Source organism: Streptomyces sp. NPDC059816, from assembly GCF_042732055.1.
Taxonomy (GTDB): Bacteria; Actinomycetota; Actinomycetes; order Streptomycetales; family Streptomycetaceae; genus Streptomyces.
In genome coordinates this window covers 179665-237335 of the sequence record NZ_JBHWIQ010000005.1, presented here as the reverse complement: position 1 = coordinate 237335, position 57671 = coordinate 179665, and the positions used below count along the sequence as shown (strand labels likewise).

The following is a 57671-nucleotide window of genomic DNA, read 5'->3' as shown; positions in this document are numbered from 1 at the left end:
ACGCCCGGGCGATGGTGATGAGCTGCTTCTCCCCCGCGCTGACCCCGGCGCCCTCGTCGTCGAGCACCGTGTCGTACCCGTCGGGCAGGGTGCGGATGAACCGGTCCGCGTGCGCGGCCTTGGCTGCTTCCTCGATCTCCTCCCGGGACACCTTGCGGGAGGACCCGTAGGCGATGTTGTCGGCGATCGTGCCGCCGAACAGCCAGGTGTCCTGGAGGACCATCCCGATCCCGGAACGCAGTTCGTCGCGGGACATGCCGGCGATGTCGACCCCGTCGACGGTGATCCGTCCGCCGGTGACCTCGTAGAACCGCATCAGCAGGTTGACGAGGGTGGTCTTGCCGGCGCCGGTGGGGCCGACGATGGCGACCGTGTGACCGGGCTCGACGGCCAGCGACAGGTCCTCGATCAGCGGCTTGTCGTCCTGGTAGCGGAAGGAGACGTGCTCCAGGGCGACCCGGCCGGTGCGCTCCACGGGCCGCGCCGGCCGCTCGGGGTCGGGGTCCTGTTCGGGGGCGTCGAGCAGTTCGAAGACCCGCTCGGCGGAGGCGACCCCGGACTGCACCAGGTTCGCCATGGAGGCGACCTGGGTGAGCGGCATGGAGAACTGCCGCGAGTACTGGACGAACGCCTGGACGTCACCGATGGACAGCGAGCCGGAGGCGACCCGCAGTCCGCCGACGACGGCGACGAGCACGTAGTTCAGGTTCGACACGAAGAACAGCAGGGGCTGCATCAGGCCGCTGGTGAACTGGGCCCGGAACCCGGCCTCGTACAGCGCGTCGTTCTCCTCGGCGAACCGGCGCGCGGACTCCTCCTGCCGGCCGAAGACCTTCACCAGCGCGTGCCCGGTGTACATCTCCTCGACATGGGCGCTGAGTGCGCCGGTGGAGCGCCACTGGCGGACGAACTGCGGCTGGGACCGCTTGCCGACCCGGGTGGCGATCACGAACGACAGCGGCACGGTGACCAGGGCGACCAGGGCGAGCAGCGGCGAGATCAGGAACATCATGATCAGCACGCCGATGATCGTCAGCAGTGAGTTGACGAGCTGTCCGAGGCTCTGTTGCAGGGTCTGGCCGATGTTGTCGAGGTCGTTGGTGGCCCGGCTCAGCACCTCGCCGCGCTGCCGCTTGTCGAAGTACGACAGGGGCAGTCGGGACAGCTTCGCCTGGACGTCCCGGCGCATCCGGCCCACCGTGCGGTTGACGGCCCGGTTGCCGAGCCGGGTGGCGACCAGCATCAGCAGGCCGCCGATGACGAAGGTGCCCAGCGCGAAGCCGAGGACCGCGCCGACGGCCCCGAAGTCGATGCCCTGGCCGGGGGTGAAGTCCACCCCGGTCAGCATGTCGGCGACACCGCCCTCACCGCGGTCCCGCAGTCCTGCGATCGCCTCCTCCTTGCTCTGTCCGGCGGGCATCTGCTGGCCGACGACCCCGGCGAAGACCAGGTCGGTCGCGATGCCGAGGATCTTGGGGCCGAGCACCGACACGCCGACGCTGAGCAGGGCGCAGCCGATCATCACGTACATCGTGATGCGGTCGGGCCGGAACTGGCTCAGCAGGCGTGTGCCCGAGCCCTTGAAGTCCATGGAGCGATGGTCGGGTCCGGCCCCGGCCATCATCCGTCCCGCGGGCCCCGCCATCAGGCCGCCTCCGCTTCCGTGAGCTGGGAGAGCACGATCTCCCGATAGGTCTCGTTGTCCCGCATGAGGTCCGCGTGCCGACCGGCACCGACCACGTGGCCCTCGTCGAGGACGAGGATGCGGTCGGCGTCGCGGATGGTGGCCACCCGCTGGGCGACGATGACGACGGTGGCGTCCGCGGTCTCCTCGGCCAGGGCGGCCCGCAGCGCGGCGTCGGTGGCGTAGTCGAGGGCGGAGAACGAGTCGTCGAAGAGGTAGATCTCCGGCCGTTGGACGAGGGTGCGGGCGATCGCGAGGCGCTGGCGTTGGCCGCCGGAGACGTTGGTGCCGCCCTGGGAGATCGGCGCGTTCAGCCCGCCCTCCAGGTGGGTCTCCACGAAGTCGCGGGCCTGGGCGACCTCCAGCGCGTGCCACAGCTCCTCGTCGGTGGCGTCGGGGTTGCCGTAGCGCAGGTTGGTGGCGACGGTGCCGGCGAACAGGTACGGCTTCTGCGGCACCAGCCCGACGGTGCGGGCGAGCAGCTTCGGGTCGATGTCGCGGACGTCGACCCCGTCGACCAGTACGGCACCCTCGGTGACGTCGAAGAGGCGGGGGACGAGCCCCAGGAGGGTGGTCTTGCCGCTGCCCGTGGACCCGATGACGGCGGTGGTCTCGCCGGGGCGGGCCACCAGGTCGACGGCCTTGAGCACGGGTTCCTCGGCGCCCGGGTAGCGGAACCCGGCGCCGTGCAGCTCCAGATGGCCGTGGGAGCGCAGTTCCCGCACGGCGGCGGCCGGCGGCACCACGCTGGACTCGGTGCCGAGGACCTCCTGGATGCGCTCGGCGCACACCTCGGCGCGCGGCACCATCATGAACATGAAGGTGGCCATCATCACCGACATCACTATCTGCATCAGATAGGCGAGGAACGCGGTCAGCGAGCCGATCTCCATGGCACCGCTCTCGATGCGGTGCGCCCCGAACCAGACGACGGCGACCGAGGAGACGTTCACGACGGTCATCACGATGGGGAACATCAGCGCGAGGAGCCGCCCGGTGCCGAGCGACATCTCGGTCAGTTCGTCGTTGGCGCCGCGGAAGCGCTCCTGTTCGTACGCGTCGCGGACGAACGCGCGGATCACCCGGTTGCCGGTGATCTGCTCGCGCAGCAGCCGGTTCACGGTGTCCAGGCGCACCTGCATGGACCGGAACAGGGGCCGCAGCCTGCGGACGATCACGGTGACGCTGATGCCGAGCACGGGCACCACGGCGATCAGCACCGTCGACAGCGGGACGTCCTGGCCGAGGGCCATCACGATCCCGCCGACGCACATGATGGGCGCGGAGACCATCAGCGTGAACGCCATCAGCACGAGCATCTGGACCTGCTGGACGTCGTTCGTGGTGCGGGTGATCAGCGAGGGCGCACCGAAGTGGCTGACCTCGCGGGTGGAGAACGACTGGACCCGGTCGAACACGGCGCCCCGCACGTCCCGACCGAGCGCGGCGGCAGTGCGCGCCCCGAGGTAGACGGCCCCGATGTTGCAGACCACCTGCACCAGCGTGACGGCGATCATCAGTCCGCCGAAGCCCATGATGAAGCCGGTGTCGCCCCGGACCACTCCCCGGTCGATGATGTCGGCGTTCATCGTGGGCAGGTACAGGGTCGCGCAGGTCTGGAGGAACTGGAGCGCCACCAGGATGGCGACGGGTTTTCGATACGGACCCAGATGGGTCCTCAGCAGTCGTATGAGCACGTGCGGGTCTCGCTCACTGGGGTTCTAGGGGCGGATCGATCGGCCGGCCGGCCGATCGGGGGCACCTTCGGCACACCACCCCCCATCGTCTACCGTGCCCCGCCCGTTACCCCAGTGAATTGAGCCAACAGCGGGCCAAGAACCCCCGGGTGCCCGGCCGGCACCCCCAGACCCACCGGCACCCGCCGCTGCCCGCGGGTGTCAGCCGGCGAACGCTCCCGGGTGGGTCTGCTCCCGCACGACCGCGTACTGCTGCCGCACGGCCTGCCCCACGGCCAGTTCCTCGCCCGGGTCGTGGACCTGTCCGGTCGCGCCGGGCCAGCTGGGCGGCGCGTGGGGGTCGAGCGTGCCGCGGGAGACGCCCAGCGCCCACGCGGCCTGCCGCGCCGCACCGAGCGCCGCGTACTCGGCGGGCTGCGGGACGACGATCTGCGCGCCGAGGAGCGCGGGCGCGGCGGCCTGGACGGCGGGGAGGTCGGCGGCGGCGCCCAGCAGGAACACCCGGCGCACCTCCACTCCGCGTCCGCGCAGCACGTCGAGGGCGTCGGCGAGTCCGCAGAGCATCCCCTCGACGGCGGCCCGCGCCAGGTGCTCGGGCTTCATCGCCTCGCGCCGCAGCCCGGCGAGGGTTCCGGCGGTGTGCGGCAGGTGCGGGGTGCGCTCACCCTCCAGATAGGGCAGGAGGACCAGGCCGTGGGCGCCGGGCGTGGACTTCAGGGCGAGCGCGGACAGGGCGTCGAGGTCGGGCAGGCCGAGCATCTCGGCGGTGCCGCGCAGGGTGCGCACGGCGTTGAGGGTGTGCACGACCGGCAGGTGCATGCCCGTCGCGTCGGCGAGGGAGGTGATCATTCCGCTGGGGTCGGCGAGGGCCTCGCGGTGGACCGCCATCACGGAGCCGGAGGCGCCCAGCGAGACGACGGCGTCCCCCAGGCCGATGCCGAGGCCGAACGCGGCGGCCATGGTGCCGCCGGTGCCGGCGGAGATCAGCAGCCCCTCCGGAGTGGTTCCGGCGGCCTCGGCGGGCCCCAGTACGTCGGGCAGCGCCGCCTGCCGGCCGAGCGCCATTTCCATCAGGTCGGGCCGGTACCCGCCGGTCGCCGCCGACCAGTAGCCGGTGCCGGAGGCGCCGCCCCGGTCGGTGGTGCGGCGCAGCGGGCGGCCGAGGAGCTGCCACACCAGCCAGTCGTGGGCCTGGAGGACCAGGGCGACGCGGTGCGCGGCTTCGGGTTCGTTCGCGGCGAGCCAGCGGAGCTTGGCGACGGGGTTCGCCGCCTGCGGCACGCAGCCCACGGCCTGGGCCCACGCCTCACGCCCGCCGAGCGCCTCGACCAGGTCGGCGGCGGCGATCTGGGCCCGGCGGTCGCCGCCCACCAGGGCGGGACGGATCGTCGCGCCCTGCTGGTCGAGCGGGACGAGGGCGTTCTGCTGGGCGGACACGCCGATCGCCTCGACGCCTTCGAGGACCCCGCCGGCCGCGGCCTCCCCGAGGGAGAGCAGCCAGACCTGTGGGTCGACGTCACTGGGCCGCCCGCCCTCCCCGCTCCCCCCGGGCGCCCCCGCCCCCGCCCCCTCCATGGGATGCGGGGCGTACCCCTGCCTGATCACGGCACCCGTGTCCGTGTCACAGACCACGATGCGCGTGGAGTCGGGCGTGCTGTCCAGACCGGCGACTATCCCCATGCGGGAATTCTGCACCACGTTCGGGTGTGTGCCGTACCACAGCCCGGTACGAGCCGGGGACCCTCAGGTGTTGCTGGTGCCCCAGTCGTCGTTCTGAGCACCCTTGCCGCGCTCGCGCAGCGTCCGGACGCGTTCGGTGACGGAGTCCGGCACCCGGTCCCCGACCCGCTCGGTCACCGAGTGCAGGGCCTTGCCCGCGACCTCGCGACCCTGCTGCGCGGCGGTCTCCGCGGCGTTGCGGACCGCGGGGTTCTCCGCGAACTGTCGGACCGACTTCTTCAGCTGCTCGTACCGCTCCCGTCCAGCCCTGGTTCCCAGGACGTAGCCGAGGGCCAGCCCGGCGACGAATGTGAGCCGGTAGCGCATGGAGCCACCCTTCCCTTGCATCTCGGTGTGGAGCGCGGGAGTACCGATTGGCGGAGCACCCCCCTGCTTGCGCTAATGTATGTGTCGCAGCGAACGAGCGCTTCCTGGCGAATACCCGGACAGGCGCGTTCGATGCGAACGAGGCAATCCCCTGTAGCTCAATTGGCAGAGCAGCCGGCTGTTAACCGGCAGGTTACTGGTTCGAGTCCAGTCGGGGGAGCTCGATCCTCCGTAGCTCAATTGGCAGAGCAGCCGGCTGTTAACCGGCAGGTTACTGGTTCGAGTCCAGTCGGGGGAGCAGCCGAGAAGGACCCCCATAGGGGTCCTTTTTCATGTCCGGTGGAACCGTACGGGGACGCCGGAGGTCTCCATGGTCAGCGGAGCCGACCGTGCGGAGCAGGAGATCGTATGAGCGGCTATGCTGCGGCAGACGGCGCGTACACCTGTGCGCGACGCGCCGTAAGGGGGCGGTAGCTCAGCCGGTTAGAGCAGCGGACTCATAATCCGTCGGCCGTGGGTTCGAGTCCCACCCGCCCCACCGCAGAGTTCCTGTGCAGGAACGATTCGACGTGGGGTGCGGCGGCGGAGAGGGTCCGGTCGCCCGGACCTCCGCGAAGCACCTGCTGGGCCGTCGTTGGCCCGCGACACTAGCGATCACGCGGGAGAGCCCCGCCCGGACCGACCCGGGCGGGGCTCTTCCGTCCGCCGGCGACGGGCGGACGGGGCTGATGGGGCTCAACGTGCGTCGGACGCGTCCTTCAACTGGTGAACGAACACGAGCTGTTCGAGACGGTCGAGGCAGGGTTCGCAGGCGTGCACCCTCACGTGCGGGTCCGCGTCCGGCAGTCGCACGGGCAGGGCACCGGCCGGCTCGGCACGCTCAGGTAGAGCGCCACCTGCCCGCCGCGCGGTCGGTGTGTGGCGGACGCCCACACCCGGCACTCGTGTACCTCCGAGCCGAAGATGCGGGCCCTGAAGCACGGTGCACAGGGCACCGCCGCCGGGATGCAGCGCCGGTGGAGGTGCACGGACGAACCGGGCCCCGACGGGGAGAAGCGGAGTCTCGTGACATGGCGTTGCCACCACCGGATCGGCTCGGTGCAACGTGCACAGTACGACGGGGTCGTGCCAGTCACGGTGTCCTCGCAGAGGCGACAGCAGCTGGTCGGTCCGGGTGCTCCCGGGCGGCCCGTCGGGCCTCGTGGTAGGCACGGTCCGCGGTCTTCCACGCCGTCCGGAAATCCTGACCGCGCGGGCAGCCGATCGGCTCGGGGGCACAGTCGGCGCAGTGGGTGACGTGGCTGAGGTAGTCGCTCGTCGCCGCGTCACGCGCCAACGCCGCGGCGACCAGGGCGGGCGTCCGGACGGGGCACCTCAGGTGGAGGTACGCGGTGCGGTCCGGCCCGACCACGGCGGGCCGGAAGTGTGACTCGTGCGGCTGCTCCTCGCGGACGGGCTGGTCGCAGCAGCCGCAGAAGATCATCACGTGCGCGTCCCCACGGCGATCCGCTCGGCGCCGGCCAGGGCGGCGAGCGCCCGCAGGACGACTGCGAGCCGCCGTTCGTCCAGGTTCTCCACCTGCCACAGCGGTACCAGTCGCGGGAACCCGATCGCCAGCACCAGTTCCAGGAACGCGCGCTCGCCGGTGTCGAGGACGAGGGCCGTCTTGTACTGGGCCTCGAACCGCGGCCAGTCGCAGTGGGCGCGTTGCCCGGTATCGACGACGAGGAGTTCCCGCACGTCGCCCCGGGCGAGGACGTCGCCCTCGTGGATGAGCGCGGCGACCGCGGCCCGCTCACCGGTGTCGCGGTTGCGGGCCCACGCGGTGAGGCGGTCGGTGAGGAGGGGGGCGGTTTCCAGATCCGTTGCGGTGTCGTTCCATGTACGTGCTGTAGTCACAGCTGGATGATGGATCTGCACACCAGACGGGAACCAGGCCGCCGTAGGGCCACATCTGGCCATGTGGCGGCCACGGCGGGGAGCGCGGACGATGACACCTCAGACTGGACGAATGAGCCGTAACGACGCACTGAGGGCAGCGCGACTACGCGTCGGCTGGCGGACCGTGGAACAGGCAGCAGCACAACTCACGCTGCTCGGTCAACAGCTTCTAGACGACCGGCAGTTCACCGTGTCGCCGCGCACCTGGCGCCGGTGGGAGGGCAAACGACCGGGCTGGCCGTCCGAAGAGACCGCGATGGTCATCCACGACGCCTTCGGCCGATGGCCGGAACATCTGGGCTTCACCACGCCACCGGGCTGGATCAGCCCCGAGCACCACCTGGAGGCAGACGTGCGACCAACCCACGCCTTCGTTACCGTCACCGCTGCCGCACTCGCCACAGGGCCGTGGACTCCACAGCACGTCGACCCGACCCTCATCGACTACTTCCAGGAGCAGTTGGAGGGCCACTACCGGGCCGACATGTTCCTCGGGCCGCACGATCTGATCGGCACCGTGTCCGCGCAGTACCAGCTCATCGACAAACTGGTCCGCTCAGCCCAGGGGGACACCAGGCGCGGTCTACTGCGTGTCGGCGCCGCCTACGCCGCGCTCGTCGGCTGGCTCTACCAGGATGCCGGGGACATGGACGGCGCATCCTTCTGGAGGGGCATCACGCAGGAGATGGCGGTGCGCTCCCGAGATCCGCACCTCATCGGGTACTCCCTCGTCAACCAGGCCCAGATGCGTACCGATCTCGGGGACGGGCACGCGGTCGTCGACCTGTGCGAGGCCGCCCTCGACGAAGCCGACCGGCTGGTTCCGAAGGTGCGCGTCATGGCCATGCAGCAGCAAGCCCACGGGGCGAGCCTCACGGGCGACCGGACAGCCGTGGACCGGCTCATCGACCAGGCGAACGGGCTACTCGGCCACGTCGACGACGACTTGCCGTGGGGCAACGCATGCCGACGGACTCCCGGGTATCTGGAGGTGCAGCGAGCCACCTGTTACGGGCGGCTCGGCCTGGGCGCTGAGGCCGTTTCGCTATGGAGCCAGGTCCTCATCTCCATTCCGGAGACTGCGCGCCGGGACCGAGGCGTCTACCTCGCACGGCACGCCACCGCGGCGGCCGGAGCCGGTGAGCCGGATCAGGCCGTTGAGATCGCGCGCCTCGCGGCTGACATTGCCGTTGAGACGCGGTCAGCGCGCATGCGCCGGGAGCTGGCGACCCTGGAACGAGCGATGAAGCCGTGGCACGATGCCCCGATTGGCCAGGACCTTGCCGAGGCCCTGGCGCCGGTGACGGAGGGGAGCTGAGCATGGCGGAGAATCCCGTGCCGCTGAGTGACGGTGAGATCGAAGCGGCGTTGCGGAAGGTCCCCGGATGGCACCGCGAAGGAGACACGATCACCCGCGCGTACGACATTCGGTATCACGGTGGCGTTGCCATGATCGTTCATGTGGCCGATGTCGAGCGGCTGATCAGCCACCACGCGGACGTCGATCTGCGCTGGGGGCACCTGCGCTTCCGGATCACGACGCATGATGCGGGACACCGCCTCACGTCCGCTGACTTCGACCTCGCGGCCCGCATCGACGCCATCGCACAGGCACACGGTGCGGAGCCGCAGAGGACGTGTTCGGGCGCCTGAGCGCGGAAGACCGTGTGCAGTACGCGCACACCTTCACGACGACAGCCGGACGACCCGAACTGCCCGCCGGCAGGGAGTTCGCAACGCTACTGCGCTCCTGAGACGATTGGGTTGCGCAGGGTGCCCACCCCGGCAACGGTCACTGCCATCTCGTCGCCGGGCAGGACCGGGCCGACCCCCGCCGGGGTCCCGGTCAGGATCACGTCGCCCGGGTGGAGGGTCATGGCCGCGGTGATGTACTCGATCAGCCCCGCGACCGAGGTCAGCATCAGTGAAGTGTTCGCGTGCTGGGTCCGGCGGCCGTTGACGTGGCAGCTCACATCCAAGCCGGTGGGGTCGAGGTCGGTGGCGATGACCGGGCCGAGGGGACAGAACGTGTCGAACGCCTTGGCCCAGGACGGCTGGCCGTCGGCCTTCTGGACGTCCCGCGCGGTCACGTCGTTGCCGCAGGTGTAGCCGAACACGAATCCGGGCGCCTCCTGGGCGGTCACCGACCGCGCGGTCCGGCCGATGACGACGGCCAACTCCGCCTCGTGCTCGACCTGCTGGGACTGCATCGGGTAGACGACGGGCTCGCCGGGGCCGACCACCGCCGACGACGGCTTGAAGAAGAGACGGGGGACTGGTGGGGCGCCCATGCCCGTCTCCGCGATGTGGTCCGCGTAGTTCCTGCCCACGGCCACGATCGTGCCGGGCAGCACCGGCGCCAGCAACCGCACCTCCTCTGCCGGCGCCACCCGCCCCGTCGGCGCGCCCGCACCCCGCACCGGGTCCCCGTTCAGGACTTCGAACCCCTCACCGCTCGCCCGCCCGTACCGCGTAGCGCCCCGCCACTCGAACCGTGCGTGGATCACGTCTCCTCCTGAGTCGGGTGTCCCGTCCAGGCAACCAGATCACGCCCACCGCCTACAGCCTCCACATGAACAACCGCCACATGTAAGGCAGTTCACAGGTGTCAGCGACTAGCACATCCGCCGTACGCCAAGGACATATTCGGTGAAGGTTTGAACCAAACCGCTCCGGGCTGGGTATAGCTCATAGGCGCGGGCCCTCCCCCCACGGCCCGCCCTGCCCTGGAGGTGGCTGTCCCCCATGAAGAACAGTGTCCGGAACACGGCGTTGAGCGCGGCCCTGGTGACCCTCGGTCTGGAGGTGGTGGCCGTGCACCTCCTGCTCGACCTCCCCCTGCCGGGGCTCCTGTTGGCCGACACCGTCATCGTGCTGGTCGCCGCGGTGTGGCTGTGGTCGGCCCGGGAGCTGGGTCGGACCCCGCCGGCCGACCCCCGGTTCAGCGAGAGCCGATGTCAGCTCAGGGCGCTGCGCCACCAACAGGAGCGCGAACGGTACTCCCACAACGGCGGGCAGACGTCGCACCTGCGCTGAGGCGCCGCTGACCTCCGTCGGTCGGGCGGAGGTCAGGGCGCAATCCCAAGGCAGGGCGCAATCGCGTCGGGGAGCGGTCGTTTTTGGTCGACGGAGGGCGCTCCCGCTGGAATCCGTGCCCACAGCAGCCATGATCTTCGGAGCATTCGTCCCTGGTCACCGGCTGAAGGCGAGAGAACCCCGATGCCCACCGCACGCGTCAGTTCGGCCGTGATGACCCACCCGGTCCGCCGGGCCCAGGCAGAGGAGATGGTCGCCCGGCTGGGGCTGGGTTCCCTCGCCCTGGACCCCGATCCGGACGGCCCGCCGTCCGCCCTGCGCACCGCGCTGCTCGCCTGGTCCCGGGTGAGCGAGGGCGCCACCCACCAGTTCATGATCCAGGACGATGTGGCGGCCCCGGACGACATGATCGACCTGGTCGCCCACTGCGCCGACCGCTTCCCCGACGACGCCCTCGCCTTCTACACCAACTGGCACGCACGCAACGGCGGGCTGGCCCGGCTCGCCGCTCTCGCGGGCGCGGGCTGGGTGCGTGCGGTGCCGGAGGAGTTCACGCCGACGCTCGCGATCAGCCTCCCGGTGGCCGTGGCTGCGGAGTTCCGACGGTTCGCGGAGCTCAGCGCCGACCGTCATGACGACGAGGTGATGACGGCCTTCCTCCGGCAGGACGGTCGACGCAGCGCCCTGCTCGCGGTGCCCACCGTCACCGAGCACACCGGCACCAGCAGCATCAACGACCACGAGACCGCCCAGGGGGTGCGCCTCGCGGTGTGTCCCGCCTCCGTGGACGACGCCCGCCCGTGGCTGTACGAGGGGTGGGTGCTGGAGGAACCGGGCTGGGTGCCGTACATGCGGTACGGCGAGGGGTACGTCCGGCTGCCCGGGCAGGAGGACGTGGTGCCGGTCCGCACCCACTACACCTGGCGGGAGGCGCTGGCGATGGCCGGGTTGATGACCGAGGACGTGGTCCAGGACCTGGTGCGGGAGCACCGGCCCGCCGAGGAGGCGGCGGCCGTGGGGAAGTCCTTCGGGGACTCCTTCGCGGACGAGTTGTGGATCCACTGTCTGATGCTGGGTCGCCAGGCCGAAGAGGCCGCCCGGCGCCACGCCCCGCAGGGCGCGGTCCGGGGCGGCACCCCGGCCGCCGAGCGGCTGCGGGAGGCGGCGGTGTCGACGGTCGGCCCCGCGGGGCTCTCCCCCGAGCGGCGCCCCGAGGTGACCGAGGCGCACGCGGAACTGCTCACCGCGTACGCCTGGAGCGCCGTCAGGTGCGGGGAGATCCTGCTGGATCGGACGAGCTGAGGTCGTAGGTGATCCAGACGGCGGGCTCCCAGTAGGAGGCCCGGTCCTGCTCGCGGTCGACCCGGAGGGTGCTCAGCCCCTCCGGGAAGACGTAGTCACCGCTCTCCGGGAACTCCATGCCGGTCCAGGACTCCCAGTCGGCGACGGTGCCGCTGATCATCGAGGACTCCTCCATGGAGGCGGTGACGGTGCCGCCGAGCCGCACCTGGGTGCGGATCCACGGGTCGAAGGGCTCCCCGTCGGCCCGGGTCCACGAGGCGTACCGCTCGGTGGGGACGAGCGGGTAGCGGTGCTTCCAGATCGGGCGCACCGGCACGATCAGGGACGGCAGGCCGTCGGCGCGGGCCATCGTGATCATCTGTTGGAGCAGCACCTTGGACAGGCTCTTGCCCTGGTGCGCGGGGGCGACCTCGACGCCCAGGGCGCACAGGGCGGTGGGCTTGGTGCCGGCGTCGTGGGCGGCGAAGGCGTCCCGGATCGAGGCGTCGAGCCCGGTGCCCAGGTCCTCGGGGGTGCCGTCCCACAGCCGGGGCAGCGAGCGGCCGGCGCCGAGGATGGCGTCCGTCTCCTCGTCGTACAGCACGAACTGGTGGTCGCCGAAGTCGTCGAAGAGGCGGTTCCAGTACCCCTCGCCGATGTCTCCGTGCAGATTGTATTCGGGAATTACTCCTGCGAATTCTTCCGTGATGCGGTCCCAGAGTTCTGGGCGTTCGGTGTACAGGACGACTCTCATGACGTTCCCTTTCCTTGACTTACTTCGCGTCCTTGACGACGTCCCAGACGACCACGATGGGAATTCCGTCCCAGGCTGCTCGTGCGGCGTCCGCGATGTAGTCCTCGTAACCGCCGGGGGAAAGACTCCCGTTGAAGGCCGGTTCGTAGCAGGCGCGCACGGTGAGGCCGGCCGCGGTGAACGCCTCGATGTACTGGCCGGGCAGGTGGACGTGGTTGCGGACGAAGGCGAGTTCGTCGTCGCCGTGGACGAAGAGGCACTGCCCCTGGAGGGTGATGACGAAGGGGTGGAGGTCGGTGACGATCACCCGGCCGCCGGGGCGGACCACCCGGGCGAGTTCGGCGACGGCGGGGCCGAGCGCGGGCTGGTGGGTGAGGGCCAGGGTGGAGACGGCGAGGTCCACGCTGGCGTCGTCCAGCGGCAGCTGTTCCAACCGGCCGAGGCGGAAGTCGACGTCCGGCGTCTTGGCCCGGGCCTGCTCCAGCATCTGGGGTGACTGGTCGACGCCGATGGTGCGGTAGCCGCGTTCGGCCAGCGCGACCGTGGTGCGGCCGGTGCCGCAGGCGGCGTCCAGGGCGGTGCCGACCGGACCCTCGTCCAGGAGCCGGTGGACGATCGGCTCCTCGACCTGGAGGAAGGAGCTGGGGAGGGAGTCGTAGCGCTTGGCCCAGGACGCGTACCCGGTCGATTCGTCCAGTTCGCTCACCGAGGCGCCGGCGCCGGGCATCCCCTCGTCGCCGCCGGCGGCGAACTTCCTGATCTCCGCCACCCGGGCTTCGAGGAAGGCTTCGTCGGCATCGATGGCGGAGCGCAGCAGGGCCAGCCCCTCGATCCCCAGGACCAACTCTCGCACACGCAATTCTTTTGCCATTCTTTTCCTTTCCGCACAGCACGCCGTCCTTTTGATCCGCGTTACCCGGACGCCGGTTCGTGCATTCTCTGGAAGATCAACGTGGCCGAAACAAGATCGAGGAAGGCTGATCCCGTCCGCTGGTTTGTTGTAGCTGGAAAGAACTCCTAACATCGAGCGTCTTCGCCGCTGGAGAACGGCGGTTGCGGCCGATGGGGAGGGGTCGAATGATCGAGGGGTACGTGGACCGGGAGAGCGTCACGTCGGGCGAAGTCCTCGGCTTACACGTCTCGACCGACGCGAAGGAGTTCCGGGTCCGCTTCTACCGGTTGGGCACCGAGCTGACCCACCTCGGGGACTCGGAGCCGTACCAGGGGGTGTGCAAGGCTCCGCCGCCGCACCCGGACGGGGTCGAGGGTCATGCGTCGCCGGCCGTCGACTGGGAGTTGCCGCGCTACGCGTTCCGGGTGCCCCCTCAGTGGCGGCCGGGGATCTACCTCGCGCACCTGGTGGAGGGGGACGAGCGGCAGGCCCGTGAGGTGCCGCTGTTGGGTGACGGGGACATCGAGGGCTTCGCCCGGGAGTTCTTCGTGGTGCGGCCCCGCGAGCCGGGGCGGTTCGGCCGCGTCCTCTACAAGAAGTCGACCTTCACCCGACACGCGTACAACCGCTCGGACAACGACGGCGTGGCGCGGGCCTCCAGCCTCTACGACAGCCCGGTCTACCGGGAGGGGGACGCGGACGAGCCGCGCGGACACAAGCTGAGCATGCACCGGCCGGGCGGGGTCATCGACCTGGCCCACTGGGACGCGCCCTTCATCGCCTGGCTGGAACGGTGCGGCTACGCGGTGGAGTACTGCACGGACCTCGACCTCCACGAGGACCCCGAACTGCTCGCCCCCTACGACCTGTTGTTGAGCGTCGGGCACGACGAGTACTGGAGCGCGTCGATGCGCGACCACGTGGACGCGCACGTGGCCGCGGGCGGGAACGTGGCGTTCCTCAGCGCCAACACCTGCTGGTGGCGAGTGCACCTCACGGACGGGAACACGGCCTTCGTCTCGGACACCGACCACCACGTCGGGGAGGTCTACCCCCATCTGCCCGCCACCGACCTGTGGTGGGCCGGGCCGCCGGACGGGGTGGGCCGTCCGGAGAACGGTCTCACCGGGGTGAGTTTCCGCAACGGCGGCATGTGGCCCGGCGACTGGCCGGGCGATCGGCCGCTGGAGGGGTTCACCGTGCAGCACGCGGACCACTGGGTCTTCGAGGGCACCGGGTTGCGGGACGGCAGCGACGGCCGGCCCGCCGACCGGTTGGGCGGGGGCACCGCGCTGATCGGGTACGAGTGCGACGGCGCCGCCTTCGCCTATGACGAGCAGGGGGTGGCGCGGGCGAGCGGGGTGGACGGCACTCCGGAGTCCTTCCTCATCCTCGGCATCTATCTGTTGGACCCCGTCAACGAGGACCTGCACCGCTTCAAGTGGGGGCACTGGAACTGCCCGGAGCGGGAGCCGGCGATCACCAGCCCCCGGGCCGCGACCATGGGCCTGTACACGACGGACGGCGGCACGGTCTTCGCCGCGGGCACCGTGGACTGGCCCGTGGTCTGCGGCCGGGAGTTGGACGCGGGCGTGGTGCGGGTGACCCGCAACGTGCTCGACCGGCTCTCGCACCGGGCTACAACAACTCGGGCAGGGAGTGCAGGGACGTGATCCGGTGGGCCCGGTCGGGCAGCGGCGGGGCCACCCCGTCGACGGCCCGGTCGGGCCGCCACAGGTGCACCGCACGGATGCCCCCGGCCAGCGGCCCCACCACGTCGGCCGCCCACACGTCCCCCACGAACAGGGCCTCTTCGGGGGCGACGCCGCAGGCGTCGAGTGCGGCCCGGTAGATGGCGGGGTGCGGTTTGCGCACCCCGACCCGGGCCGAGGTGACGCCGGCGTCCACCAGGTCACTCAGCCCGCACGAGGCCACCGCCCGGTCGAGGTCCCAGTACCAGTTGGAGCAGAGACCGACCCGCAGGCCGCGCCCGCGCAGTTGCGCGAGCACGGCCGTCACGTCGGGGAAGAGCTCCAGGGTCAGGCTCTTGGTGGCCCGGTCCAACTCCACCGCCAGCGGGCCGGCCTCCTCGGCGGGCACCCCGCACTCCAGGGCGCGCCGCCGCAGCCGGTCCACCTCCCAGGCCCGGTAGGTCGCTTCGTCCACCGAGTGGGCGCGGTGGTCCTCGCCGTCGGCGGGGCCGACCGACCACTGGTCGCCCCAGCGCTCGACGTACTCCCCGAGGCCGCGGCGCTCGAACACCGAGGCGTGGCTGGGCGGCATCGGTGGCACCAGCCGGACCAGGGTGCCGTAGAAGTCGAAGATCACGGCCTTGACGGCGGGCGACCCACCGGGTCGCTGGGCGGTGGTCACGGGATCAGTACCGCCCGTGCCGGCGGGGGAAGTAGTCCTGGCAGTCGCCCTCGCGCTCGATGTCCACGGTGGCGCAGTGCAGTCCGCCGCCGAAGGGGCCGACCGCGCGGAACGGAATCGGGACGATCTCGAAGCCGTACGAGGACAGCTGCTCGGAGAGGGCGACCTCCTTCTCCTCGATGCAGAGGGTGTTCTCGTCCAGGTTGAGCATGTTCCCGGCGAGCCACGGGCTGCAGAAGGACAGCTTCGGCGGGTGGTCCCAACTCGCCGGCTGCACCGCCTCGATGATCTCCCAGTCGTTGAGCCGGTAGAACTCCATCAGCTCGGGGTCGGCGAGCCGCTCCCCGCAGTGCAGCACCAGCCCGGGGCGCAGCGGCACCCAGGTGGCGTCGATGTGCAGGGGATGGGTGTTGGTGGAGGTCACCGCGTGCACCCGGTGGTCGGGGAAGTGGCGCTTGAGCCAGTCGAATCCACTGCGGTTGGTGACGAAGGAGAGCTGGACGAAGAGGTCCTTGCCGAAGCGGGCGATGTCGGCCGCGTCGAACAGCGGCTCCTCCTCCGTCAGCACCAGGTCGTAGTCACGGACCTTGGCGAGCTGCACCTCGGTGGGCAGGTCGTGGTACGTGTCCCAGAAGTCGGTGCGGTAACTGGCGTCGGTCAGACGGGGCTTGGGGGCGGCCTCCCAACGCATCCGGGCGTCGGACTTGAAGAGGTCCTGGAGGATCGGCCGGTAACAAAGGTACTCGAACCAGCGGCTGCGGTACGACATGGTGGCTTCGAGGACCTCGTTGCCGACCGTCAGCAGCAGGTCGCGCGGCGGCATGCAGCCCGACATGGTCTCCTGCTCCCAATCGGGCGTGGAGACCTTCTGGTTGAAGTCCAGCGGGGTGGGGCGGTCCACCCGTACCCCCCGCCGGCGCAGCAGGTCGGCGAAGGAGTCCAACTGCTCGTTGGCCTCGGCCATCATGTCGGCCGGCATCGTGCCGTAGGTGCCGAGGGGGAAGCCGTCCTCGGGGAAGTCTCTGGCCACGGCCGGCTCGGGTGCCTGGACCACCGCGGCGTCGGCCCGGCCGACGATCACGTGGCGCAGCGGATCCCAGCCGTTCCAGGAGTTGACCCGGGTGGGTCGCAGGTCCGAATCGCCGACCGTCGTGTCGGGGTTAGTCACGGGTAACACCTCTCGATAGGGCAACGCCGGGGACAGCAGGAGAAAAATGTGTCAGATGTTGCGCCACCGTCAAGGGTGCCCAAGAGGCACATCCTAGTGTTTTGCGTCAATTAACGACTGGCCATCGGACGGTACGGCTGCTTCTCGGCCACGCCTTCCCCGTGCGAGCGGGGGGCAATCCAAAACAACAACGTTCCATAATCCACGTCTCATCCTGGCCAAAAAGCGCCCCACCGGTAGTTTGCCGGTGTGCGCTGGGTAGATAGCAGCCCGGTTCAACCAGTCCTTGAAAGGCGGAGAATCATGCCCTTGCGCTTACCCCGCTTCACCTCGACTCTCGGGACCGTCGCCGTGATCGCCTCGCTCGCCGCGTGTAGCTCGGACGATTCCGCCGGAGGCAGCGGTGACCCCGACTCCCTGACCGTCTGGCTGACCATCGATGCTAGGGAGAGCTGGCCCGATCTGGTTGCCTCCACGAACAAACGATTCGCGGAGCAGTACCCGGACACCAAGGTCAAGGTGCAGTACCAGCAGTGGCCGAGCAAGAACCAGAAGATTGACGCCGCCCTCGCCGGCCGGGTCGTACCAGATGTAGTGGAGATGGGCAATAGCGAGACCACCAACTACATCATCAACGGCGCCTTCTCCCCTCTGGAGAAGAAGGATTTCGAGCATTCGGAAGACTGGCTTCCGGCGCTGGCCGACGCATGTGAACACAAAGGGAAGACATACTGTGTGCCCTACTACGCCGGGGCCAAGGTGGGGATCTACCGGACGGATATCCTGAAGAAGGTGGGCGTCACGGAAGCACCCACCACCTATCCCGAACTCCTCTCGGTCCTCGACAAGGTGAAGGCCGAGTTCGGCACCAAGGACAAGAACTTCTCCGCCTTCTATATGCCGGGCCGCTACCCGCACGCCGCCATGGCCTGGGTCAAGGACGCCGGGGGCGAGATGGCCGTCGAGGAGAACGGCCGCTGGCGCGGGGCGCTCTCCTCCCCCGAGTCGCGCCAGGGGCTGACCACCTGGAAGAAGCTGATCGACGACTACTACGTCGGTGACCGCTCCAAGGACAACGGCGACGAACCGGGTGTGGTGGGCCAGGGCAAGGTCGCCATGTTCTACGGCAACACCTGGGAGGCCACGGCCGCCACGGACCCGCGCAGCGGCGGCAACACCGCACTGCGCGGCAAGTTCTCCACCTTCGCCTTCCCGGGCCCCTCCGGTGAGTTGCTCCCGCCCTACCTCGGGGGTTCCCTGCTGGCGGTGCCCGCCAAGTCCGGCAAGCAGGAGCTCGCCCGGGACTGGATCAAGCTCTTCACCGACCACAAGTCGCAGCAACAGCTGATCAAGGCCCAGACCCTGCCGAACAACAGCGTCCAGCTGCGGGACGTGCCCGCCGACGGACCCAACGGCCCGTCCGCGCGCTCGGCCGAACGCGGTTGGGTGACCCCGCTGGCGCCCGGCTGGGTGGCCGTGGAGAAGTCCAACATCCTGCCCGCGATGCTCCAGGACATCGCCACCGGGAAGAAGTCGGTGCAGCAGGCCACCGAGGACGCCGACCGCGAGATCGACGCCCTGATCAACGAGAACTGACACCCCCACCACCCCCGTCGGACCTCGCCCCGCTCCACCCCTCGTCGGACCTCACCCCACTCCGCCACCCCACTCCCCTGCCTCTCCAACCCCCCGCACCCCCACCCCCCACCCCACTCACTTAGACGTGTTCACCCCACCCCCACCCCACCCATTGCGTCGGTCGTGCGTGCGCAGGACGCACCGCGGGCGACGATTCGAGGAGCCTCCGCATGGTGACCACAGACCCACCGGACTCCGTCGCCGTCTCCCCGCCCGTCCCCCCGGCGCCCGCCGGGGGGACGGGCCGGCGGGCCCGGCCGCCGCTGAGTCGGCTGATCCCGTACGTCCTGATCGCCCCGACGGTGCTGGCGCTCGTCGCCGTCCTCGGCTACCCCCTGATCGAGCTGGTGCTGCTGTCCTTCCAGGACATGACCCGTCGGGAGCTGTTCGCCGGCACCGAACCGCCCTGGGCGGGGCTGCGGCAGTACCGCACCATCGCCACCGACGGGTTCTTCTGGACGGTCGTCGGGCGCACCGCGCTCTTCACCACCGTCGCCACCGTCCTGACCATGGCCCTGGCCATGGGGGTGGCGCTGTTGGGCCGCCGCGTCTCCCCCTGGGTGCGGTTGCTCATGGCCGGCGTGCTGGTCGCCGTGTGGGCGATGCCGGTCATGGTGGCGGCGGCGGTCTTCCGCTGGTTGGTGGACGCCGACTACGGCGTCATGAATTGGCTGCTCAGCCAGGTGCCCGGGCTCGACTTCAGCAAGCACAACTGGTTCGAGAACCCCTGGCAGGGCTTCACCGTGGTGGTCGCCGTGGTCGTCTGGGGTTCGCTGCCCTTCGCCGCGATCACCCTCCAGGCAGCCCTGACCCAGGTCCCGCCGGAGCTGGAGGAGGCCGCCACCGTCGACGGCGCCACCCGGCCCCAGATCCTCCGGCACATCGTCTTCCCCGTGATCAAACCGGCGTTCGTGGTGGTGACCACGCTCAACGCGATCTGGAACTTCGGGGTGTTCAACCAGATCTGGCTGATGCGCACGGGCCAGCCGGAGAAGGAGTACTACCTGCTCGGCGTGTACTCGTTCATCGAGTCGTTCGCCGTGAACCGCTACAGCACCGGGGCGGCCATCGCGGTCGTCACCGTCCTTCTGCTGCTCGTCGGGGCAGTGGTGTACGTCCGTCAGCTCGTCAGGATGGGAGAGGCCGAATGACCACCGCTTCCGCTCCGGCCCGCGGTGCGCGACGGCGCCGCTCGCGCAGGGCCAACGCCCTCGGTCTGCTGTTCTGCACCGTGATGGCCTTCCCCCTGTACTGGATGCTCCTCACCGCGATCCGGCCCTCGTCCGAGATCCGCAGCAATCCGCCGCAGTTCTGGACCTCGGAGCCGACCCTCGACAACTTCCGCCGGGCCATGGCCTCGGAGACCTTCTGGTCGAGCGTGCGGGCGAGCGCACTGGTCGGGGTGGGGACCGTGGTGGTCTCGCTGCTGATCGGAGTGGCGGCGGCCTATGCGGTGGCCCGGTTCTCCTTCTTCGGGCGCCGGGCGTTCGTGGTGGTGATCCTGTCCGTGCAGATGATCCCGTTGGCCGGCCTGATCATCCCGCTCTACCTGCTGCTCAGTGACGCCGGGCTGACCGACAGCCTGGTCGGCGTGGTCCTCACCTACCTGGTGTTCATGCTGCCGTTCACCGTCTGGTTGTTGCGCGGCTTCGTCGCCGGGATCCCCGTGGAGCTGGAGGAGGCGGCCATGGTCGACGGCTGCACCCGGGCCGGGGCCTTCCGTCGGGTGACGCTGCCGTTGCTGGCGCCCGGGCTGGTCGCCACGTCCATCTACGCCCTGGTGCAGGCGTGGAACGAGTACGTCCTGGCCTACGTACTGCTGTCCAGCACCGACAAACAGACCGTCTCCATCTGGCTCGTCTCCTTCCAGACGAGCTTCGGCACCGACTACGGCGCGCTGATGGCGGGAGCCACGCTCACCGCCCTGCCCGTCGTGGTCTTCTTCATGATCGTGCAACGCCGGGTGGCGGCCGGCCTCACCGTGGGAGCCGTCAAGGGATGACCACGTGCGACCAGCAACCTCCGGCGGGGTCGTGTGCGACCCTCCGCACCGGATCGACCCGCGGCGCCCGACGCAGTGCGCCGCGCAGCGGACACGACCTACGCACCAGCAGGGGAAAGCCCGGACCACGACCGGGCTCCGGGGACGGTTCCCCCCTCCCCGGGGAAAGACCGAGGGCATGGTGCCGGCGGCGCCTGCCCTCTTGACCAGCAGGAGAACTCTGTGACGTTCGACCGTCTTGACCTGGTGTCCAAGCTCTACCAGCCGTCCGGCTGGCCACGCGTGCTGGAGGCCGCCGCGGGGAAGTCCACCACCGCTCCCCTGGTGGTGGACCTCGACCCGACGACCTTCTGCGATCTGGCCTGCCCCGAGTGCATCAGCGGCAAGTTGCTCAACCAGGGACGGTTCACCCCCGAGCGCCTCGCCGAGCTGGCGCAGGAACTCATCGACATGTCCGTCCGCGGAGTGGTCCTCATCGGCGGCGGCGAACCACTGGCGCACCGGGGCACCCGTCAGGTGCTGCGGATGCTCGGTGAGGCGGGCATAGCCATCGGCGTGGTCACCAACGGCACGATGATCAAGCAGAATCTGGAGGAGTTGGCCGAGTACGCGGCCTGGGTCCGGGTCTCGATGGACGCCGGCACCCTGGAGACGTACGGGAAGTTCCGGCCCGACCGCAAGGGCCGCAGCGTCTTCGACAAGGTCGTCGGGAACATGCGGCTGCTGGCCGAGGTGAAGAAGGGCGCACTGGGCTACTCCTTCTTGGTGATGACCCGTCAGGAAGCGGACGGCACGATCGTCAGCAACCACCACGAGGTGCTGGAAGCCGCCGGACTCGCCCATGACATCGGCTGCGACTACTTCGAGACCAAGGCGATGTTCGACGACGGGCACCATGTGATCCAGGTGGCCGACGACCTCCTGAAATCCGTCGACGACCAACTGGACGAGGCCGAACGGCGCTGGGCGAGCGACTCCTTCCAGATCATCAACTCATCCACCCTGACCTCGTTGCGCAACCGGGTGGGCGCGGTCCAGCCCAAGGACTACCACCGCTGCCAGGTGGCGGAGCTACGCACCCTGATCACCCCGTCCGGGGTCTACGTCTGCTCGTACCACCGGGGGAACTCCCAGGCGAAGATCGGGGACGCGGTCACCGAGCGGCTGCCCGACATCTGGGAGAACGCGGACCGGGGGATCATCGACCCCACCCGGGACTGCCGCTTCCACTGCGCACGTCACCGCTCCAACCTCGAACTGGAGAAGATCGCGGTCGAAGCGGTGACGCCGGAGGGTCCTGACTACGACCCCTTCATCTAGGGCACCGGGCTCGCAGCGGGCTCCGGACCCGCGGCCCGGGTGGGAATCACCCGGGCCGCGGGGTACTGCTCCCCGAGCGCCCCGCGCACGGCGGACGCGATCCCGTCGGCGTCGGCGGTGCGGCACACCCCCACCAGGGAGCCGCCGCCGCCGGCCCCGCTGAGCTTCAACCGCAGCCCCGCGGAGCCGAGGGCCAGCTCCCGCAGTTCCTCCAGGACGGGGGTGGACATCCGCTGGTGGTCGCGCATGGTGACGTGGGCGCGGTCCATGGCCCCGGCGAGGCCGTCCAGGTCCCGGGCCCCGATCGCCGACCACGCCTGAGTCGCCGCCTCGTCGGCCTCCTTGCGGTACAGGGCCAACGCCGGGTCTCCGGTGGCCAGTTGTTCGCGCACCACCCGGATGTGGTCACCGGTGTCCTTGCGGGTCGCCGAGTCCAGCACCAGCACGGTCCAGTCCTCGGGGAAGACGGCACGGTCCCGGATCACGGGCAGCCCGGTGGTGCGGCCCTCCAACAGCAGCGCACCGCCCTCGATGACCGCCAGGTGGTCCATGCCGCCCCCGTTGAAGCGGGCGAACTCGAAGGCGTACGCCCACTGGGCGAGCGTGGCGTCCGGGACGCCCGGTGCCGGGACGCACAGTCGGGTGTACGCCCGCAGCAGCGCCACGATCAGGGCGGTGGACGAGGACAGCCCGCTCGCCGAGGGCGCCGCGCTGTGCACCCGCACGGCGGGCGGCCGGGGGTCGAGACCGGGCAGCCGCTCGCGCAGGTACGCCCACACCTCCTCGGGCCAGCCCTCGGCGGGCGGCGCGGGCGGGCCGGGGACCGTCTCCACGACGGTGGTCAACTCCAGGGCGAGGCTGACGGACCGGCCGCCGAGCCAGTCCAGGTCCTCACCGGCCAGACAGGCCCGGCAGGGCACTTCGGCGCGTGCCACGCGCTCGGTGGTCACCGGGTACGGAACCTTCCTACGGGCGTCACGGGGGTCATGCCGCCTGCTCCGCCAGCCAACCCGGCAGGGCCTCGGGCGTGGCGTTCAACCAGTTCACGTACCGCTCCACCCCGTCCGCGACGGAGATGCCGGGGCGCCAGCGCATCAGCTCGTAGAGCCGGTCGGTGTCGGCGTAGCCCCCGAGGGGGTCGTCGGCGGGCCGGGGGGTGGTGATGAAACGGGAGCCCGGGAAGTGCGGGGCGATCAGCTCGCCCACGTCGCGCACGGAAGTCGGCTTGCCGCTGCCGACGTTGACGGTCGCCCCGACGACGCCGTCCTCCACCAGGGCGAGCGCGGTGGCGGTGGCGATGTCGTCCACGTGGACCAGGTCGCGGACCTGGACGCCGCCGCCGTTGAGCCGCATCGGCAGCCCGAGCCGGGCGTGCATCGCCAACCAGGCGACCATCCAGGAGTGGCTTCCCGGCTTCGGCACCTGGGGGTCGCCGTAGACCGAGAAGTAGCGCAGCACCGAGAAGTCGATCCCGGCGGCGCCGAGCAGCAACCGGGTCTGGTGTTCGGCCCACAGCTTGGAGTTGGCGTAGACGGACAGCGGATGCAGCGGCTGGTCCTCGTGGAAGGTCTGCGGGCCGTCCGAAGCGGCGGTGCCGTTGCCGTACACGGCGGCCGACGAGATCAGCACCAGCCTGCGCACCCGCGCAGCCACCGCCTCCTCCAGGACGACCTCGGTGCCCTCGATGTTGGCCTTGAAGGCGATGTCGGGTCTGCGGGTGCACGCGGCCACATCGGCGTAGGCGGCGGCGTGGACGACGAGTTCGGCGCCGTCCATCGCCTTCCGCACCAACGCCCGGTCCCGTATGTCGCCCACCACCAGGCGGGTCGCGTGCCGTTCGGCACCGAACAGTGCGTGGATGGAATCCGGATAGGCGTCCATGCGGTCGAGGACGGTCACCTCCGCCTCGGCCCCGCGCAGCAGGGCGGTCAGCCGGCTGCCCACCAGGCCCGCGCCTCCGGTCACCACGACTCGGGAGCCCCGCAGCTTTTCCAGTCGCACGGACCGGAAGTCACCTGAGCCAATGGCTTCGCCATCGGTCTTCTCAGTCATACGGACTCCTTTAACGGTGATACGTATGGGATGCAGCGCAGACAGCATGAACGATCATCGTTGGCCGTAACCAGGGGGCCTTTTCGGCGCTTGAGCGGCCATGGAAGACCCTTGCGTAATTTCCGAAATTCGCCAGTGCCTTCGGACGGGAAGTGTGCAGCGGGATGACCGGGAGATTCGGTCGTACCGCGGCTTCGTCCGTCCATCGGGCACCAGGAACACCCAAAACACGGAGGACCTGTGACGCGCTATCGCATCAGCGGCTCGGTGATGACCCACCCCAAGCGGCTGGCCGCCGCCGAGGCGTTGGCCCGGTCGGCTCCCCCGGGAGCGCTGCACGTGGTGACGGACCCCGATCCCGACGGCGAACCGTCGGCCCTGCGCACCGCGCTGGTGGCCTGGTCGTCCATCGAGGAGGGGGCCACCCACCACCTCGTGCTCCAGGACGACCTGATCCTGTCCGGGGCGCTCTTCGAACGGGTCCAACGGGCGGTGGAGCAGCGGCCCGATGCGGCACTCGCCCTGTTCGCGCTCTGGGACTCGCGCAACGGCGCGGCGGTCCGGCTCGCCGCGATGGCCGGGGCCCGCTGGGTGCGCGCGGTCAACGAGTACTTCCCCTGCCTGGCCGTGGTGCTGCCCCGCGAGGTGGCCGCCGACTACGTGCGGTACGGCAGCTCGCGGTTGGGCACCTGGCCCGACGACATCCTGCTGCGGCAGTTCCTGCGCAGCCGCGGGGTGCCCGCCTACGTGGCGGCGCCCAGCCTCGTCGAACACGACGACCGGGGCAGCATTTCCGGCAACGCCTTCCGCGGGCCGCGGCGCTCGGTGTGCTTCCTGCCCGATGACCGCGGGGGCGACGAGAGCATTTCCCTGGACCGACCGCGGGTGGTCCCCTTCTTCAAGAACGGGACGGCCCAGTGCGCGGTGCGGGTGGCCGGCCCGGGCCCGGAAAGATGGCTGCACCTGGAATGCACGGAATATCTCTCCGGGCTCGGCGTGAACGTGAACAGATATAAATCGGCCAATGTCGAGTTGACTGAAGCACCCGACCCGGAAGCGGCTCGGGAAACCTGGCTGACCGCATTCACCATGGGATTCGCCCATCGGGCGGAGGGACGGGGCGACGTCCTTTCCCGGACAGCGGCCTGCGCCGAGGCGCTGGCCACCATCGGCCCCGGCGGGGTCAGTGCCCGCCAGAGCGAGGAGCGGATCGCCGCACTGCGCGCGAACCTGGCCGAGGTCGCCGCCGCCGGGGTCACCGCGGGGCTGGACGCCGGTCGTACGGCGGGGGCCCGTCCGGTGCGCTCCGGGCGGCGGGTCACCGTGTTCGGGGCGGCCAGCCCGCTGGGCGAGCACGTGGTGCACGGACTCGCCGCCCGCGGACACCGGGTGACCCTGGGGTCCCCGGCCGACACCGCCGCCGCGGGCACGCGGTCGAATCGGGACGCACTCGTCGACCTGCGCCCCCTGCGGCAGGCCGCGGACGGCGGGGACACCGGGGTCCTCGTCCGGAGCGCCGACGGCCCTGCGGTCACCCTGCGCACCGGCGACCTCTACGGTCCGGGCTGCTCCCCCCGCACCCCGATCGGCCGGATGGTGTGGAACGCGCTGCGCAGCCGCCCCGTCGTCCTCACCGACCCGCCCGGTCGACCGTTGCGTCCGCTGCACACCTACGATCTGGTCGGCGCGCTGTGCCGGGTGTTGGACGAACCCCCGGCGGCCGAGGTGCTCGAACTCCCCGAGGAGACCGCGGTGTCGCCCGGCGCCATGGCGGAAGCGGTGCTGAGCGCGGTGCGCCCGGTCGGCGTCGAAACGGTCACCGCCCCACCGCGCACGGCTCCCGTGCCGGACGTCCGGGGGGCCGGTGCCCCCCGGCTCCAGGGGTGGAAGCCGACCGTGGACCTCCACCACGGGCTGCACACCTACATGCAGTGGCTGGCGTACGAAGGGCTCGCCCTCAGCGGCACCTGAGCGGGGCCGGGGCCGGCCCGGTCAGGAAGGTGCCGGGCCGCCCCGTTGCCAGGACCAGGCGGCGATGCCCACGCGGTTGCGCGCCCCGATCTTGCCCTGGATGTTGGCGATGTGGGTCTTGGCGGTGCCCGCGGAGATGAACAGCCGGGCACCGATCTCGGCGTTGGTCAGCCCCTCGGCGACCAGGTGCGCGATCTCCTCCTCGCGGGCGGTGAGGGCGGCGGGCGGCGGCGGGCCTTGGGACGGCCGCGCGTCCTGCGCTTCGCGGAGCAGCCGGACGGTCAGTTGGGGGCTGATCAGCACGTCCCCCGCCATGGCCGCCCGTACGCCCTCGATGAGCAGCCCGGGCCCCGACCGCTTCAGCAGGAAGCCGCAGGCCCCCTCGCTCAGGGCGGTGCGGACGTAGTCGTCGTGGTCGAAGGTGGTGACGACGAGCACCCGCACCGGGTCCGCGACGCCGGGCCCGGCGAGGCGGCGGGTGACCTCCAGACCGTCCAGGCCCGGCATGCGGATGTCGGCGATCACCAGGTCGGGGCGGAGCTCCCGGGCCAGGGACACGGCGGCGAGCCCGTCCGCCGCCTCTCCCACCACGGTCATGTCCGGTTGGGAGCCCAGGATCAGCCGGAAGCCGCTGCGTACGTCGTCCTGGTCGTCGGCGAGGAGGATGCGGGTGCTCATGTGGTGCCCTTCGGGTGATGCGTACGGTCCGTGCGGTCCGTGTGCTGCCGGCGGTCCGGGCGGTCCAGCTGGTCCGTGTCTTCCGGGCGGTCGGGGCGGTCCGTGGTGGGGAGTTCGGCGGTCAGTCGCCAGCCGCCGCCGGTGAGCGGGCCGGCCGTGAGGGTGCCGCCGAGGGCCTTCGCATGCTCGGTCAGGGCGGTCAGCCCGAGGCCGCCGCCGCCCCGGGACCGGGGAAGGGAGCGACCGGGGGACGGGCGGCGCGTGCGGTCGTTGGCCACCTGGAGCCGTACCGCCGTGGGGGTGAGGCTGAACCGGACGTCCACCCGGGAGGCGTCGGGCGCGTGCCGACGTACGTTCGTCAGTGCCTCGACCACGATGCGGTGGGCCGCGGCGCCCGCTTCCCGGGAGAGGGCCGCCACCACGTCCGGTTCGCAGCGCAGTTGCACGTCGATGCCCTGCGCCTGCCCGAACCGGTCTACCAGTGCAGGGAGTTGATCGATCCCGGGCGGCGGCTCGGCGGGTGCGGGGGCGTCCTCCCCGTGCAACATCGCCACCGTGCGGTCCATCGCGGCCAGCGCACTGAGTCCCGCCCGTTCTATGCGCTCCAGCGCGAGGACCGCCTGACCGGGGTCGTTCGCCGCCACGAAGCGGGCCGCCTGGGCCTGAACGACGATGCCGCTGATGTCGTGCGCCACGAAGTCGTGCAGGTCCCGGGAGAGCAGCAGCCGTTGGGCGCGCCGGGCCTCGGCGACCGCGTCCCGGTGGCGCCGCGCGGCCCGGCGCGGGACGAGCCCGGTGGCGATCGCCGCCAGTGCGGGCAACAGCCAGAACACCGCCACGCCGGTGCGCTCCAGCACTCCCCCGTCGACCAGCGGCACGGGCCACGCGGCCACCGCGAGCGCGGTTGACGGCACGGCGAGCCAGGTCTCGCGCCGGGGCGACCAACGGGCCACCACCGCGATCAGCACCAACAACAGCCCGGACTCCACGAGGCTCCAGGACGCGCGGGTGACGCCCGTGCTGACGCCGGTGGCGGGAACACCGAAGGTCGAGAGCAGCGAGAGCGCGGCGCAGACCGCGGTGGGCCGGGCCAGCCGGGTGGGCACGGTACGGATCCACAGGGCGTGGACCAGCGCCCCGGCCAGCAGAGCGGCGGACGCCAGCGCTGGTACCGCCACCAGCAGGTTCACGATCGCCGCTCCCGTCATGCCCCTCAACTCCCCCGCCGTCCACCGAAGATCACCAGCCTAGGGTGGCGGCCGGCCGCCCGGGCTCCCCCGATCGGCAGAGATCGGGCGGTGCGGTCCGGAGTCCCTGTGCCGATCAGCGGATGGGCGACAACGGGGGCCGTCGGCCAGGCTGTTTCCCGTAGCCACCCGGCCGAATCATCGAGCCGCATCCCCACGAGCCGTATCCCCACGGGAGTCGTCCATGCGCAGCACCGCACTCCGCACGCCCGGCGCGATCGGCGCCGCCACCGCGCTCCTCGTCGTCCTCGCGACCGCCGCCACGTCCACCGCGGCGGCACCGACCGGCCGGGACCCGCAGCCGGCCGCCGCCGCGCGACCCCTGGCTCAGGGCACCGGCGCAAGCACCGCGGCGCGGGAGTCCGCGGACCCGGCCCCCGCCGAGGAGTCCGCCGCCCGTGCTGCGCGGTCCCCGCGCGCCGCGAAGCCCCCGGCCCGCGTCGAGGGGTCGGCCCGCATCCACTACGCCTACTCCCCCGAGGACACCATCCGCTTCAGCGTGCACGCCGAGGCCGCGCCCTTCACCCGACCGCTGCCCGCGCCACGGGGCGAGCGGGGGTTGCCCACGGACGCCCGGGGGACGGTGCGGATCTCCCACCGGGTCGCCTCGACGGGCTTCACCGCGTGGTCCGTGGCGGACGTGGACTGCCTCGTCACCGGTGGCAGCACCGCGACCCTCACCGCGATCGTCCGCGCGTCGAACACGGGGGAGCGGGGCACCCGGTTCGGCATCAGCGTGCAGCAGGGCCGGGACGGGCGGCCCGACCGGCTCGGTTTCGGCTGGGGCGTGGCGAACGCCGGTGCCGAGGGCACGGGGACGTGCATGGCGCCGGCTCCCTTCGCGCCCGTGGTGCGCGGCGGCTACCGCGTCACCCACGCCGACCTGCCCCCGATGCCCCCGGCCCCCCCGTCCACGTCCACCCCACGGCCGGAGGCCCGGCGCGGCTGAGCGCCGACCGCCCACCCACAGTGATACGTGTACATCGCCTTTCGGCCAACCCGAGTGACCGGACGGTTCGTGGGGCGGAGGTATTCCGGGTGAAAGGTGGGTGAAATCTTGGGCAACTCGCTGGCGCGGGAGTGAGGTTCGGCCGTAATGCGGGGAACCGGGTCCGACTTCCGTGCAGGTGCGGCAGAGTCGGTGATCCACGCGGGGCAGGCCCGAACGGGAACGACGGGCCGCCTCGGTCCTGTCCCCCACCAGGAGGCCCGATGTCCCCCCGTTCGCGCCTGTCCCGTCCGTTGCGTCTCACGCTGACCGTCGCGCTTCCGCTGGCCCTCGTCGGCGGGGTCGCCTTCACCGCGACCGCCGGTGTGGTGTCCGGTGACGGGGCGGAGGTCCGCGGTGCTCCCGAAGTCGTGGGGTCCGCCGTGTTGGACGAGATCCCGCTCGCGGAGTTCAGCAACGGTCTGATCCCCGGCTCGGTCGACAACGACCGCGGTGTCCACCTGGGCATCGGCAGCGACCTGTACCCGGCGGACCGCCCGGGCGAGTTCTGGGCGCTCACCGACCGGGGCCCCAACGGGCTGATCACCGTGGCCGGGAAGAAGCGCCGGACCTTCGCCGTACCGGAGTTCAACCCGGCGATCGTCCGGGTGAAGGTCGAGGGCGAGCGGGTGCGGGTGCTCGGGGCGGTGCCGATCACCACCCGCTCCGGGAAGCCGGTGACCGGGCTGCCGAACCAACTGTCGCGCGACGAGGCCCCCTTCACGTACGACGCCAAGACGCCGCTGGAGGTGAACCCGAACGGGCTCGACACCGAGGGCCTGGTGCGGGCCGCCGACGGCTCGTTCTGGGTGGTCGACGAGTACAGCCCGTCACTGGTGCACCTCTCGGCGCAGGGCAAGGTGCTCACGCGCTACGTGCCCGAAGGGTTGAAGCTGCGGGGCGCCGACTACCCCGTGGTCGAGGCGCTGCCGTCGATCCTGCTGAACCGCAAGCAGAACCGGGGCTTCGAGGCGCTGACCGTGCTGCCCGGGGGTGATCTGGTGATCGCCGTGCAGAGCCCGTTGCTGGTGCCCGACAAGGCGTCCGGCGAGGCGTCCCGCAATCTGCGGCTGCTGCGGTTCTCGCCGGAGGAGGGCGAGGTGACGGGCGAGTACGCGTACCGGCTGGACCCGGTGAACGAGGTGGACCCGGCGGAGACGGACCCCTCGGAGCTGAAAGTGTCCGCGCTGGTCGCGACGGGCCCGCGCACCGTCCTGGTGCAGGAGCGCACGGACCGCACGGCGCGGCTGCACCGGGTGACGTTGCCGCGCGGCGAGGGCATCCTCGGGAGCCGCTGGGACGACCTGGAGACCTCCCCGAGTTACGAGCAGACCGCGGACCTGGCGGGCGCGGGGGTGCAGGTCCTCGCCAAGGAGTTGGTGGTGGACCTCGGCAAGGTTCCCGGGGTGCCGGGGAAGGTCGAGGGCGCCGCCCTGGTGGGCCGCGACACCCTCGCGCTCATCAACGACAACGACTTCGGCATGTCGGACGGTCCCGATGCGTTCGACGAGAACGGTCGGCTCCGGGACAGCGGACTGAACACCAAGGTCACCCACGTCAAGCTGCCGGCGCCGCTGAAGCGCTGAGCACCGGTGCGGCGCCCCGCCCCCGTCGCCGCGGGTGCGGGGCCGAGCGCCGCACCCGCGGCCGGACGGACGCGGCTGCACGGGGGCGCCGGGCCCACCGGCGGGGCGTCTCAGTCCAGGTAGCCGCGGAGTTGGTCGGCGAAGGCGTGGTCGCGGAGTTTGTTGAGGGTCTTGGACTCGATCTGCCGGATGCGTTCGCGGGTGACGCCGAAGAGCCGGCCGATCTCCTCCAGGGTGCGCGGGCGGCCGTCGGCGAGGCCGTAGCGGAGTTGGACGACCTTGCGTTCGCGTTCCCCGAGGGTGGACAGCACGGCGTCGAGGTGTTCGCGCAGCAGGAGGAAGGCCGCGGACTCGACGGGGGACGCGGCGTCGCCGTCCTCGATGAGGTCGCCGAGCGCGACGTCGTCCTCCTCGCCGACCGGGGCGTGCAGCGAGACGGGTTCCTGGGCCAGCCGCAGCACCTCGCTGATCCGCTCCGGCGACAGGTCGAGTTGGGCGCCGACCTCCCCGGCGGTCGGCTCGTACCCGTACTCCTGGAGCATGCGGCGTTGGACGCGGACCACCCGGTTGATGAGTTCGACGACGTGCACGGGGACCCGGATGGTGCGGGCCTGGTCGGCCAGGGCGCGGGACATGGCCTGGCGGATCCACCAGGTGGCGTACGTGGAGAACTTGTAGCCGCGGGCGTAGTCGAACTTCTCGACGGCCCTGATCAGTCCGAGGTTGCCCTCCTGGACGAGGTCCAGCATGGTCAGGCCGCGGCCGACGTAGCGCTTGGCGACGGAGACCACGAGCCGGAGGTTCGCTTCGATGAGGCGCCGTTTGGCGATCCGGCCCAGGACGACGAGCCGGTCGAGTTCGCCGGCGAGCCGTGAGTCGAGGTCGTGGGCGGTGTGCAGTTTCTCCTCGGCGAAGAGTCCGGCTTCGACGCGGCGGGCGAGTTCGACCTCGTCGGCTGCGGTCAGCAGGGGGATGCGGCCGATCTCCCGCAGGTACTGGCGGAACAGGTCGGAGGAGGTGCCGCTCGGGGCGTGCGGACCGGCCGGCGGCGCGGGGTCCGGCCGGGCGGCCGGTTCGCTCGGGGCGGTGGCTCCGGGCGGGTCGTCCCGGTCGGCGGTGGCCGGGCGACAGCCGGCGGACGCGGTCGCTTCGGGGTGGTGCGGTGCGGTGCTCTGCGCGGGCACTGCTGGCAGGGTCCGGGCAGCGGGGGCGCGGGTGTCGTGGGGCGACTGGGCGAGGGTCTGGGTCTGGGTCTGCACGGCGGCGACCTCCAGGGGGTTCGCTGCTGAGGCGAGCGACAGGGGGAACGACGGGACCGACGGGACCGGTCGCGCCGCTCCCGCCCCGTACGCGTATGAGCGGAACCGCGGGGGTGAAGGGTCCGTCAGGGACGGACCGGCCGCGCTCCGGGGACTCAGGCACCGACCCCAGTGTGCTGTACGACACATCCCCGCCACGAGGGGCGTGCGGGGTATTTTTTGCGCCCGGTGCGTGACCGCGTGCTCACGGGTGCCGATGCGTGCGGGCCGGCGGACGGTGGCCCGCCCGGTCCGGGGTCGGCGCCCCCGGGGCGGGGGTCAGAGTGCGCCCGCGCCGTGCTGCTGGAGGGACTGGTCGTACTGCTGGAGGACCCAGAGTTCGTTCTGCACGGCGGCCAGATGGGCCGGGTCACCGCCCGCGCCCAGCCGGGCCAGGGTCGACTGGATGTCCCGGACACGGCGCTCCACGGCGCGCCGGCGGACGGCGACGAGCTGTTCGCCGGCGTAGACCTCGTCGACGGTGCGGCGCATGATCGCCTCGACGGCCAGCTCGGTGACCATGGCGCGGACCCGGTCGTCGGGGGCGGCCTCACGGACCCGGACGAGGTACGCCTGGGAGTCCTGGACGCCCCGTTCGGCGCCGCCGGCCTCCATGACGGCATCCCGGACGGCGGCGTAGGGCTCGGCGGTGAACTCGTCCGCGCCGTAGGCGTCGAAGGCAGGTGAGACGAGTTCGGGGCGCTGGAGGGCGAGCTTCAGCAGTTCGCGTTCGGTGGCGTGGACCGCGTTGCGCAGGTTGAGGGCGGGGCCCTGGGGGCGGCGGGGGGCGCTGTTCTCGTGGGCGGAGGCCGTCCGGGTCCGGTCCGGGGCGGGGCCCTGGCCGCCGCGGTCACGGGCCCAGCGGGCGATCTGTGCGACGCGCTTGACGACGAACTGGGTGTCGAGGATGCCGACGAGACCCGCGAGCTGCACGGCGACCTCGTGTTGGGAGGCGCTGTTCTTGATGCGGGCGACCACCGGGGCGGCCTCGTCCAGGGCGGCGGCGCGGCCGGCGGGGGTGTCGAGGTCGTAGCGGGAGACGATCTGCCGCAGGGCGAACTCGAACAGCGGGGTGCGGGGCTGCACCAGGTCGGCGACGGCCTGGTCGCCCCCGGCCAGCCGCAGGTCACAGGGGTCCATCCCGTCGGGGGCGACGGCGATGTACGTCTCGGCGGCGAACTTCTGGTCGTCCTCGAAGGCGCGCAGTGCGGCCTTCTGGCCGGCCGCGTCCCCGTCGAAGGTGAAGATCACCCGGGCGGAGCCGTTGTCCATCAGCAGGCGGCGCAGGATCTTGATGTGGTCGCTGCCGAACGCGGTGCCGCAGGTGGCGATGGCGGTGGTGACGCCCGCGAGGTGGCAGGCCATGACGTCGGTGTAGCCCTCGACGACCACGGCCCGGCTCACCTTCGCGATGTCCTTCTTGGCGAGGTCGATGCCGTACAGGACCTGGGACTTCTTGTAGATCGCCGTTTCGGGGGTGTTCAGGTACTTGGGGCCGTTGTCGTCGTCGCGGAGCTTGCGGGCACCGAAGCCCACCACTTCGCCGGAGATGTCCCGGATGGGCCACATGAGGCGACCGCGGAACCGGTCGATGGGGCCCCGGCGGCCCTCCTGGGACAGGCCGGACAGCAGGAGTTCCTTGTCGCTGAAGCCCTTGCCGCGCAGGAAGCGGGTGAGGTGGTCCCAGCCGGCGGGGCTGTAGCCGACGCCGAAGTGCTCGGCGGCGGACTGGTCGAACCCGCGGGAGGCGAGGAACTTGCGGCCGATCTCCGCCTCGGCGTTGGCGTCCAGCTGTTCGGCGTAGAACGTGGCGGCGATCTTGTGGGCCTCCACCAGCCGGATGCGCTCGCCGCGCTGGTTGCTGGGGTTGTAGCCGCCCTCCTCGTAGCGCAGGGTGATGCCCGCGCTCCCGGCGAGCCGCTCGACGGCCTCCGAGAAGGAGAGGTGGTCGACCTTCATCACGAACGTGATGGTGTCGCCGCCCTCTTGGCAGCCGAAGCAGTGGAAGAGCCCCTTGGACGGGCTGACCTGGAACGACGGCGACTTCTCGTCGTGGAACGGGCACAGGCCCTTCAGGTTCCCGCCGCCGGCGCTGCGCAGCTGGAGGTACTCGGACACCACGGCGTCGATCGGGACCGCGTCCCGTACCGCCTTCACGTCCTCGTCATTGATCCTGCCGGCCACGCCGCGATTCTACGGGGGAGCACCGACACTCCCGTGCCGCGCGGTGGTGCCGGGGCGTCCGTGGAGGACTCCGGCCCCGGCCCCACCGCGCGGCGGGGATCAGCCCGCGTCCACCGGGACCAGCGATTCCAGGGGGACGGCCGGGTCGGCGAGGGCGTTCGGGTCGACGCGGACACCGGACCGGATCAGTGCCTGCACCGGTGCGGTGACGTCCCACACATTGACGTTCATGCCGGCGAGCACCTTGCCGTCGGCCAGCCAGAAGGCGATGAACTCGCGCTTCCCGGCGTCCCCGCGGATCACCACCTGGTCGTAGGTGCCGGGCGGCGCCCAGCCGGAGTACTCCAGGCCCACGTCGTACTGGTCGGAGTAGAAGTACGGCAGCCGGTCGTACGTGACGTCCCGGCCGAGCATCGCGCGGGCCGCCGCCGGGCCGCCGTTCAGGGCGTTCGCCCAGTGTTCGACCCTGATCCGGCGGTCGAACAGCGGATGGTGCACGGAGGCGATGTCGCCGGCCGCGTGGATGTCCGGGTCGGAGGTGCGCAGGGCCAGGTCCACGGCGATGCCGCCGCCCTGGGACCGGTCCACCAGTTCCAGGCCCGCGGCCTGGGCGAGTGCGGTGCGCGGGGCCGCGCCGATCGCGGCGAGCACGTCGTGCGCCGGGTGCTCCTCGCCGTCGTCGGTCCGCACGGCCAGGACCAGGCCGTCCTCCCCGACGATCTCGGTGAGGCTCGCGCCGAAGTGGAACCGCACCCCGTGCTCGCTGTGCAGGTCGGTGAAGAGCTGCCCCAGCTCCGGACCGAGCACGCCGTGCAGGGGGGTCGGCCCCCGGTGCACCACTGTGACCTCCGCCCCGTAGGAGCGGGCCGCGGCGGCGACCTCCAGACCGATCCAACCGGCGCCCGCGATCACCAGGTGGCCGTTCTCCCGGCCGAGGTTCGTCAGCACCTGGCGCAGCCGCTCGCTGTGCGCGAGCCGCCGCAGGTGGTGGACGCCGACGAGCTGGGTACCGGGAACGTCGAGGCGGCGCGGTTCCGCGCCGGTGGCCAGCAGCAGCTTGTCGTACGCGATGGCCGTGCCGTCGCCGAGCCGCACCGTCCGGGTGGCCCGGTCGATGAGGTCCACGGTCTGCCCGAGGTGCAGCTCGACGTCGTGCTGCGCGTACCAGGCCGGTTCGTGGACGAAGACGCTGTCCCGTTCCGCCTTGCCGAGCAGATAGCCCTTGGAGAGCGGGGGGCGTTCGTAGGGGTGGTCGCGTTCGTCGCCGATCAGGATGACCCGGCCCGAAAAGCCCTCCTCGCGCAGGGTCTCGGCCGCTTTGGCGCCGGTGAGCCCTCCACCGATGATGACGAACGTCTGATCCTCGTCGACCACGTGATGCCTCCTCGTGAGCTATCCGCCAGGGTGAGCGTCCCGCACCGGGCGGGATGCGGGAAGAGGGGGTGACCCGATTAGGCCAGTGCTCGTCACGCGCCGTGGCGGTACCGGGGATTCCGCCCGCCGTCCCTCCTCAGGTGCGTGCCCCGGGGACCCGGCGTTCAGTCCCCCGGGCACGCGGACGCCACCGGTCAGTGGGCCGCCCGGGCGCCGACCGGCCCCGCGCGCACCGATCGCCGGCCGGGGGCGGGCGACCGGTGCGGCTGCGGTCAGTGACCGCCGGGGCGGCTGGTCAGCCGGGCGTGCAGGGCGGACGCCGAGGCGTCGGTGAGCGAGGCGATCTGGTCGACGATCACCCGCTTGCGGGCCCGGTCGTCGGGCTCCGCGTCGAACAGCGCGCGGAACTGCGGGTCGAGCCCGTACGGGGCCCGCAGCGTCAGCGCCTCGGCGAGTTCGGCGACGACGACGCGCTGCTCGGCCCTGATCCGTTCCTGTTCGGCCCGCTGCATCACGTACCGGTCGGCGACGGCCTTGAGGACGGCGCACTCCAGGGCGGCTTCCCGGGGGACGACGAGCTGCGCCGCGTACCGGGTGAGTCGGGCACCGGTGTGCCCCGGGTCCCAGCGGGCCCGGGTGGCGTGCTCGGCGGCCAGGCAGAAGCGGCCGATGAGCTGGCTGGTGGCGTCCTTGAGGCCGGCCTGTGAGGACGCCGATCCGTCGTAGCCGTGCGGCCACCACTCCTGGTCGAGCAGCCGGTCCAGGGCCGCGGCGAGTTCCGCCGGGTCGGTGTCGGCGGGGACGTAGCGGCCGACCGCCACGTCGAAGATGCCTTGCCGTTCCGGTGCGGAGTGCAGCACGTTCGGGTCGATGTGCCCGGCGTGCAGTCCGTCCTCCAGGTCGTGGACCGAGTAGGCGACGTCGTCGGACCAGTCCATGACCTGCGCCTCGAAGCAGGTGCGGTCGGCGGGGGCGCCGGCGCGGACCCAGTCGAAGACCGGGCGGTCGTCCTCGTAGACCCCGAACTTCGGGGAGGCCGGGTCGGTGGGGTGGCCGCCCAGGGGCCAGGGGTACTTGGTGGCCGCGTCCAGGGCCGCGCGGGTCAGGTTCAAGCCCACGCTGACCTCGGGGGCGCCGGGCGCGTCGGGCGGCGGGGCGAAGCGCTTGGGCTCGATGCGGGTGAGCAGGCGCAGTGACTGGGCGTTGCCCTCGAAGCCGCCGCAGTCGGCCGCCACCTCGTTGAGGGCCTGTTCCCCGTTGTGGCCGAACGGGGGGTGCCCCATGTCGTGGGAGAGGCAGGCCGTCTCCACCAGGTCGGGGTCACAGCCCAGGGCCGCGCCCAGTTCCCGGCCGACCTGGGCGCACTCCAGGGAGTGGGTGAGCCGGGTGCGGGGGCTGGGGTCCCAGGCCGGGCCGCGGCTGCCGGGGGCGACCACCTGGGTCTTGCCCGCGAGCCGGCGCAGCGCCGCGGAGTGCAGGACACGCGCCCGGTCGCGCTGGAACGCGGTGCGGCCCGGGCGTTTGTCGGCCTCGACCGCCCACCGGGCGGTGTCGGCCGAGTCGTAGGGGACCGCATCGGGCTCGGAGCGGAAGGTACGTGCCATGACCCCGACAGTAACCGGCCCGAACACCCCCTGACGGGGCACGGCCACAGGGAGGCGCCCCGACAGGGGCGCGAGGAACTGCGCGAAGCCACAGCGCACCGCACAGGACCACGCACCCCCAGCCGCACCGCGGACGAGCACGCCCCAGCCAGCCACCCTGGTCTACCCGAGTGCCCCCGCGGCGCAACCGTTCGGCCCGGAAGGGGTCAGGTCCGGTACGGACGCTTCTGTCGGCCCTCACGCAGGGTCAGGGCCCACCAGGTCAGCTGGTCGAGCATGCTCTTCGCCGCAGCCGCCGAGGGCGAGGGGTCCGACAGTCGGCCCTCGTCGTCGAAGCGGGACCCGGCATTGGCGAAGGAGACCGTGTCGCGCACGGTGACCGCGTGCAGTTCGGCGAGGACCTGACGGAGATGTTCGACCGCGCGGAGCCCGCCGGAGATGCCGCCGTACGAGACGAAGCCCACCGGCTTGGCGTGCCACTCCCCGTAGTGCCAGTCGATGAGGTTCTTCAGAGCGGCCGGAAACGAGTGGTTGTACTCGGGGGTGAGCACCACGAAGGCGTCGGCGTCGGCGAGCAGCGGGGAGACCTTGGCGAGTTCGGCGTCGATCCGCGGGGACGGTCTTTGGGGCAGGGAGGTGGGCAGGTCGGCGGCGGCGACGTCCACGAGGTCCGCGCTCAGTTCGGGGCGCTCGGCGATCTCGGCGAGCAGCCACTCGGCGATGACCGGCCCGAACCGGCCCTCCCGGTTGCTGCCGAGGACGACGGCGATCTTGAGGGGTGCGGGGGCGGACGGGGTGTGCGGGGCGGACGGGGCGGTCGCTTCGGCCCGGGGGGCCTGTTGGCTCGTGGTCATGGGCCCAGCGTGTTACCTCAACCAAAGTTGAGGTCAATACCCGCCTGCTGCGGACGGTCCGTCACCTCCCTTGCCGAGCACCGCCATCGCCCCTTCCCCTGCCGCCGGCGCCGCTCCCCCGTTGCCGCCGAAGCCCCGTCATCCGGGCCCGTAGGCGCCCCGTCACCCGTTCACCGTCCCGCTCACCCCACCCGCAAGGGTTTCCGTCTGCGCGCCCATGACCTGCTGAAACGGCGGGCGGACGAGCGCGGGCGTCCGCCGTTCGCCGGTATCCGCGGCGATCCTCCGGGAGGCGGGGCGCCGCCCGGGGCCGTTGTCTCGTGGTGCGAGGACGTGACCGAGACAGCGGCACTTGGGGGCCGCCGGACACGCCCGGTCCGAGGAGCGATCCATGCGCACTGCCCGTCCGCTGAGCGTCGCCGCGCTCGCCGTCGCCCTGGCGGGCCTCGCCGCGGCCCCCGCCGGGGCCGACGGTCCGGGGGGCGCCGCGCTCTCCCCGTCCACGGTCGTACCGGGCGAACCGGTCGCCGCGCACAGCGAGGGCTGCGGATCGCGCGGGGTCGCGGCGGGCGACGCCAGTGCGGTCGGCGCGGGCTCCTTCACGCTCGCCCCGAGCGGAACCGAGGGGCGGGCGGTCGGCCGCTTCGAGGTGCCGCCCTCCGCGCAGCCGGGCACGTACGAGATCGTCGTCCGGTGCGCGGACGGCACCCGCAGCGCGGCGGACCTGTCGGTGGTCCTCGCCGGGGCGGCGGACCTGCCCGCGCATCCGCGGGGACACGTGGACACGGGGGTCGGCGGCGCACTGGGCCCCGACCCCGTACAGACCGCGGCGGGCGTGGCGGCCCTGGCCGTCGCCGCCGCGGGCGGTACCTGGCTCCTGCATCGCCGGGCGAGAGGCGACGGGATCTGACGGACACCCTCCGCTGTCCACCGGTACCGCCCTTCGCTCCCCCTCCGGTCCCGCGGCCCCTCGCCGGGGCCGGAGGGGGCAGCGAACCGTTCTTCCCACCCGCACCCGAACGACCACCAGCGCCCACGCCCCGCACGCTCACGACCCGAGGGGGAACCCATGCGCACACGGGCCCGTTCCGCGACCGGTGCCCGGCGGCGACGCGGCGACGCGGCCATAGCCGGGGTCACCGCGCTGGCCCTGTGCGCGGGCGTGTGGCTGTTGCGCGACGTCGCCGTGGAGCCGCGACCGCCGCAACCGTCCGCCGCACAGTCGGCACGGTCCGGGCGGTCGGACACCGGGGCCGTGGACCGGACGGACCTGGCCGGGGGCGCGCCCGCGCTGGCCCCGTCGCCGCCGGACCGCATCCGCATCCCGTCGATCGGGGTGGACGCCCCGCTGACGGGGCTGGGGCTGACCGCACGGGGTGCGCTCGACGTGCCGCCGCCCGAGCGGCCGGAGCTCGCCGGCTGGTACGAGGCGGGGACCACCCCGGGCGAACGCGGCACGGCCGTGGTCGCGGGGCACGTGGACAACGCGGAGGGCCCCGCCGTGTTCTACCGGCTGGGCGCGCTGGTCCGGGGGCGGACGATCGAGGTGGACCGGCGGGACGGCTCGGTCGCCGTCTTCACGGTCAGCGCCGTGGAGGTGTACACGGCCGACGACTTCCCCGACGAGAAGGTGTACGGCCCGGCGCCCCGGCCCGAGCTACGGGTCATCACCTGCGGCGGCCCGTACTCGAAGCGCACCGGCTACGAGGGCAACGTCGTCGTCTTCGCCCACCTGACCGACGTCCGCTGAGTTCAGCCCCGGGCGGGGAGTTGGCAGGCGAAGCGGCGGACCGCGTCGGCCGGCGGGCGTCAGCTCAGGTGCGAGACCTCGAAGACGGCCCGGGCCTCCTCGACGTCGAGTTGTTCGCCGATCCCCTCCAGGACGGCGGTGCCGGTGCGCAGCAGTCCGTTGGCGCGGGCGTGGCGGGCCCCGGTGTCGAGGCGGTGCCAGATCAGCGGGTTGCCGGTGAGGACCCGGGGGTCGACCTCGACCCGGTTGCCGAGGGCGTCCCGCAGGACCAGTCGGGGTTGGATGCCGTCGCCGTGCCGGGCGGAGATCAGCAGGTCGGTGGCGACCCGCCGGGTGCGGCAGAGTCCGCGGACGGCCAGCCAGCCGGGTCCCGCGGTGACCAACGGCGGGTGCAGCACGGCGTAGAGCAGCAGGGAGAGGGCCGCCCACAGGGCCGCGCGCGGTGCGGAGAGGGTGGCGTTGCCGAGGTCGACCAGGCAGATCAGGCCGAGCAGGGCCAGTGCGCAACAGAGGGCGTCCCGCCGGTCGGTGGCCCAGCGGCGGTCGGCGTCGACGTTCCGGATGCCCGGTGGTCCCTGGCGGGTCGGCGGGCCGGGAACGATCGTCACCCAGGAGAGGCCGTCGACCCCACCGTTCCCGGCCCCCCGGTCCTCGTGGTCGTCCCGGTCCCCGTCCTCGTGCCCTGCGCTGTCACGTCCCATGCTGGGCACGGTAGAACGACGGCCCGGGCGCGTCAGCGGGATTGACGGTTCGCTGACCCGACGGCCCTCAGCCTTGACGAGCCCATGACGGTATCGGGGGGTGTACGGGGTCTCAGGGAGCGGGCCAGGCGACCGAGGTCAGCCGGGCGGACTCCTCCCACAGCCGGGCGGAGGCACGGTCGTCGGTGGTCCACCGGGCGCGCCGCGCGGGGGCGGGGGCGCCGCGCCAACCGATCAGGCGGGGGCCGGTGAACGAGTCGGGCAGCACCCCGGGGGCGGTCGCCGCGTACAGGGTGGGCAGGGCGCCGGCCTCGGGGCCCTGGGCGAGCAGCCGGTTGCCCCAGCCGAGCACCCGTTCGGCGGCCCGGCGGCCCTCCATCCGGGCGGCGGCCGTCTGGAGGTTGGTCCGGGCGTACCCGGGGTGCACCGCCGCCGCGACGGTGTCCGCGCCGGCGGCGGTGAGCCGGCGGGCGAGTTCGTGGACGAAGAGGAGGTTGGCGGTCTTGGACCGGCTGTACGCGGTCCACGGGTGGTAGTGGCGTTCGCTGTTGAGGTCGTGGATGTCGATGTTCGCCGTGTGGTGCATGAAGCTGGAGACGGTGACGACCCGGGCGCCGGGGGTGGCGGTCAGGGCGGGCAGCAGCAGGCCGGTGAGGGCGAAGTGGCCGAGGTGGTTGATGCCGAACTGCATCTCGAAGCCGTCGGAGGTCAGCCGGTGCGGCAGGGCCATCACCCCGGCGTTGTTGATCAGCAGGTCGAGGCGGTCGTGTGTGCCGCGGTGGGTGTCGGCGAACGTCCGTACGGAGTCCAGCGAGGCGAGGTCCAGGGGGGCGAACTCGACCTCGGCGGCCGGGATTTCGGTGCGGATCAGGTCCCGGGCGGCGGTGCCGCGCCGTTCGCTGCGGCAGGCGAGGACGACCCGGGCGCCCCGGCGGGCCAGCGCGCGGGCGGCGGTGAAGCCGATCCCGCTGTTGCCCCCGGTGACCACGGCCGTCCGGCCGCTCTGGTCGGGGATGTCGTGTTCGCTCCAGCTGCTCATGCCACCTGCTCCTCGTGACCCGGGGCGCCTGTCTCCGGCTCGTCCCTCGTCCATCGTCCACCGGCCGGGCGGGTGCCGTCCACGGGGCGCCCGCCCGGGACCGGGCCCGGCCACCGGCCCGCGCCGGCCGGGCGCCCCCTCACGGCGTGCCGCGCAGCAGGGAGGTCCCGAGTCCGGTGACGGTGTGCAGCACGCTGGGCCCGACCCGGACCGTCGAGATCAGTCCGGCCTGTCGCAGGATGGTGGCGTGGTGGCTGGCCGACGCCGGTGAGATCCCGGTGCGCTGCGCCAGTTCGCCGGTGGTGCAGCCGGTGCCGACGGCGGCGAGGACGGCGGAGCGGGTGCGCCCCAGGAGCCGGTCCACCGCGCGCCGCCCGCCGGCCGTGGTGCCGTCCGGGTCGGGGGCGGCGCGGGCGGGCGCGGCGCGGGCGGGGTGCACGAGGACCGGGGGCAGGGCGGGGTCGACCAGGGTCACCGGTCGTCTGCCGCAGAAGTACGAGGGGACGAGGATCAGGCCGCGTCCGTCGAGGTGCAGATCGCGGGGGACCGGGTAGTCGGCGGTGAGCACCGGCGGTTCCCAGTGCAGGACCGGTCGCAGTCCGGTGAGCAGTCGTTCCGTCCCGCCGTCGAGGAGGTCCCGGCCGCAGCGGGCGCGGTCGGCTTCGACGGCGGCCCGTACCGCGTTCCACTGCGGTGCGACGGCGGCCTCGTGGTAGGTGCGCAGGGCGTGGCCGAGCTGGTGCAGGGCGTCGCGGTCGCCGTCGCCGAGGGACCCGAGGTGGTGCGGCGGGTCGGTGAGCCGGCCGATGTCGCGGCTGAGCAGGTGGCGGGGGGTCGCGAGGACCTGTTGGAGGCCGTCGTGCAGGTCGTCGCCGGGCCGGCCGGCGAGGTGGGTCGGGGTGAGGAAGTCGGGGAAGTTGCCCCGCCGGGGTATGAGGGAGCCGAGCAGCGAGAACGCGGCGCGCCCCCGGTCCGGGTCGACCAGCAGGCTGCGGCGGGCGGCGCCGCGCCAGGCGTCGAACTCGGTGGGGGCCCAGCGGTCCCGCAGCCGGTGCACGCTGAGCACGGTCTCCCACAGCGGGTGCGGGCGTTCGGCGACCCGCACCCGCGCGAGGTCGTCGCGCGTGAAGTGGATTCGCAGCACCCTTACCCCGTCCAGGGAACCCAGCGTTTCGGTCTGTGTCGAAAAGCCTCGCGGTACCGGTCCGCGGGCCCTCAGCATGGTGCCAGCCCCGCGGGCCGGGGGAAACGGGGCGTGCCCCGTGAGCGGCGCGGACGGGTGGCGCGGTAGGAGTCCCGGGGGATGGGACTCCTGCTGCGCGTGCCGTCGCGGTCGCCGGCCGGGCTCTTCGCCGGAACGCCGGGAGGGGCGGCACCCCCGCACAGGGTGCCGCCCCGTGGTGCGCCCGGGGCCGCCGCCGGTCGGTGAGGGGTGAGCGGCGGCGGCCCCGGGGGTCTCGGGACCCGGTCAGGGCTCAGCGGTGGTCGCTCCCGGGGGACTCGTCGGCGGCGCGGGCGGCCTCCAGCCGGGCGACGGGGATGCGGAACGGCGAGCAGGACACGTAGTCGAGGCCCACCTCGTGGAAGAAGTGGACGGACTCCGGGTCGCCGCCGTGTTCGCCGCAGACCCCGAGCTTGAGGTCGGGGCGGGCCGCCCGGCCGGCGCGTACGGCGTCCCGGACGAGGGCGCCGACGCCGTCCTTGTCGATGGTCTCGAACGGGGAGACCCCGAAGATGCCCTTCTCCAGGTACGCGGTGAAGAAGCTGGCCTCCACGTCGTCGCGGGAGAAGCCCCACACGGTCTGGGTGAGGTCGTTGGTGCCAAAGGAGAAGAATTCGGCGGCCTCCGCGATCTGGCCGGCGGTGAGTGCGGCCCGGGGCAGCTCGATCATGGTGCCGAGGGAGAGTTTGAGGTCCACGTTGCGGGCCCGTTCCACCTCGGCGATGACCTGTTCGGCCTCGTCGCGGACGATCTCCAGCTCCTGGACGGTGCCCACCAGCGGGATCATGACCTCGGCGCGGGGGTCGCCGCCGGCCTCCCGGCGTTCGGCGGCGGCCTCCGCGATGGCCCGCACCTGCATGGCGAACAGGCCCGGGATGACCAGGCCGAGGCGGACGCCGCGCAGGCCGAGCATCGGGTTCTGCTCGTGCAGCCGGTGGACGGCCTGGAGCAGTCTGAGGTCGTTCTCGTTGGCGTCCTGGCGGGACTCGGCGAGCGCGACCCGTACGGAGAGTTCGGTGATGTCGGGCAGGAACTCGTGCAGCGGCGGGTCGAGGAGGCGGACGGTGACCGGCAGGCCGTCCATGGCCTCGAAGAGTTCCACGAAGTCCCGCTTCTGGAGCGGCAGCAGCAGGGTCAGGGCCTCCTCGCGCTCCTGGTCGGTGTCGGCGAGGATCAGCCGCTCGACGTGGAGGCGGCGTTCGCCGAGGAACATGTGCTCGGTGCGGCACAGGCCGATGCCCTGGGCGCCGAAGCGGCGGGCGCGCAGCGCGTCCTCGGCGTTGTCGGCGTTGGCGCGCACCCGCAGCCGGCGCACCCGGTCGGCGTAGGCCATCATCCGGTGGACGGCGACGACGAGTTCGTCGGCGTCGTCGGCACCGGCGTGCATCCGGCCCTCGAAGTACTCGACGACGGGCGAGGGCACGACGGGCACCTCACCGAGGTAGACCTTGCCGGTGGAGCCGTCGATGGAGACGAGGTCGCCCTCCTCCACCACGATCTGGCCGGGGGCGATCATGCGTCGCCGCTTGGTGTCGACCTCCAGTTCCTCGGCGCCGCACACACAGGTCTTGCCCATGCCGCGGGCGACCACGGCGGCGTGCGAGGTCTTGCCGCCGCGGGAGGTCAGGATGCCCTCGGCGGCGATCATGCCGTCGAGGTCGTCGGGGTTGGTCTCGCGGCGGATGAGGATGACCTTCTCGCCGGACCGGGACCACTTGATGGCGGTGTACGAGTCGAAGACGGCCTTGCCGACGGCGGCGCCGGGGGAGGCGGCGATGCCGCGGGCGATCCGCTCGGTCTTGGCCTCCTCGTCGAACTTGGGGAACATCAGCTGGGCGAGCTGGGCGCCGGTGACCCGTTGCAGGGCCTCGGCCTCGTCGATGAGTCCCTGGTCGACGAGTTGGGTGGCGATCCGGAAGGCCGCTCCGGCGGTGCGCTTGCCGACCCGGGTCTGGAGCATCCACAACCGGCCGCGTTCGATGGTGAACTCGATGTCGCAGAGGTCCTTGTAGTGGTTCTCCAGCGTCTCCATGATCTGCATCAGCTGGTCGTAGGAGTTCTTGTCGAGCTGTTCGAGGTCGGCGAGCGGCACGGTGTTGCGGATGCCGGCGACGACGTCCTCGCCCTGCGCGTTCTGGAGGTAGTCCCCGTAGACGCCCTGCTGGCCGCTGGCGGGGTCGCGGGTGAAGGCGACGCCGGTGCCGGAGTCGGGGCCGAGGTTGCCGAAGACCATGGAGCAGATGTTGACGGCGGTGCCGAGGTCGTGCGGGATGCGTTCCTGGCGGCGGTAGAGCTTGGCGCGGTCGCCGTTCCAGGAGGCGAAGACGGCCTTGACGGCGAGGTCCATCTGTTCGCGCGGGTCCTGCGGGAACTCGCGGCCGGCCTCGGCCCGCACGGTCTTCTTGAACCGTTTGACGAGCTTCTTGAGGTCGGCGGCGTCGAGGTCGGTGTCGACCTGGACGCCCTTGGCGGCCTTGGCCTCCTCCAGCGCCTCCTCGAAGAGTTCGCCGTCGACGCCGAGGACGGTCTTGCCGAACATCTGGATCAGCCGCCGGTAGGAGTCCCAGGCGAACCGTTCGTCGCCGGACTGCTGGACGAGTCCGGTGACGGACGCGTCGGAGAGGCCGATGTTGAGGACGGTGTCCATCATGCCGGGCATGGAGAACTTGGCGCCGGAGCGCACCGAGACGAGCAGCGGGTCGTCGGGCTGGCCGAGGCGCTTGCCCATCCGCTCTTCGAGGGCGGTCAGATGAGCGGAGACCTCGTCACGCAGTGCCGTGGGTTCCTCGCCGCTGTCCAGGTAGACCTTGCAGGCTTCGGTCGTGATGGTGAACCCGGGGGGAACCGGCAGGCCCAGGTTGGTCATCTCGGCGAGGTTCGCACCCTTCCCGCCGAGCAGGTCCTTGAGGTCCTTGTTTCCCTCGGTGAAGTCGTAAACGAACTTCGTGGCCTGAGGATCTCTGTTTTCCGACACGGGTCTTGACTCCCCAAGGACTCGGTGGCTGCCCTGACGGCGAGGAACATACCCAGATCAAAGGCTTCTGGGTACGTCCACCTGCCTGTCATACGGCTGCAACCACTCGTCCGCCAGCAGATCGAAAGTGTCAGAAGAGTGAGGGGAATCCGGCCACAGCGTTCACCTCTTGAAGTCAGCTAAACCTTCACATGACACGATCCGCTCACATGAGCATGATGACCCACATCTGATTTCGAGCACTGAAAGGGAAAGGGGTGACACTCAGTGCCACCCCTTTCGGAAGTGCATTCGCTCATCTGAGCGCCCACCCACTCAAGGGTGGCGAGAATCACGCCGCCGTTCACCCGTACGTCCCACGATCCGGACGCCGCCCGGATCGCTCCGGACCCGACGAGCACGCGGCTACGGGGCGAGCGACTACGTGGGGAGCGCGCTCAGCGTCACGGGGAGGCCGTCCCGGGGCACCGGCAGGGTGCTGAAGTCCAGCTCCCACTCGTAGTCGTCGGGCACCGACCAGGAACGGGACCGCAGCAGGCAGTGCATGACCGCCTTGGCCTGGAAGCCCGAGAAGTGGCGGCCCATGCACGTGTGGATGCCGCCCCCGAACGGGAACCAGGCGTACGGGTGGGTGATCTCGGTCTGCCGCTCGGGGGTGAACCGCTCCGGGTCGAACCGCTCCGGCTCGGGCCAGTGCTCCGGCATGTGGTGGTTGGTGTGGATGGTGAGGCTCACCAGGGACCCGGCCGGGATGTGGTACCCGAGGACCTCGGTGTCCCGCACCGCCACCCGCGGCAGCAGCGGCACCGGTGCGCACAGCCGCAAGGACTCCCGCATCACCAGGTCCATCGAGCGCAGCGAGTCCAGTGCGGCGGTGCTGGCCGGCCCCGGGCCCAGCGCCAGCGACTCGGCCCGGCAGCGCTCCTGCCACTCGGGGTGGCGCGCCAGGTGGTACGCCATGGACATCAGGGTGATGGTCGAGGTGTCGTGCGCGGCCATCAACATGAAGATCATGTGGTTGGCGATCTCCGTGTCGCTGAACCGCTCGCCCTCGTCGGACACGGCGGTGCACAGCGCCGCGAACAGGTCGTCGCCGCCGCGCGCCCGCTTCTCGGGGATGTGCTTGACGAAGAAGTCCATCAGCTGGCGGCGCGCCTTCAGCCCCCGGCTCCACCGCAGCCCGGGCACCGGGATGCGGACCACGGCGAGCCCGGCGCGCACCGCTTCGGTGAAGGCCCGGTCCACCCGCCGGATCTCGCTGCTGCCGAGCGACAGCCCCACGAAGGCGTCGATGGCCATGTCGAGGGCGAGCCGCCGGAACAGCGGCAGCAGGGTGTGCTTGCCGGGCTGCCAGGAGGCCACGCCCTGCTCCGCGTTGTCGTGGACGCGGGCGAGGTACGCCACCATCCGGTCGCGGGTGAACGCCTGCTGCATCAGGCGACGGTGGGCCAGGTGCTCGTCGAAGTCGAGCAGCATCAGGCCCCGGTCGAAGAACGGCCCGATGAAGAAGTCCCAGGCGGGGCCGGACGCGAACGCCTTGTCCTGGTTGGTCAGGACGACCTCGGCGGCCTCGGGCCCCTGCACGGTCACCAGGGGGCGGCCCAGGAAGTTCCCCCAGGACACCGGGCCGTACCGCTCCAGCCGCTCCCGGTGGAGCCGTACCGGATCGCGCATCATGTGGAGCGCGTACCCCACGTACGGCGGCCCCGGGTCGCCCTGCACCCCAGAAAGGCCGGTGCCCTCCGGCACGGGGGCGAGTAGTCGCGGTGCACTACGAGTCATCGGAAGTCCTTCCGTTCCACACGGCGGGCCCCCCGGTCCTGCCCAAGCGCCAAAGCTCCACTGAACCCAACCGCCGCACCCCCCTCGGGGTCACGCCCGCAATCAGGTCCACCGGACAGGTGAACGCCCGGGGGCCGGCCCCCGGTGCGCACCCTTTGCCGAAGCGGCAACAGGACTCGCGACGACCGCCGCGCCTGGTGCATGGTCGAGACCCGGGGCCGAGGCCGAGAACCCAGACAGCCGAGGCCCGAAGCCGGGACCCGGGTCGTCGGCCCGCGCGCCCGGCCGGTGACGCACCCGACACCCCGCGGATCGATCGACAGCCCGGAGGACGCATGTCGCAGCCCGCCCAGGTCACGGACCTCACCCACCGACTGGTGCCCTCCCCCGCCGGCCGGACCCATCTGGTGGAACAGGGCGAAGGCCCCCTGGTGCTGCTGGTGCACGGGTTCCCGGAGTCCTGGTACTCCTGGCGCCACCAGCTGCCGGTGCTGGCCGCGGCCGGCCACCGCGCGGTCGCCGTGGACGTCCGCGGGTACGGGCGTTCGTCCCGGCCCGCGGACCCGACGGCGTACCGGATGCTCGACCTGGTCGAGGACCAGGTGGCCGTGGTGCGGGCGCTCGGTGCGCGGACCGCGGTGGTCGTCGGGCACGACTGGGGTTCGACCATCGCCGCGCACTGCGCCCTGCTCAGGCCGGACGTCTTCCGCGCGGTCGGTCTGCTCAGCGTCCCCTACGCCCCGCCCGGAGGCCCGCGGCCCGGCGAGGTCTTCGCCCGGATGGGCGGCGACGAGGAACTGTACGTCTCCTACTTCCAGGAGCCCGGCCGGGCCGAAGCCGAGATCGAACCCGACGTCCGCGGCTGGCTCGCCGGCTTCTACGCCGCGTTCTCCGCCGGGACCATGCCCGCGCCCGACGCCCCCGACCCGCACTTCGTCGGCCGCGGCGGCACGCTGCGCGACCGGTTCCCCGTCGGCCGGCTGCCCGGGTGGCTCGGCGAGGACGACCTCGACGTCTACGCCGGGGAGTTCGAGCGGACCGGGCTGGTCGGCGCACTCAACCGGTACCGGAACATGGACCGGGACTGGGCGGACCTCGCCGACTTCCACGGCCGGCCCGTCACCCAGCCCTCGCTGTTCCTCGGCGGGTCACTGGACGCGTCCACCACCTGGCTGGCCGAGGCGATCCGGGCGTACCCCACCACCCTGCCCGGTCTGCTCTCCTCGCACGTCCTGGACGGCTGCGGCCACTGGATCCAGCAGGAGCGCCCCGCCGAGGTCAACGAGATCCTGACCGACTGGCTCGCCGCCCTGCCCACCTGAGACCCGCACCGGCCCGGGACCGGCGGAGCACCGCCGCTCACACCCCCAGGGCGAGCAGCCGTTCCTCCACCCGGCCCGGTGCGTAGAGCTCCTCCACCACCAGGGCGCCCGCGCCCACCAGGCCGGCCCGCTGACCGAGCCGCGCGGTCACCACCTCCAGCCGGGCGGTGGCCCGCGGCAGCGCCCGCTGGTACAGCAGCTCCCGCACCCCGGTCAGGAACGGCGTGCCCGCGAGGTCCCCGGCGACCATCAGGACGCCCGGGTTCAGCAGGGTGACCACCGTCGCCAGCACCTCCCCCACCGCCCGCCCGGCCTGCCGGGTCAGCCGCACCGCCTCCGGGTGCCCGGCGGCGAGCAGCGCGCGCACGTCGGAACCGGACTCGGCCGCCACCCCGGCCCCGGCCAGCCGCTGCGCCACGGCCCGGCCGCTGGCGACCGCCGCGAGACAGCCGTACGAGCCGCACCGGCACAGGGTGTCCGCGCCCTGCGGCACCCGGACGTGCCCGATGTCCCCCGCGCCGCCGTCGATCCCCCGGTACACCGCCCCGTCGACGATCACCCCGGCGCCTATCCCGGTGGAGACCTTGACCAGCACGAACGCCCCGCAGTCCGGGAAGCCCGCCCGCTGCTCCCCGTAGGCCATGAGGTTGGCGTCGTTGTCGACCAGCACCGGCACGGTGCCCGCCACGGGGCAGCTGGTCCGCCCGGCGAGCGCCCGCCGCAGCCGTCCCCGGATGTCGTACCCGTCCCAGCCCGGCATGATCGGCGGCTGGACGACCCGGCCCGTCGCGGTGTCGACGGGACCCGGTACGGCGAGCCCGATCCCGCACACCCCCTCGGCCCCGCAGCCGGCCTCGTCCAGCAACCCGGCGAACCAGCTGCCGAGTTCGTCCAGCACCCGGCCCGGTCCTTCCGCCACGCTCAGCGGGCCGACGCGCTCGGCGAGCGGGGTGCCGTCCAGGGTCAGGACGGCGGCCCGGGCGCGTCGGGTGCCGAGGTCGGCGGCGAGGACCACGGCGTGCGAGGTGTCGAACTCCAACCGGACGGACGGCCGCCCGCCGAGCGGCGAGTCCACCGGTCCGGCCGCGCCCTCCCGCAGCCAGCCGGCCCGGAACAACCGGTCGAGCCGCTGTCCCACGGTGGCCCGGGACAACCCGGTGACCTGCTGGAGCGCACCACGGGTGGTCGCCCGTCCGCTGCGCACCAACTGGAGCAGGTCCCCGGCACTCGACTGCCGTCCGCCCATGGCTGACTCCCCCTTGCCTCGCCCGAACCCACGTTACATATTGAGTTGTGCGTGTTAAATAGACGTAACTCGGCAACGCTTGCCTCACAACTGACGAGCCGCCACCCGACCGCCGGCCGAGCGCCGCGCCCGCCACCGGCGGCCCGGTCGGGCCCCGACCGGCCGTGACCGTCCCCTGGGACCGGGAGACCTTCGTGTACCGCACGACCCAGCTCACCCCGCCGCCCCTCCTCCCCGCGCCCGGGGCCCTCCCGGCCGCCGGGGTCGCGCGCCGTGCGGCACAGGTGCTGCACCGCAATTGGACGGGCGCGTCAACCGTGCCGTCCCGCGCCCTGTACCCCCATCAGTGGTCTTGGGACTCCGCGTTCATCGCGATCGGGTTGCGCCACGTGGCGCCCCGGCGGGCCCAGTTGGAGTTGGAGACGCTGCTGCGCGCCCAGTGGTCCGACGGACGCGTCCCGCACATCGTGTTCAACCCGGCGGTACCGCCGGCCGCCTACTTCCCGGGCCCCGGGTTCTGGCGTTCGTCCACCGCGGGCCGGGCGGCGGGGGCGCCGCGCACCGTGGAGACCTCCGGTCTGGTGCAACCCCCGGTGCACGCCCTGGCCGTGTGGCTCACCCACTGCGCGGACCCGGAGCTGTCCCGGTCCCGCTCGTTCCTGCCCCGGGCGTACCCGAAGCTCGCCGCCTGGCACCGCTATCTACTCGGCCGCCGGGACGCGGGCGGCGGGGGCCTCGCCGCGGTGGTGCACCCCTGGGAGCAGGGCATGGACAACAGCCCCTGCTGGGACGTCCCGCTGTCCCGGGTGACCCCCGCGCCCGAGGGCTCGTTCCGCCGTGCGGACCTCGACCACGGGGCACCCGACGACCGGCCCACCGACCTCGACTACGGGCGGTACGTACGGCTCGCCGCGGACTACCGGGACCGCCACTACGCCGACGCCCGGCCGGTGTTCGAAGCCTTCGCGGTGGAAGACCCGGCGTTCAACGCGCTGTTGATCGCCTCCGAGCACGCTCTCGCCCGGATCGCTGCCGAGTTGGGCCTCGGGGGCGACGCCCGTGACGAGCGCGCGGAACGCCTCACCGCCGCCCTCGTCGAACGGCTGTGGGACCCGGAGCGGGAGCAGTTCCTCTGCCGGGACCTGGGCACCGACACCCTGGTCCCGGAGCGCGGGGTGACGGGTCTGCTGCCGCTAGTGCTGCCCGCGCTGCCCGCCCCGGTGGTCGCCGGGCTGCTGCGCACCGCCCGCGGACCCTGCTTCGGGCTGGGCGGCGCGGCGCGGCTGCTCCCCAGCTACGACCTGACCGGTGCGGCCTTCGACCCGCACCGGTACTGGCGCGGGCCGGCCTGGTTCAACGTCAACTGGCTGGTGGAACGCGGGTTGCGGGTGCACGGGGAGCACGCCGAGGCCCGCGCACTGCGGGCGGCGCTGGTGGCGACCGCGGACGCCTCCGACTTCGCCGAGTACGTGGACCCGCGCACCGGCCGGGCGTGCGGGGCGCGCGGCTTCTCCTGGACGGCGGCCCTCGCCCTGGACCTCGTCCGGACCGGGACCGCACCCGAGAGCGCCCCCGAAAGCGCCGACCGCGGCGCGAGTGACGTACCCGGCAGCGACGAGCGCACGAGTGACGAGACGGATGACGACGGCGCCAAGGAGGAGGCCGACGATGAGTGACCGGCATCATGTGCTGGTGCACGGCAGCGCGTTCGCGGCCGTGGGGTCCGGCGGAGACATCACCGGGGTCCACGCGGGCAGCGCCCCGGACGGACTGTTCGTCCGGGACGCCCGGCACCTGAGCCGCTGGCAGCTCACCGTGGACGGGGCGGTGCTCACCGTGCTCGCCCCGGTGGGTTCCGGCGAGACCGCCCGCTGCGTGCTGGTGCCCCGCGGGGGCCGACAGGAACCGCCGGCCTGCACGGTGCTGCGCGAACAGGCCGTGGCGGAGCACGGGTTCGTGGAGTCGGTGCGGGTGGTGAGCAACCGTCCGGTGCCGACGACGGTACGGCTCGCCCTCACCGTCGACGTGGACTTCACCGACCCGTTCGAGCTGCGCCGGGACCACCGCACCTATACGAAGACGGGCGCCGTCCGCACCCGGGAGGCCACCGAGGACGGCATCGTCTTCGGCTACCGGCGCGGGGACTGGCAGTCCCGTACGGAGGTCGCTTGCGATCCGGCGCCGGACGCCGTGGAGGAGACCGGCACCGGGGCCCGCCGACTGGTGTGGGAGCTGGAGTTGGCGCCGCACGGCACGACGGAGCTGCTGCTCCGGGTGACCGCCCACCCGCACGGCGCCCCGGACACCGCCCGGGTACCCGCATCCCCGGCCGGGGTCACGGCGGAACTACGCACCCTGCGCGAGGAGTTGGCCGCCGGGTGCACCCTGGCGGTCGACCCGGACTGGCCGGAGCTGGCGGACGCCTGCGCCCAGGGCCTCGCCGATCTGGCGGTGCTCCGGGTGCGAGCGGCCGGACCGGACGGCGAGGAGCTGCGCGTACCGGCCGCGGGCGTGCCCTGGTTCTCGGCGATGCTCGGCCGGGACGCCCTGCTGACCTCGCTGTTCGCCCTGCCGTACCTGCCCGCACTGGCCGCCGCGACACTGCCCGTGCTCGCGGCGACCCAGGCGGCCCGCAGCTCCGCGGCCCCGACACCGGCCGGGGACGCGCACCGGTGCGTCGGCGAGCCGGGGAAGATCGTCCACGAGGTGCGGCACGGGGAGCTGGCGCACTTCGGGCAGGTCCCGTACGGGCGCTACTACGGTTCGGTGGACGCCACCCCGCTGTTCCTGGTGCTGCTCGGCGCGTATACGGAGAGCACCGGTGACCGGACGCTCGCCCGGCGCCTGGAACGGCACGCGCGGGCCGCCGTCGGTTGGATGTTCGACCGGGGCGGGCTGGCCGAACACGGCTACCTCGTCTACCGCGCGGACGAGGGCGGGCTCGCCAACCAGAACTGGAAGGACTCCCCCGGGGCGATCTGTCGCGCCGACGGCACCCGGGCGACGGGTCCGGTGCGGGCGGCGGGCGCCCAGGGGTACGCGTACGACGCCCTGCGCAGGGCCGCCCGGCTGGCCCGCACGGTCTGGGACGACCAGGACTTCGCGGCCCGGCTGACCCGGTCGGCGGACGATCTGCGCGACCGGTTCCAGCGGGACTTCTGGATGGCGGGCCACGCCTTCCCCGCGCTCGCCCTGGACGGGGACGGCCGGCCGTTGGACGCCCTCGCCTCGGACGCGGGGCACCTGCTGTGGTCGGGGCTGCTGGACAAGGACCACGGACAGGTGGTGGGACGGCGGCTGCTCGCCCCCGACTTCTTCTCCGGCTGGGGCGTGCGGACGCTGGCCGCCGGGCAACCCGCGTACCACCCGCTGTCGTACCACCGGGGTTCGGTCTGGCCGCACGACAACGCGGTCATCGCCCTCGGGCTGGCCCGCTACGGGCTGCACGACGAGGCCCGCACGGTGGCCCGCGGGGTGCTGGCGGCGGCGCGGGCGGGCGGCGACCGGCTGCCGGAGGTGCTGGCGGGCTACTCCCGCGACACCCATCCGGTGCCGGTCCCGTACCCGCACGCCTGCGTCCGGGAGTCCCGGTCGGCCGCGACCCCGCTGGCACTGCTCACGGCCGTGCGGGGCGAGGGGTAGCGGGCGCGGGGCGCGAGGCCGAGGTACGGGGGTAGCGGGTCGGGGGCGCGCAGCGGATCGCGGGCGCGCCCTCCCACCCGTCAGCCGCCGGAGGTGTCGAGTTCCGCTTCCTCGCTGACGCCCGCGCAGTCGTACGGGTCCTTCAGCCAGCCGTCCGGGAGCACCACCCGGTTGTTGCCGGAGGTGCGGCCCCGGGGACCGTCGGCGCCGAGCGGCCACTCCTGGGCGAGGTCCAGTTCGGCGAGGCCCTCCTCCAGTTCGGCGAGCGAGGAGGTGATGGCGAGCCGCTTGCGCATCTCCGAACCGACCGCGAAGCCCTTCAGGTACCAGGCGACGTGCTTGCGGAAGTCGATGACGCCGCGCGCCTCGTCGCCCAGCCACTCCCCCAGCAGGGTCGCGTGCCGGACCATCACCTTGGCCACCTCGGTGAGCGAGGGGGCCGCGGGGCCGCCCGTCCCCTCGAAGGCGGCGACGAGGTCCGCGAAGAGCCAGGGCCGACCGAGGCAGCCGCGGCCGACGACGACCCCGTCGCAGCCGGTCTCGCGGACCATCCGCAGGGCGTCCTCGGCGCACCAGATGTCACCGTTGCCGAGGACGGGGACCTCCGGCACGTGCTCCTTGAGCCGGGCGATGGCCTCCCAGTCGGCGGTGCCGCCGTAGTGCTGGGCGGCCGTCCTGCCGTGCAGGGCGATCGCGGTGACGCCCTCCTCGACGGCGATGCGGCCGGCGTCGAGGTAGGTGAGGTGGTCGTCGTCGATGCCCTTGCGCATCTTCATGGTGACCGGCAGGTCCCCGGCCCCGGTCACCGCCTCGCGCAGGATCGCCCGCAGCAGGTGGCGCTTGTACGGGAGGGCGGAGCCGCCGCCCTTGCGGGTGACCTTGGGGACGGGGCAGCCGAAGTTCAGGTCGATGTGGTCGGCCAGGCCCTCGTCCGCGATCATCCGGACCGCCTTGCCGACCGTCGCCGGGTCCACCCCGTACAACTGGAGGGAACGCGGCGTCTCGCTGGCGTCGAACCGGATGAGCTGCATGGTCTTCTCGTTGCGCTCGACCAGCGCCCGAGTGGTGATCATCTCGCTGACGAACAGCCCCTTGCCGCCGCTGAACTCGCGGCACAGGGTCCTGAACGGCGCGTTGGTGATGCCCGCCATGGGGGCGAGGACCACCGGCGGCGTCACGGGGTACGGGCCGATGGCGAGACCCGGCGCGGGGGCGCCGGCCGCGGCGGCGGGGGCACCGGGCGCTGCGACCGGGACGCCGGGCGCTGCCGCGGAGGTGCCGGGCACTGCCGCGGGGGTGCGGGCGGGCGCGGGGGTGCGGGCGGGCGCGGGCAAGGACGCGGAAGAGGTCATCGTGGGATCAGCCATCGAGGGGGACGGGGACACGGGCATCCCCCCATTGTCGCGCACCCACACCCCTCCCGGGTAATTAGTTAGCCGCACTATCCACCTCGCCCGCCCGGTCGCCCCCTCTTCCTCCCCCGGGCTTGACCTCAACCTCGGTTCACGTCCGAGGCTGCGCCTGCGGGGTCCAGCCCGACCGGGGAGAGCCCCGGCGCCCCCGCCCCGACACGCGGAGGCCCCATGACCGACCAGGTGACCCGGTGGATCGGGCAGCACGCCCACCCCCTCACCACGCTCGACCCCGCAGCCCCGCCGACCGACCTCCTCCCCTTGGCCGACCTGGTGGGCGACGCCGCGGTGGTGGCCCTCGGCGCCTCGACCCGTCAGAGCCACGAGCTGTCCGCCCTCGCGCACCGCATCGTCCGGCTACTGGTCGAGGAGCGGGGGTTCCGTTCGCTCGCCCTGGAGGGTGACGACGCGACGCGGGTCGGGCTCGACGCGTACGTCAGCACCGGGACGGGGGACCCGCGGGCGCTGCTCGCCGGGGCCCGTTCCTTCTGGCGGACCGCGGAGATCCTCGACCTGGTCCACTGGATGCGCGCCTTCAACCTCCGCCGCCCCGACGACCCGGTCCGGTTCGCCGCGTCCACCGTCACGGGTCCCGTCCCCGCGCTGGACGGTATGGCCGGGATCGAGTGGACGCTGGCCGAGGCGGCGATCCAGTGGCACGAACGCACGGGGGACAAGGTCGTCTACTGGGGCGGCCTCGTCCACACCGCGGCGGGCACCGCGACCTCCCCGACCGACCACCGGAACGCGGGCAGCTACCTGCGCGAACGCTTCGGAACGGGGTACGCCTCCCTCGGCCTCACCTTCCACCACGGCACGCTCCCCGTGGCCGTCCCCCACCCGCCGACGGAATACGCCGAAGCGGTCCTCGGCAGCGCCGGACCGGACGCCTACCTCCTCGATCTGCGCACCGGCGCTCCCCCCGCCGTGCGCACCTGGCTCACCGCTCCGACCAGCACCCGCATGATCGGCCCCGGCTACGACCCGACCGAGGACGCCGACCACCACGTCACCGGCGGCGCGCTCACCGACTGGTTCGACGCCGTCCTCCACGTCCGGACGGTCACCCCGACCGGCCCCCTCTCCCCCGACGAGCCCGCCGGGCCGACGGCGTAAACCCGCCAGGACCGAGGGGGAGGAGATCCAGCCGCGCCGATGAGTTCCGGGGAGTCCTAGGGTCACTAGTGAGAGAAACGGGGCCGGGCTCCGTGACGGGGCCCACCGAGCACGATCACAGGGAGCGGGACGATGACCGACCTTCAGAGCGAACTCCAGCACACCGTGGACCAGTTGGTGACGAAGGACGTCGAGCGGGGCGTCCAGGTGGCCGTCTACCGGGGCGGCGAGCTGATCGCGGAGGCCGTCGCGGGGGTCGCCGATCCGGCCACCGGACGCGAGGTCACACCCGGGACCCCCTTCTACAACTTCTCCATCGGCAAGGGCGCCACCGCCACGATCGCCCATCTCCTGGTGGAGAAGGGCCTGTTCGGCTATGACACGCCCGTCGCCGAGCTGTGGCCCGAGTTCGCCGCCCGCGGCAAGGAGAAGGTGACGGTCCGCCACGTCCTGACGCACACGGCGGGCGTCCCCGGCATCCCCCTGGACACCACGGTGGAGCAGCTCTGCGACTGGGACCACATGTGTGCGGCCCTCGCGGACGCCGAACTGTGGTGGGAGCCCGGAACCAAGATGGGCTACCACGCCTACACCTTCGGCTACCTGCTCGGTGAGATCACCCGCCGCACCACCGGCCGCACGATCTCCGAGGTGCTGCGCACGGAGATCACCGAGCCGCTGGGCATCGCCGACGAGCTGTACTTCGGCATGCCCGCCGCCGAGCACCACCGCCTCGCGGTGCTGGAGGACGTCCCCTCGACGTTCGACATGAGCCAGCTCCCGCCGGACACCCCGATGCTCAAGGCCGGGCCGCTGCACACCTTCCCCGACGCCGCGTTCGGCAGCCGGACCGACGTCCTCGCCGCCGACATCCCGGCCGGCGCCAAGACCAGCGCTCGGGCGATCGCCCGCATGTACGCGGCGCTGCTCGGTGAGGTCGACGGCGTGCGGCTGATCCCCGAGGCGCGGTTGCGGGAGGCCACGCAGCAGGCGGTCAGCGGTCCCGACGAGGTGTTCGGGATGCCCAGCACCTGGGCGCTCGGTTACGGCCTCGGTTCGATCGACACCGACCCCGAGCCCCGGATGACCACCTTCGGCCTCGGCGGCGTGGGCGGCAGCTTCGCCTGCGGCGACACGGTGTCCGGGGTCTCGTTCGCCGTCACCAAGAACCGGCTGGGCGCGGACTTCGCCACGGCGGCGACGATCAGCGCACTGGTGCACCGGCACACGTCCTGACGCTGAGGATCGGCCCGCGCCCCGACCGCACGTCGGAGCGCGGGCCGTCCCCGTGCGAAGGGGTGGCGGTCGTGTCTGAGAACGCCCCCCTGTTCTAGCGAACGGCTCGGCACGCCCGGACAATGCACCCACGCTGAGAAGCCCTGGCCTGAGGAGACGAATGACCCGACAGACCGTCGCGCCGTGGGGGCTGACACGCATGGAGCCCTACCCGACGCTGAGCAAGCAGACAGCAACGCTCGTCGGGCTGGATCCGGACACCCAGACCGCGATCTACCAGGACGCGGAGGGCCGCCGGGTGGACATGGGGAAACACTCGACTCACCACGGCGTGGAGACCGCGACCACCACCAACCCGGGGGACGGCGCCAGCCCAGGTGCCTACGACGAAGATCACGACCAGCGGACGGAGCAGGACGAGTCCGAAAGCTGATCATGAGCACCCACCGACCCGTCGTGGTGCTCACGGAACTGGCCGACCCGACAGCCGACTGGGTGATCACCGAGCTGAACGAACGTCGGGTTCCCGTCATTCGGCTCGACCCCGGAACGGACCCGGTG

At 72.2% G+C, this 57671-nt stretch carries 48 protein-coding genes and 3 tRNA genes (2 of these 51 only partly in view); 24 read left to right on the top strand and 27 right to left on the bottom strand.

The features are described from left to right. From ACFV88_RS09515 to ACFV88_RS09500, 4 genes are all read right to left on the bottom strand, one after another. Window positions 1-1645, bottom strand: the 5' portion of a protein-coding gene (locus ACFV88_RS09515) for an ABC transporter ATP-binding protein (protein WP_385487831.1). The gene continues 284 nt to the left of window position 1, outside the view; 1645 of the gene's 1929 nt are visible here — the first part of the coding sequence; it begins with the start codon at window positions 1643-1645; the stop codon falls past the left edge of the window. Further along, window positions 1645-3381 carry an ABC transporter ATP-binding protein gene (locus ACFV88_RS09510; RefSeq protein ID WP_385487829.1) on the bottom strand — a complete coding sequence of 579 codons (1737 nt, stop codon included), beginning with the start codon at window positions 3379-3381 and terminating at the stop codon, window positions 1645-1647. The genes ACFV88_RS09515 and ACFV88_RS09510 overlap by 1 nt, the downstream gene beginning before the upstream one ends. A gap of 201 nt (window positions 3382-3582) precedes the next feature. After that, on the bottom strand, window positions 3583-5061 hold the full coding sequence (locus ACFV88_RS09505) for an FGGY family carbohydrate kinase (protein ID WP_385487827.1): 1479 nt from the start codon (window positions 5059-5061) through the stop codon (window positions 3583-3585). A 63-nt stretch (window positions 5062-5124) separates the two neighbouring features. Beyond that, window positions 5125-5427 (bottom strand): YtxH domain-containing protein, encoded by a 303-nt coding sequence (locus ACFV88_RS09500; RefSeq protein ID WP_385487825.1) that lies wholly within the window; start codon window positions 5425-5427, stop codon window positions 5125-5127. A 147-nt stretch (window positions 5428-5574) separates the two neighbouring features. Between ACFV88_RS09500 and ACFV88_RS09495 the strand changes: the two genes are divergently transcribed. The 3 genes from ACFV88_RS09495 (at window position 5575) to ACFV88_RS09485 (ending at window position 5965) form a co-directional block, all read left to right on the top strand. Further along, window positions 5575-5647 (top strand) — tRNA-Asn (locus ACFV88_RS09495). Window positions 5648-5652: 5 nt separating this feature from the next. Continuing rightward, window positions 5653-5725: transfer RNA gene (locus tag ACFV88_RS09490), tRNA-Asn, on the top strand. Window positions 5726-5891: 166 nt separating this feature from the next. Continuing rightward, a tRNA-Ile gene (locus tag ACFV88_RS09485) sits at window positions 5892-5965 on the top strand. A 594-nt stretch (window positions 5966-6559) separates the two neighbouring features. Here the strand turns inward: ACFV88_RS09485 and ACFV88_RS09480 are convergent. Together ACFV88_RS09480 and ACFV88_RS09475 are read right to left on the bottom strand one after the other, a co-directional pair. Then, window positions 6560-6913, bottom strand: coding sequence for a hypothetical protein (locus ACFV88_RS09480; protein ID WP_385487823.1), 354 nt, complete (start codon window positions 6911-6913; stop codon window positions 6560-6562). Further along, window positions 6910-7326 carry a hypothetical protein gene (locus tag ACFV88_RS09475; RefSeq protein ID WP_385487821.1) on the bottom strand — a complete coding sequence of 139 codons (417 nt, stop codon included), beginning with the start codon at window positions 7324-7326 and terminating at the stop codon, window positions 6910-6912. The genes ACFV88_RS09480 and ACFV88_RS09475 overlap by 4 nt, the downstream gene beginning before the upstream one ends. A gap of 112 nt (window positions 7327-7438) precedes the next feature. Here ACFV88_RS09475 and ACFV88_RS09470 point away from each other — a divergent pair, with 112 nt between their 5' ends. Beyond that, window positions 7439-8686, top strand: a complete 1248-nt coding sequence (locus ACFV88_RS09470) for a Twin-arginine translocation pathway signal (protein WP_385487819.1) — start codon at window positions 7439-7441, stop codon at window positions 8684-8686. Between the two features lie 2 nt (window positions 8687-8688). After that, window positions 8689-9021, top strand: a complete 333-nt coding sequence (locus ACFV88_RS09465) for a 4a-hydroxytetrahydrobiopterin dehydratase (protein ID WP_385487817.1) — start codon at window positions 8689-8691, stop codon at window positions 9019-9021. 86 nt (window positions 9022-9107) lie between these two features. Here the strand turns inward: ACFV88_RS09465 and ACFV88_RS09460 are convergent, their stop codons facing one another. Continuing rightward, window positions 9108-9875: a fumarylacetoacetate hydrolase family protein gene (locus ACFV88_RS09460; RefSeq protein ID WP_385487815.1), complete on the bottom strand. Its 768-nt coding sequence runs from the start codon at window positions 9873-9875 to the stop codon at window positions 9108-9110. A 238-nt stretch (window positions 9876-10113) separates the two neighbouring features. Between ACFV88_RS09460 and ACFV88_RS09455 the strand changes: the two genes are divergently transcribed. Together ACFV88_RS09455 and ACFV88_RS09450 are read left to right on the top strand one after the other, a co-directional pair. Next, on the top strand, window positions 10114-10404 hold the full coding sequence (locus ACFV88_RS09455; RefSeq protein WP_385487813.1) for a hypothetical protein: 291 nt from the start codon (window positions 10114-10116) through the stop codon (window positions 10402-10404). A gap of 183 nt (window positions 10405-10587) precedes the next feature. Further along, on the top strand, window positions 10588-11706 hold the full coding sequence (locus ACFV88_RS09450) for a hypothetical protein (RefSeq protein WP_385487811.1): 1119 nt from the start codon (window positions 10588-10590) through the stop codon (window positions 11704-11706). Here ACFV88_RS09450 and ACFV88_RS09445 read toward each other — a convergent pair. Then, window positions 11669-12439: an N-acetyltransferase gene (locus ACFV88_RS09445; protein WP_385487809.1), complete on the bottom strand. Its 771-nt coding sequence runs from the start codon at window positions 12437-12439 to the stop codon at window positions 11669-11671. The two genes, ACFV88_RS09450 and ACFV88_RS09445, sit on opposite strands and share 38 nt — an antisense overlap. Window positions 12440-12458: 19 nt before the next feature. Continuing rightward, window positions 12459-13292 carry a class I SAM-dependent methyltransferase gene (locus ACFV88_RS09440; RefSeq protein WP_385487807.1) on the bottom strand — a complete coding sequence of 278 codons (834 nt, stop codon included), beginning with the start codon at window positions 13290-13292 and terminating at the stop codon, window positions 12459-12461. Between the two features lie 224 nt (window positions 13293-13516). Between ACFV88_RS09440 and ACFV88_RS09435 the strand changes: the two genes are divergently transcribed. Beyond that, entirely contained in the window at window positions 13517-15004 is a 1488-nt protein-coding gene (locus ACFV88_RS09435) for a N,N-dimethylformamidase beta subunit family domain-containing protein (RefSeq protein WP_385487805.1), read from the top strand. Here the strand turns inward: ACFV88_RS09435 and ACFV88_RS09430 are convergent. Beyond that, window positions 14970-15704, bottom strand: coding sequence for an HAD family hydrolase (locus tag ACFV88_RS09430; RefSeq protein WP_385487803.1), 735 nt, complete (start codon window positions 15702-15704; stop codon window positions 14970-14972). The two genes, ACFV88_RS09435 and ACFV88_RS09430, sit on opposite strands and share 35 nt — an antisense overlap. Window positions 15705-15708: 4 nt before the next feature. After that, window positions 15709-16872, bottom strand: a complete 1164-nt coding sequence (locus tag ACFV88_RS09425; RefSeq protein ID WP_385487801.1) for a serine/threonine protein kinase — start codon at window positions 16870-16872, stop codon at window positions 15709-15711. Between the two features lie 303 nt (window positions 16873-17175). Between ACFV88_RS09425 and ACFV88_RS09420 the strand changes: the two genes are divergently transcribed. From ACFV88_RS09420 to ACFV88_RS09405, 4 genes are all read left to right on the top strand, one after another. After that, entirely contained in the window at window positions 17176-18468 is a 1293-nt protein-coding gene (locus tag ACFV88_RS09420) for an extracellular solute-binding protein (protein ID WP_385487799.1), read from the top strand. Between the two features lie 212 nt (window positions 18469-18680). Next, window positions 18681-19661, top strand: coding sequence for a carbohydrate ABC transporter permease (locus tag ACFV88_RS09415; protein WP_385487797.1), 981 nt, complete (start codon window positions 18681-18683; stop codon window positions 19659-19661). Beyond that, entirely contained in the window at window positions 19658-20512 is an 855-nt protein-coding gene (locus ACFV88_RS09410; protein WP_385487795.1) for a carbohydrate ABC transporter permease, read from the top strand. The genes ACFV88_RS09415 and ACFV88_RS09410 overlap by 4 nt, the downstream gene beginning before the upstream one ends. A 222-nt stretch (window positions 20513-20734) precedes the next feature. Beyond that, window positions 20735-21832, top strand: a complete 1098-nt coding sequence (locus ACFV88_RS09405) for a radical SAM protein (protein ID WP_385487793.1) — start codon at window positions 20735-20737, stop codon at window positions 21830-21832. Here the strand turns inward: ACFV88_RS09405 and ACFV88_RS09400 are convergent. Together ACFV88_RS09400 and ACFV88_RS09395 are read right to left on the bottom strand one after the other, a co-directional pair. Continuing rightward, on the bottom strand, window positions 21829-22782 hold the full coding sequence (locus ACFV88_RS09400) for a galactokinase (protein ID WP_385487791.1): 954 nt from the start codon (window positions 22780-22782) through the stop codon (window positions 21829-21831). The two genes, ACFV88_RS09405 and ACFV88_RS09400, sit on opposite strands and share 4 nt — an antisense overlap. A gap of 34 nt (window positions 22783-22816) precedes the next feature. Next, window positions 22817-23884 carry an NAD-dependent epimerase/dehydratase family protein gene (locus tag ACFV88_RS09395; RefSeq protein ID WP_385487789.1) on the bottom strand — a complete coding sequence of 356 codons (1068 nt, stop codon included), beginning with the start codon at window positions 23882-23884 and terminating at the stop codon, window positions 22817-22819. Between the two features lie 240 nt (window positions 23885-24124). Between ACFV88_RS09395 and ACFV88_RS09390 the strand changes: the two genes are divergently transcribed. Then, window positions 24125-25855, top strand: a complete 1731-nt coding sequence (locus ACFV88_RS09390) for a hypothetical protein (RefSeq protein ID WP_385487787.1) — start codon at window positions 24125-24127, stop codon at window positions 25853-25855. 21 nt (window positions 25856-25876) lie between these two features. Here ACFV88_RS09390 and ACFV88_RS09385 read toward each other — a convergent pair whose 3' ends face one another. Together ACFV88_RS09385 and ACFV88_RS09380 are read right to left on the bottom strand one after the other, a co-directional pair. After that, complete coding sequence (locus tag ACFV88_RS09385; protein ID WP_385487786.1) at window positions 25877-26533, bottom strand: response regulator; 657 nt, start codon at window positions 26531-26533, stop codon at window positions 25877-25879. Beyond that, the gene (locus tag ACFV88_RS09380; RefSeq protein WP_385487785.1) at window positions 26530-27741 is read right to left on the bottom strand and encodes a sensor histidine kinase; all 1212 of its coding nucleotides are present in this window, start codon (window positions 27739-27741) and stop codon (window positions 26530-26532) included. The genes ACFV88_RS09385 and ACFV88_RS09380 overlap by 4 nt, the downstream gene beginning before the upstream one ends. 223 nt (window positions 27742-27964) lie before the next feature. Here ACFV88_RS09380 and ACFV88_RS09375 point away from each other — a divergent pair, with 223 nt between their 5' ends. Together ACFV88_RS09375 and ACFV88_RS09370 are read left to right on the top strand one after the other, a co-directional pair. Continuing rightward, entirely contained in the window at window positions 27965-28729 is a 765-nt protein-coding gene (locus tag ACFV88_RS09375) for a hypothetical protein (protein ID WP_385487784.1), read from the top strand. 263 nt (window positions 28730-28992) lie between these two features. Then, a complete protein-coding gene (locus ACFV88_RS09370; RefSeq protein WP_385487782.1) occupies window positions 28993-30354 on the top strand; it encodes an esterase-like activity of phytase family protein in 1362 nt (453 codons plus the stop codon). 110 nt (window positions 30355-30464) lie between these two features. On the opposite strand, the gene ACFV88_RS09365 is transcribed toward ACFV88_RS09370, so the two are convergent. The 5 genes from ACFV88_RS09365 to ACFV88_RS09345 form a co-directional block, all read right to left on the bottom strand. Then, window positions 30465-31613 carry an RNA polymerase sigma factor gene (locus tag ACFV88_RS09365; protein WP_385487780.1) on the bottom strand — a complete coding sequence of 383 codons (1149 nt, stop codon included), beginning with the start codon at window positions 31611-31613 and terminating at the stop codon, window positions 30465-30467. A gap of 318 nt (window positions 31614-31931) precedes the next feature. Beyond that, a complete protein-coding gene (dnaG, locus tag ACFV88_RS09360; RefSeq protein WP_385487778.1) occupies window positions 31932-33836 on the bottom strand; it encodes a DNA primase in 1905 nt (634 codons plus the stop codon). Between the two features lie 99 nt (window positions 33837-33935). After that, on the bottom strand, window positions 33936-35210 hold the full coding sequence (locus tag ACFV88_RS09355) for an NAD(P)/FAD-dependent oxidoreductase (protein ID WP_385487776.1): 1275 nt from the start codon (window positions 35208-35210) through the stop codon (window positions 33936-33938). 272 nt (window positions 35211-35482) lie between these two features. Further along, complete coding sequence (locus ACFV88_RS09350) at window positions 35483-36814, bottom strand: deoxyguanosinetriphosphate triphosphohydrolase (protein ID WP_385487774.1); 1332 nt, start codon at window positions 36812-36814, stop codon at window positions 35483-35485. A 206-nt stretch (window positions 36815-37020) separates the two neighbouring features. Continuing rightward, window positions 37021-37668 carry an NADPH-dependent FMN reductase gene (locus ACFV88_RS09345; RefSeq protein WP_385487772.1) on the bottom strand — a complete coding sequence of 216 codons (648 nt, stop codon included), beginning with the start codon at window positions 37666-37668 and terminating at the stop codon, window positions 37021-37023. Window positions 37669-38059: 391 nt separating this feature from the next. Between ACFV88_RS09345 and ACFV88_RS09340 the strand changes: the two genes are divergently transcribed. Both ACFV88_RS09340 and ACFV88_RS09335 read left to right on the top strand, forming a co-directional pair. Further along, on the top strand, window positions 38060-38578 hold the full coding sequence (locus tag ACFV88_RS09340) for a hypothetical protein (protein ID WP_385487770.1): 519 nt from the start codon (window positions 38060-38062) through the stop codon (window positions 38576-38578). 159 nt (window positions 38579-38737) lie between these two features. Next, on the top strand, window positions 38738-39418 hold the full coding sequence (locus ACFV88_RS09335) for a class F sortase (RefSeq protein ID WP_385487768.1): 681 nt from the start codon (window positions 38738-38740) through the stop codon (window positions 39416-39418). A gap of 59 nt (window positions 39419-39477) precedes the next feature. Here ACFV88_RS09335 and ACFV88_RS09330 read toward each other — a convergent pair whose 3' ends face one another. The 5 genes from ACFV88_RS09330 to ACFV88_RS09310 form a co-directional block, all read right to left on the bottom strand. Next, window positions 39478-40119 (bottom strand): hypothetical protein, encoded by a 642-nt coding sequence (locus ACFV88_RS09330; protein WP_385487766.1) that lies wholly within the window; start codon window positions 40117-40119, stop codon window positions 39478-39480. A 112-nt stretch (window positions 40120-40231) separates the two neighbouring features. Next, window positions 40232-41158 carry an oxidoreductase gene (locus ACFV88_RS09325; protein WP_385487764.1) on the bottom strand — a complete coding sequence of 309 codons (927 nt, stop codon included), beginning with the start codon at window positions 41156-41158 and terminating at the stop codon, window positions 40232-40234. A gap of 139 nt (window positions 41159-41297) precedes the next feature. Beyond that, window positions 41298-42302: an ArsR/SmtB family transcription factor gene (locus tag ACFV88_RS09320; RefSeq protein ID WP_385487762.1), complete on the bottom strand. Its 1005-nt coding sequence runs from the start codon at window positions 42300-42302 to the stop codon at window positions 41298-41300. Between the two features lie 331 nt (window positions 42303-42633). Beyond that, complete coding sequence (ppdK, locus tag ACFV88_RS09315; protein WP_385487760.1) at window positions 42634-45354, bottom strand: pyruvate, phosphate dikinase; 2721 nt, start codon at window positions 45352-45354, stop codon at window positions 42634-42636. Window positions 45355-45774: 420 nt separating this feature from the next. Further along, complete coding sequence (locus ACFV88_RS09310) at window positions 45775-47136, bottom strand: cytochrome P450 (RefSeq protein WP_385487758.1); 1362 nt, start codon at window positions 47134-47136, stop codon at window positions 45775-45777. Window positions 47137-47471: 335 nt separating this feature from the next. Between ACFV88_RS09310 and ACFV88_RS09305 the strand changes: the two genes are divergently transcribed. Then, a complete protein-coding gene (locus tag ACFV88_RS09305) occupies window positions 47472-48458 on the top strand; it encodes an alpha/beta fold hydrolase (RefSeq protein ID WP_385487756.1) in 987 nt (328 codons plus the stop codon). 37 nt (window positions 48459-48495) lie between these two features. Here the strand turns inward: ACFV88_RS09305 and ACFV88_RS09300 are convergent, their stop codons facing one another. Beyond that, window positions 48496-49704: an ROK family protein gene (locus ACFV88_RS09300; protein WP_385487754.1), complete on the bottom strand. Its 1209-nt coding sequence runs from the start codon at window positions 49702-49704 to the stop codon at window positions 48496-48498. 194 nt (window positions 49705-49898) lie between these two features. Here ACFV88_RS09300 and ACFV88_RS09295 point away from each other — a divergent pair, with 194 nt between their 5' ends. Further along, on the top strand, window positions 49899-51380 hold the full coding sequence (locus tag ACFV88_RS09295; protein ID WP_385487752.1) for a hypothetical protein: 1482 nt from the start codon (window positions 49899-49901) through the stop codon (window positions 51378-51380). Continuing rightward, complete coding sequence (locus ACFV88_RS09290; protein ID WP_385487750.1) at window positions 51373-53346, top strand: glycogen debranching N-terminal domain-containing protein; 1974 nt, start codon at window positions 51373-51375, stop codon at window positions 53344-53346. The genes ACFV88_RS09295 and ACFV88_RS09290 overlap by 8 nt, the downstream gene beginning before the upstream one ends. An 80-nt stretch (window positions 53347-53426) precedes the next feature. Here ACFV88_RS09290 and dusB read toward each other — a convergent pair whose 3' ends face one another. After that, window positions 53427-54698, bottom strand: a complete 1272-nt coding sequence (gene dusB / locus ACFV88_RS09285) for a tRNA dihydrouridine synthase DusB (protein WP_385487748.1) — start codon at window positions 54696-54698, stop codon at window positions 53427-53429. A gap of 231 nt (window positions 54699-54929) precedes the next feature. On the opposite strand from dusB, the gene ACFV88_RS09280 reads away from it, so the two are divergent. The 4 genes from ACFV88_RS09280 to tgmB all read left to right on the top strand — a co-directional run. After that, the gene (locus ACFV88_RS09280) at window positions 54930-55874 is read left to right on the top strand and encodes an erythromycin esterase family protein (RefSeq protein ID WP_385487746.1); all 945 of its coding nucleotides are present in this window, start codon (window positions 54930-54932) and stop codon (window positions 55872-55874) included. A gap of 132 nt (window positions 55875-56006) precedes the next feature. Further along, window positions 56007-57110 (top strand): serine hydrolase domain-containing protein, encoded by a 1104-nt coding sequence (locus tag ACFV88_RS09275; RefSeq protein WP_385487744.1) that lies wholly within the window; start codon window positions 56007-56009, stop codon window positions 57108-57110. A gap of 160 nt (window positions 57111-57270) precedes the next feature. Then, window positions 57271-57543: a putative ATP-grasp-modified RiPP gene (gene tgmA, locus ACFV88_RS09270; protein ID WP_385487742.1), complete on the top strand. Its 273-nt coding sequence runs from the start codon at window positions 57271-57273 to the stop codon at window positions 57541-57543. Between the two features lie 2 nt (window positions 57544-57545). Further along, window positions 57546-57671: the beginning of an ATP-grasp ribosomal peptide maturase gene (gene tgmB / locus ACFV88_RS09265; RefSeq protein WP_385487740.1), read on the top strand. 831 nt of this gene lie beyond the right edge of the window; 126 of the gene's 957 nt are visible here — the first part of the coding sequence; the start codon lies at window positions 57546-57548; its stop codon lies beyond the right edge, outside the window.

Coding starts and splice junctions, on each gene's coding strand:
- ACFV88_RS09505 (WP_385487827.1), bottom strand. CDS start 5,061: ATGGGGATAGTCGCCGGTCTGGACAGCACGCCCGACTCCACGCGCATC.
- ACFV88_RS09500 (WP_385487825.1), bottom strand. CDS start 5,427: ATGCGCTACCGGCTCACATTCGTCGCCGGGCTGGCCCTCGGCTACGTC.
- ACFV88_RS09470 (WP_385487819.1), top strand. CDS start 7,439: ATGAGCCGTAACGACGCACTGAGGGCAGCGCGACTACGCGTCGGCTGG.
- ACFV88_RS09465 (WP_385487817.1), top strand. CDS start 8,689: ATGGCGGAGAATCCCGTGCCGCTGAGTGACGGTGAGATCGAAGCGGCG.
- ACFV88_RS09455 (WP_385487813.1), top strand. CDS start 10,114: ATGAAGAACAGTGTCCGGAACACGGCGTTGAGCGCGGCCCTGGTGACC.
- ACFV88_RS09450 (WP_385487811.1), top strand. CDS start 10,588: ATGCCCACCGCACGCGTCAGTTCGGCCGTGATGACCCACCCGGTCCGC.
- ACFV88_RS09445 (WP_385487809.1), bottom strand. CDS start 12,439: ATGAGAGTCGTCCTGTACACCGAACGCCCAGAACTCTGGGACCGCATC.
- ACFV88_RS09435 (WP_385487805.1), top strand. CDS start 13,517: ATGATCGAGGGGTACGTGGACCGGGAGAGCGTCACGTCGGGCGAAGTC.
- ACFV88_RS09420 (WP_385487799.1), top strand. CDS start 17,176: ATGCCCTTGCGCTTACCCCGCTTCACCTCGACTCTCGGGACCGTCGCC.
- ACFV88_RS09415 (WP_385487797.1), top strand. CDS start 18,681: ATGGTGACCACAGACCCACCGGACTCCGTCGCCGTCTCCCCGCCCGTC.
- ACFV88_RS09410 (WP_385487795.1), top strand. CDS start 19,658: ATGACCACCGCTTCCGCTCCGGCCCGCGGTGCGCGACGGCGCCGCTCG.
- ACFV88_RS09395 (WP_385487789.1), bottom strand. CDS start 23,884: ATGACTGAGAAGACCGATGGCGAAGCCATTGGCTCAGGTGACTTCCGG.
- ACFV88_RS09385 (WP_385487786.1), bottom strand. CDS start 26,533: ATGAGCACCCGCATCCTCCTCGCCGACGACCAGGACGACGTACGCAGC.
- ACFV88_RS09380 (WP_385487785.1), bottom strand. CDS start 27,741: ATGACGGGAGCGGCGATCGTGAACCTGCTGGTGGCGGTACCAGCGCTG.
- ACFV88_RS09375 (WP_385487784.1), top strand. CDS start 27,965: ATGCGCAGCACCGCACTCCGCACGCCCGGCGCGATCGGCGCCGCCACC.
- ACFV88_RS09370 (WP_385487782.1), top strand. CDS start 28,993: ATGTCCCCCCGTTCGCGCCTGTCCCGTCCGTTGCGTCTCACGCTGACC.
- ACFV88_RS09350 (WP_385487774.1), bottom strand. CDS start 36,814: ATGGCACGTACCTTCCGCTCCGAGCCCGATGCGGTCCCCTACGACTCG.
- ACFV88_RS09345 (WP_385487772.1), bottom strand. CDS start 37,668: ATGACCACGAGCCAACAGGCCCCCCGGGCCGAAGCGACCGCCCCGTCC.
- ACFV88_RS09340 (WP_385487770.1), top strand. CDS start 38,060: ATGCGCACTGCCCGTCCGCTGAGCGTCGCCGCGCTCGCCGTCGCCCTG.
- ACFV88_RS09335 (WP_385487768.1), top strand. CDS start 38,738: ATGCGCACACGGGCCCGTTCCGCGACCGGTGCCCGGCGGCGACGCGGC.
- ACFV88_RS09330 (WP_385487766.1), bottom strand. CDS start 40,119: ATGGGACGTGACAGCGCAGGGCACGAGGACGGGGACCGGGACGACCAC.
- ACFV88_RS09325 (WP_385487764.1), bottom strand. CDS start 41,158: ATGAGCAGCTGGAGCGAACACGACATCCCCGACCAGAGCGGCCGGACG.
- ACFV88_RS09310 (WP_385487758.1), bottom strand. CDS start 47,136: ATGACTCGTAGTGCACCGCGACTACTCGCCCCCGTGCCGGAGGGCACC.
- ACFV88_RS09305 (WP_385487756.1), top strand. CDS start 47,472: ATGTCGCAGCCCGCCCAGGTCACGGACCTCACCCACCGACTGGTGCCC.
- ACFV88_RS09300 (WP_385487754.1), bottom strand. CDS start 49,704: ATGGGCGGACGGCAGTCGAGTGCCGGGGACCTGCTCCAGTTGGTGCGC.
- ACFV88_RS09290 (WP_385487750.1), top strand. CDS start 51,373: ATGAGTGACCGGCATCATGTGCTGGTGCACGGCAGCGCGTTCGCGGCC.
- dusB (WP_385487748.1), bottom strand. CDS start 54,698: ATGACCTCTTCCGCGTCCTTGCCCGCGCCCGCCCGCACCCCCGCGCCC.
- ACFV88_RS09280 (WP_385487746.1), top strand. CDS start 54,930: ATGACCGACCAGGTGACCCGGTGGATCGGGCAGCACGCCCACCCCCTC.
- ACFV88_RS09275 (WP_385487744.1), top strand. CDS start 56,007: ATGACCGACCTTCAGAGCGAACTCCAGCACACCGTGGACCAGTTGGTG.
- tgmA (WP_385487742.1), top strand. CDS start 57,271: ATGACCCGACAGACCGTCGCGCCGTGGGGGCTGACACGCATGGAGCCC.